This window comes from Actinomadura rubrisoli (assembly GCF_004349215.1).
Taxonomy (GTDB): domain Bacteria; phylum Actinomycetota; class Actinomycetes; order Streptosporangiales; family Streptosporangiaceae; genus Spirillospora; species Spirillospora rubrisoli.
This window is the reverse complement of record NZ_SMKU01000030.1, coordinates 1-45,649: the sequence shown is the minus strand read 5'-3', so window position 1 is coordinate 45,649 and position 45,649 is coordinate 1. Positions and strand designations below refer to the sequence as shown.

Sequence of the window (45,649 nt, the reverse complement as noted above, 5' to 3'; positions counted from 1 at the left end):
GGCGCGGGGGCCGCACGCTGCGGGGGCGGCGGCGGATCGTCGTCCTCCCCGGAGTCCAGGACGAGGAGGGCGACGGCGACGAGCACGACCGCCGGCACCGCGACCAGGTAGGGCCAGGCGGCGCGGGTCGTCCGGCGGACGCGCGCCTTCGCGACGCGCCGGCGGCCCTCGGCGATCTCCCTGGTTCCCGGGGCGAGGCGCTCGGCCTCGGCCCAGGCCGCGTCGGCCTCGTCCAGCCGGCCCTGCTGGGCGCGGACACGCGCCAGCAGGTCGAGCAGCGGGACGCTCGGGGCGATGTCGCGCCGGACATCGGAGAGGATCGCCTCGGCCTCGGCGTAGCGGCCGCGCCGGGCCAGCGTGCGCGCCTGCGCCAGCGCCAGCTCGCGCGTCGCGAGAAGCAGCGGGGCCTGCTCGCCCATCACACCCTCCGCACCGTGCTGAGGGGGTCGATGCCCGGGCGGGACGCCGGCAGCAGGTCGCCGAGGACGCCGTTGATGTCGCGCAGCGTGCCGGTGTCGCCGGCGGCCGCCGCCCGCTGACCGGCGGCGATGAGCTGCCGGGCCTCAGCGGGGTCGCGCATCTCCGACTGGAGGGAGCGCAGCTCCTCGAAGATCAGGAACGGCAGGTCGCCCGACTCGTCCAGGACCCGCACCGCCAGGCTGCGCAGGTCGTCGATCCGCTGCCGCAGCAGCGCCGCGTCGTGCGAGGCGCGGGCCGCCCGGACCGACGCCTCGGCGGTGGACAGCGACCGCCGGTGGTCGTCGTTCCCCTTGGCCCGCACGAGGTCCTGGACGGCGTCCAGCACGTCCTGCGACTCCCTGACCAGCGCGGGCCATTCGAGCGCGTCCTCCAGGTCGTCCACCGCCGCCCGCACGATGAGGATGAGCCTGCCGCACTCGGTGGCCTCGGTGGTGTCGGCGCGCGCGGCCTGCACCTTCGAGTCCAGGTCCCGCACCAGCTGGTCGCGGTCGATCCGGGCCAGCAGCTCCGAGGCCCGCGCGTCGCCGATCTCGATGAGCCGGCGGCGCGCGGTCTCCAGCCGGTGCTTCTCGGCCTGAGCGTCCCGCACCAGGTCGGCATGCTCGGGAACGGTCTCGGTCTGCATGTTGATGGCGTGCTCGAACTCCTCGTCCAGGATCGGCACGTAGGCCCGCGCCACCACCAGGCGCGACTCGTCCACCACGAAGGTGAAGTCGACCTCGCTGCCCTCGGGCACGTCCCGCCGTACCTGCTCCGAATCGACCTCCAGGCGGCCGATCCGGAGGTTGCGGTCGGCGCGGGGGTGCTCGCCCTCCAGGACGGGGATGCGGATCATCCCCTCCCCGGTGCCCCGGCTGACCGCGACCGTCGTGCGCAGCGTGGTGTGCTGCCGCGTCGGGAGCGGGGTGTTGCGCGCGACGAGTGGCAGGAACCTGTTGTCGTCGAGCCCGATGCCGATCGTCTGCTGGAGCAGCGGCTGGGTCTCGATGGTGCCGACGGTGTAGTCGATGCGGTCCTGGCTCAGCCGCAGTACGGCCCCGGACTGGTCGGTCAGCTCGATGAGGAAGGTGTTCCTGCGGCCCTTCTCGGCCCAGAGCGTGGCGGTGAAGGTCCCCTTGGCGGACAGCGGGATGCGGCCGCTGCGCCACGGCGGCTTGGCCTCGGCGTTGACGAACTCGATCGCCAGCCCCGCCGTGTCCTCGCCCGACACCCTTCCGCCGACGAACGGCTCGGTCTCCGGCCCGGTCGGGCTGTACTCCAGCTCGATCGCGTACACGCCGGGGGACGGCGTGGTGAGCGCGGGCCCGGCCTCCAGCCGCTTGGACCCGGCGAAGATCGCGGCACCCTTGGCGACGACGGTCAGCGGGTCCTGGCTCTGGTCGAGCGCGATGCCCAGCCCCTCGCGCGGGTCGGCGATGCGCTCCCGCAGGTACGGCGAGAGCGTGGTCCCGCCGACCAGCAGGACCTTCTCGATGTCGTCCGGCCCGAGCCCGCTCTCGTTCAGCGCCTTGCGGCACAGGTCCACCGACTGCGCGATGTACGGCTCGGCGATCCGCTCGACGTCCCGGCGCCGAAGGTCGAAGTCGAACTCGTAGCGCCGCTCCTCGGCGTCCACCAGCACGACGTCGATGTCGACCGAGTCCCGGCGCGAGAGCTGGATCTTGGCCGCCTCGGCGGCGAGCTTGAGCGTGTTGACGGCGGCCGCCCACCGGGGGTTGCCCCGGCGGAAGTCGGAGAAGCCGTGCCGCTCCACCGCCGCCGGCATGAGGAGCGTCTCGACGATCTGCCAGTCGATGCGCTTGCCGCCCAGGAGGTTGTCGCCCCGGTGGTTGACGACGTTGAACTCGCCGTCGCGCATGTTGACCACGGCCGCGTCGAACGTCCCGCCGCCGAAGTCGTAGACGAGCCAGAAGACGTTGTCGGCCTCGGACTGGAACCCGTAGGCCAGCGCCGCCGCCGTGGGTTCCTGCAGCAGCGGCGCCTGCGCCAGGCCCGCCAGCTCGGCGGCCCGCTTCGTCGCCTCGCACGCGCTCAGCTCGAAGGCCGCCGGGACGGTGATGACGGCGGCGGCGACCTCGTCCCCGACGCTCTCGACGTCGCGCTTCAGCGACTTCAGGACCTCGGCGGACAGCTGCTCGGGCCCCATCGACCGCCCGGCGTCCTTGAAGACCTTGGGCCCGCCGGCCGTGCCCATCCGGAGCTTGAACTCGACGCTGGTGTTCTCCGGGTCCTGCTCGCTGCGCTCCTTGGCCTCGCGGCCGACGTACAACCGGTTCCGCTGGTCGACCCGCACCGCCGAGGGGGTCGTCTCACTGCCGTCGATGTTCTTGAAGACCTTGGCGTCCACGCCGTTGAGGACGGCGATAGCGCTGTTCGTCGTCCCAAGGTCGATCCCGAAATCGATCGTGGTCCTGGTCATTGACGCTGTTCCCTCGCTCCTGGTCGCGGCCGTGTTCCGTCGGTGGAGTCCGGAGTGCCCACGATGACCTCGGCCATCTGGATCCGCTGGTCGCCGAGGTAGACGCTCGGCCGGATGGTCTCGATCACGCGCTCGCGTTCGAGTCCCGGCGTGGGCTGGAACGCGACGACGCTGATGCTCAGCCCCGAGTCGAAGGGCGCGTTGAGGTGGTCCTTGATCTCGACTCCGGCCTCCGCGAGGGTGTCCCACGCCTTCTCGACATGGCGGGTGGTGGAGCGCATCCCCTCGGGGAGTCCGGCCATCCGGACACGCAGCCGCCAGACGGAGGTCGCCACGTCCGCCAAGGACCGTCCGGACAGGCCCGGTACGTCTCCGCTCGCCGCGGCCCGCGGGCCGGGGGCCTGCCCAGGCTCATCGAGGCGAACGGCGTCCGGCGCGGACAGGCCGGCGAACGCGGACAGGATGTCGTCCGGCCATGGTGCCGGGCGGATCCGGAACTCCCGGGGCCACCGCCACTGGCGCAGGGTGGCCCTGACCTCGGCGGCTCGTCGCTTCCTCACGGCCGGACCCCCGTCCGTCCGCATGTGGAGGCGCCGGTTCGGCTGACGCGGTGCACGACGGACTACCGCCCCTTCCCTGGGTACCGCGGCCGTCACCGGCGGACCGTCCGGCTCCGGGATACCCCCGGCCGCCGGGCCTCCGCTGGAGACGGCCGACATGGACGCGCCCGAACGATCAGCCCCCCGCGCGCTGATCCATCGCCGTCTCCGGCGACGGGCGGCCGGGACACGGCCCTGCGCGCGAGCCGTGCTCCGGTCGACGATTCCCGCCGCGACAGTTCGGGAGCCATGCGGTGAATTTAGACACGGCCCGGCGGGACCGGTCCCGGACCGACTGTGGGAGGCCGTGCCCGCTGCCGTCCCGCGCCGCGCGTGTGCGCGGCGCCGTGCGCTACGGCGTCAGGACGACCTTCCCGGCGACGGTCCCGGACTCGGCCAGCCGCAGGGCGTCGGCGACGCGGGCGAGCGGCAGCTCGGCGGCGATCTTGGGGGTGATGTCACCGCGCTGCAGGGCGGCGAAGACCTGGGTGAGGTCGGTGCGCAGCCTGGCGCGGAACCGGTTCTTGGCCAGGGCCCGTCCGGCCCAGGCGTTGAAGAAGTAGGCGCGGCGCCGGTTGGGCAGGGCGTTCCACACCCAGACCCGGCCGAGCAGCTTGAGGACGGGCCACTGCTTGGACCCTTCGTCGTCGCGGGTGGAGGCGCTGCCGTAGGAGACGAGCGTGCCGCCGGGGGCCAGGAGGCGCCAGGAGCCGACGACGCTGCGGCCGCCGATGTGGTCGAAGACGGCGTCCACCCCGCCCGGGGCCAGTTCGCGGACCCGCGCGGCGACGTCCTCGGTGCGGTAGTCGACCGGGACGACGCCCTGGTCCCGCAGGGCGCCGTGATGGCGGGCGGAGGCCGTGCCGATGACCTTCACGCCCGCAGCGCGGGCGAGCTGGACCAGGACCGAGCCGACGCCGCCGTTGGCGCCGTGCACCAGGACGGTCTGCCCGGCGCGGACGCGGGCCTTGCGGTGCAGCATCTGCCAGGCGGTGATTCCGTTGACGACGAGGGTCTCCGCCTCGGCCGCGCCGATCCCGTCCGGGACCGGCACCACGTCCGCCGCGTCGACGAGCACGTGGGTGGCCCAGCCGCCGACCTTGACCAGCGCGGCGACCCGGGTGCCCGCCAGGCCGGGCTCGGCGCCCTCGCCGGCGGCCAGCACCGTGCCGACCAGGTCGTAGCCGGGCACGAACGGGAACGCGGGCTGGTCGAAGTACCGGCCGCGGCGCATCTGCTGCTCGGCGAAGGAGACACCGGTCGCCTCCATCCGGATCACGACCTGCCCCGGGCCCGCGGCGGGGACCTCTCCGTGCCTGATCTCCAGCCCTTCCGGCTCGACCTTCCCCGGCAGGACGACCTCGACAAGTCCTTCGCTGTTCATGACGACCTCCATCACACTTGCGTTATTAGCTCTCGTGCTTGTTAGAAGCTATAACACAACGCAACGAGAGTCAATAGCGATCGTGATATCCTCTAACCAACAACCAGTCGGCGTCTGCGCGCGCATCGCCGCGCCATGGCACGATGAACCGGTGGACGATCAAGGCAGGACCGACCCGCCGCTGGTAGCCGCAGAGCGCACCATGCTGGCCGGATTCCTGCGGTTCCAGCGAGAGACCCTGGCCATGAAGTGCGCGGGGCTGACCACCGAGCAACTCAAGCGGAGGGCCGTGCCGCCGTCGGCCTTGTCACTGCTCGGACTGGTCCGGCACATGGCCGAGGTCGAGCGGGTCTGGTTCCGGATCAGGCTGAGCGGCGAGGACGTCTCCTACCGCTGGAAGCAGCGGCCCGGCGATGACCTCGACTTCCAGACCGACACGGCTGACCCTGGTGAGGCGTTCTCCGCGTGGGCCGAGGAGTGCGCACGGTCTCGCGACATCGTCCGCGCCGCCGCGTCCCTCGACATCACAGGGCGCCACCGCGGCGAGGACGTCTCGCTTCGCTGGATCCTCAACCACATGATCGAGGAGTACGCGCGGCACAACGGCCACGCCGACCTGCTCCGCGAGCGCATCGACGGAACCACCGGAGAGTAAACACCCCGGCGCCCGGGGTCCCCTCATGTGCGGAGAGTGTTCGGGCGTCGCCCGTTCGGGGAGGACGAGCAGGGGCGACACGAGGAGGCACCCAGATGACCATCGCCGTCACCACCCCGACCGGACATGTCGGATCCCGCGTGGTCCGGTTGCTGCTCCAGGCGGGCGTCCGGCCGCGCGTCCTGATCCGCGACCCGGCACGCCTGGACGCCGCGACCCGCGCCCGCGTGGACGTGCGGCGCGGCGACCTGACCGACCCGGCGTACGTCCGCAAGGCGGTGGCGGGCGCGCGGACGGTCTTCTGGGTCGACCCGACCCCCCACTCGGCCGAGGATCCGATCGAGACCTCGGAACGGACCGCCGTCCCCCTCGCGGACGCGGCACGGGCCGGCGACATCGCGCGGGTCGTGCTGCTGAGCAGCATCGGCGCCGAGAAGCGCCACGGAGCCGGGAACATCGACGGCCTCGGCCGGATCGAGGAACTGCTCGACGCGACCGGCGCCGACGTGCTCCACCTCCGCTGCAGCTACTTCTTCACCAACCTGCTGCACGATCTCGACGGGCTGGAACGCGGCGTGCTGACGACCTCCGACGCGCCCGACCGCCCCATGCCCTGGCTCGACCCGCGTGACATCGGCGAGGTCGTCGCCGTCCGGCTCCTCAGCGACGAGTGGCGGGGCCGCACGGTGCAGGCCGTCCACGGGCCCGAGGACCTCACCTACGAACAGGTCGCGCGAACCCTCACCGAAGCGCTGGGCCGACCGATCCGTCTGCAACTCGTGAGCGACGACGACGTCCGCGCCGCGCTGCGCTCGGCCGGCCTTCCCCCCAACGCCGTGGAAGGAATCGTCGGCATGACCGCCGGAACACGCGACCTCACACCCGAGCAACCACGCGACCTGATCACCACCACCCCGACCACCCTCGCCGGTTGGGCCTACACCCACCTACGCCCGATCCTCGCCACTCACCCCTGACACGCCCAGCCGGGCGCACTGTGAGCAGAGGGTCATCAGATCCACAGCAGGGGCGGCAACCTCTCGATCAGGTGGCCCTGGGGGTTGGTTTCAGGCTGACGACGATGAACCCGCGGCTGGTCGACACGACGGCTGTCAGCGGGGCAACGACGACGACCGCATAGCCGGTGCTGATGAGGGAGACCCTCGCCAGCTCGGTATCGGGGCGTCGGGGGTCCCAGACACGAGCGGTGGCGTCCGCCGATGTCGTGATGACGGCCGGATGCTCCAGACCTGGCCACGTGAGGGTCGTCGCGCCCCAGACGCGACCGGAATGGGCGTCGAAACATCCCAGCTCGACGTTGGGCCGAAGGGGGTCCCAGATCCGGGCCGTCCCATCGTCTGAAGTGGTGACGACAACGGGATGGTCCAGGCCCGGCCACGGCAAGGTGAGCACGGCCCGGACCGGCCCGGTGTGGGCGTCGAAGCGTGCGAGCTCGGCGTTGGGCCGAAGGGGATCCCACACTCGGGCGGTCGCGTCGAATGACGTGGTGACGATGGCCGAATGGTTGAGGTCGGGCCAGGGCAATGTGGTGATCCCCTGAACCCGTTCGCCATGGCCGTCGAAACGCGCGAGTTCGACGTCGGGATTGAGCGGATCCCAGACGCGTGCCGTCCTGTCGTGTGATGCGGTGGCGATCACGTGGTGGTCGAGATCGGGCCACGCCATTGTGGTGATTGCCTGGACCCGTTCGGTATGGCCGTCGAAACGCGCGAGTTCGGCATGGGGATTGAGCGGATCCCAGACGCGTGCCGTCCTATCGGCCGACGTGGTCACGACAACAGGATGGTCCAACCCAGGCCAGGCCAAGGCGGTCGCGTGTCTGATCTGGGCGGTGTGGGCTTCGAAGCGTGCGAGTTCGACGTCGGGATGGAGCGGATCCCAGACGCGTGCTGTCCTATCGACCGACGTGGTCACAACGGCGAAATGTTCCAACCCAGGCCAAGGCAAGGTGGCCAGTCCTTCTACAGGACCAGCGTGGCCGTCGAACGGGGCTGGTTCGGCATCAGGTCCCCGAGGATCCCAGACGCGTGCAGTGCCGTCCTCCGAGGCAGAAACGACCACAGAGTGATCCAGGCCGGGCCAGGCCATGGTGGCCACTCCCCAAACGGCTCCCGTGTGGCCGTCGAAACGCGCGAGTTCGGCATCAGGTTTGAGAGGGTCCCAGACGCGTGCCGTTCCATCCGTCGAGGCCGTCACGACCACCGGGTGGTCCAAGCCGGGCCAAGTGAGGGCGGCGATGCCTCGAACCTGAGCGCTGTGGCCTTGGAAGCGTGCGAGTTCGGCGCCGGGTTCGAGGGGATCCCAGACGCGTGCCGTCCCATCGGCCGTGTCGGCCGAGGTGGTGACGAGGACAGGACGGTCCAAGCCTGGCCAGGTCAGGGTGGTTACGTTGGAGACCGGGCCGGTGTGGCCTTGGAAGCGTGCGAGTTCGACCTCGGGTTCGAGCGGGTTCCAGACACGCGCCGTCCCATCGGCCGAAGTCGTTGCGACTACCGGATGGTCCAAGCCGGGCCAAGCCAAGGTGGCCACTCCCCAGACGGCTCCGGCGTGGCCGTCGAAACGTGCGAGTTCGGCGTCGGGTTCGAGGGGGTCCCAGACGCGTGCCGTCCCGTCGGCCGAGGTGGTGACGAGGACAGGACGGTCCAAGCCTGGCCAGGTCAGGGCGGTTACGTTGGAGACCGGGCCGGTGTGGCCGTCGAAGCGCGCGAGTTCGGCGTCGGGTTCGAGCGGATCCCAGACGCGCGCCGTCCCATCGGCCGAGGTGGTCACCACCGCCGGGTAACTCATGTCCGGCCAGGGCAAGGTGGCTGCGCGCTGAACGGGTCCGGTGTGGCGGCCAAAACGGGCGAATTCGCTCTCGGGACGCAACGGGTCCCAAACCTGCGCCGTCCCGTCCTCCGAGGTCGTGACGAGCACGTGGTGGTCCATCCCCGGCCAGGACAGGACCGTGGCACTCCAAACCTGGTCGGCGTGGCCCTCGAACCGCGCCAGCGCGGTGTCGAGCGGACGCAGCCGCACGGCGGCCCGCCATGGGCAATCAAGGGCGAGGTCGGCGAGGCGACCGGCCAAGTTCTCGTTTCCCTGGACAGAGCAGACCATTTGCAGGATCGCGGAATTGAGGCCCGGATCGTCCTCCATGAAGGGAACCGACAGGTCATAGATTGCTCCGGGGGCGGCCCGAGTCGCCACGGTCAGGCTCCGTACGGCCGAGCGCATCGCGCCGGGTGCCATGCCCACGAGGAAATCGGGCTCGGCCAGCAAGTTCGGCAGGGTCCCCGCGCGTGCCGCGTGGTCGGGAGCGTGGTGCCGGGCGTAACGCGAGGCGGCCAGCCAGCCGCCGTCGGCCGATTCCGACCGCAACAACTCAAGGAGGCGGCTCTCGTCACGGCGAACGTTCCGGCCGGCGAGCAGCTCGTCGACGAGTGCCTGATGGAACAGGCGGGTGACTTGCGTACCCTCCGTTTCAACGGCCGTCTCAAGCAGATAGTCCACGGCCGCGCTCTCGCGGAGCACATCCAGCTCCGCCATGGTCGCCTCATACCCGAGAGCCTTCGCGAAGCGCAGCCATCGATGGTCGTCGAGACCTGAGCCCCGGCCATAGGCCAATGCGGTCAGCAACGCCCTCTGCTGGCGTTGCGCGGTCACCGAAAGGCGCTCCAGATGTTTGGCGAGAGCCTCACCCACTCCGCTGGGCAGCTCGCTGGAATCGAAATCAGGCGAGCGGGCATCGAGGGCGACCGGATCCTCAGCGAGCTGGAACGCGGCCATGCCGGCGACCAGATAGTTGCGGCCCGCACGCTTCGCTATCTCGCCGGCGAGCCTGGTGCACTGGGATGTGGCCTGACGATAGGTCTCCCACGCGGCTCCCGCCGGCCCCGGCTTGGCGAAATCCGTCTGCGTGAGCAGCGCCGACGCATAGGCACGCAGATCCTCCGGCTCGAAATACCGGTCGGAGTCGAGGTCGACCACGTTCTGGCTGTCCGGCCCTCGCGTGACGCCGAGACCGTGGAGATGGCCCCCGGGGAGGTACGGATCGCTCGTCCTCAGCTCTCGGGTGGCCACGATGACTCTGATCCAGTCGAGACGGGCAAGGTCACGTAGGACGGCCCGGATCTCCGGAATGTCTTGTTCGACTGCCTCGTCGAGGGCGTCCACAATGATGACGAGCGGTCGGGCGGGGCTTCGGTCCGCGAGGTCTTGGACCAGTTCCTTCCACGACGCGGACTCTGGAGCGTCAGCCCTGCACGCGGCGGAGATGGCATCGGTGAGGTCGGCTTCACGCGCGCCGCGCGCGTGGAATGCCACGCCAGGGTTCTCGCCGGTCTGTTCGGCGATGACCGCCACCCGGGCCACGACGGCCGACTTGCCGGCCCCTGGCTGGGCCGTGACCACCAGGGGGACTCCAGGGCAGACGTCGGCGCGGAGCCAGCTCTGAATCTTGTGGAGCGCGGCGACCCGTCCTCGGAACAGGTCACCGCCTCGCGCCGCGCTCCGCTGACCGGCGGCTCGTTGGACGAAATGTCCCCGGGCGTTCTCGCCGGCCATCAGCCACGGCCGCGGCAGACCGGACCATGCGCGTCGAATCTCCTGCACGGGAACCATGCGATCGAAACGGCCCTGCTCCGAGCCCGCTACCAGGATTCCCACCATCAAGCCCGAGGAATCGCAGACCGGACCGCCGCTATGTCCGATCAATGTACCGACGACGTTCCAATCGAGCTGTACCATTCCGCCGCGCACCGGCCCGGCGACCCGAAGTCGGCGCCAGATGCCATGCGGGTTCGGGCCTTCGTCAAGCGGATAGCCGAATACGTGAACGTCCGTCGGACAACGTAGCGCGGGCCATAGTTCTATGGGAACAGGGAGGGCCGGCCCGGGGGTGGATTCAAGCCGCAGCAGAGCCACGTCCAGCTTTGCGGCCGCGCCTTGGTCGTCGACATCGGCTCGCTGTGCCGATACCGGAGGGTCATCGGGCTCTTCAAGAAAACGAACGGTGATGGGCCCGTCATCGGGAGAAGCGACGGTGAGCGTATGCGCCGCGGTGAGTACGAGACCGTCAGCGACGAGCACGCCAGAACCGGTTCGCTCTCCACCGACGTACACGGCACAGACCGCTGACGCGGCTCGGTCTAGTCCGCCCACGTCACGGACCCGTCGTTCCCGCGGCAGGCTCGGCACCACCGGATGAGGCATTCCACCGCAAGGTGACGGTAATCGCCGCTTCGCCCGCGCTGCTGGCAATGAACCACCAGTTCACCTTGCCGGAGACCTTAACGCCCAGGCTCAGTTCAATTTCGTCAGGGCTCAGCTTTTCCCGCAAACCGCGAGATATGGCCTCCGCGGTCTGAGCGATCGGTGCGATGCGCTGTTCGAGCTCACCGCCATCGACCGTCTTGGGTTGACCGCCCCGCTGGCTGACGAGCGAATGCTCGGTGGTCTCGAAGACGACCTCTGACCCGTCCTCAAGATTGTAGCGCACGAATTCAGCCAGAGCCCTCACACCTTCCCAAGTCCCCGATCCCGGGCAACTTACGATACTCGTGAAGCGGTACTCATTTCCAGCTCTCACCCGCCAAAGACGGCCTGGGTGCCGTTGGCCGACGTCTCGTGGATTCTGGACGGGCAGGTAGATTCCGATCACGGGGGCCGGGGTGACCTGCTGCCCGGGAACGATGTCGGGAGGGGGGAGCCGTAGTGAGTACGTATGTCGTCGTCGGGGCCGGGCTTGCCGGGGCCGCGACCGCGTGGCAGCTCGCGCGGCGCGGTCACGAGGTGACCGTGCTGGAGCGCTCCACGCCGGCCAACGACCAGGGCAGCTCGCACGGATCCGCGCGGATCTTCCGGTACGGCTACCCCGACGCGTTCTACACCCGGCTCGTCGTGGACTCACGGGCCGAATGGGACGAGTTGGAGCGCCTGGCCGGCGAGCGGCTCATCAGCCCGACGGGCTCGCTCGACTTCGGCGCGGAGCGGGCCCCGGCGGTGCTGGCCGCTGTGTTCGAGAAGGTCGGCGTCGACCACGAGCTGCTGACCGCCGCCGAGGCGGCCGCGCGCTGGCCTCGGTTCAGCTTCGGCGAAGGCGACGCCGGAGTGCTGTGGCACCCCGCCGCGGGCGTGATCGACGCGGAGGGCGCGGTGCTGGCCATGCTGCGGCTGGCGCGGGCCGACGGCGCCAGGGTCGAGACCGGCTGGCCGGTGGCCTCGGTCGAGCGAGCGGGCGCCGGTCACCGGGTGGTGAGCTCGGACGGGCGTACCGAGGAAGCCGAAAAGGTCATCGTGACCGCCGGCGGCTGGCTGCCCGATCTGCTCGGCGATCTCGCGCTGCCGGGGGAGTTCCTCGCCGCCTTCCCCCCGCTCCAGGTGATGCAGGAGAACGCCTACCACTTCCCCTACCGCGACGCGGAGGAACCGTGGCCGACGTTCATCCACAAGAACCCGACCATGCTGGTCTATGGCCTGCCCGGCGGGCGCGACGCCGTCCTGCCGGACGGCCGGGCCGGTCAGAAAGTGGCCGAGTACAACGGCGGGCGGCCGATCCGGAGCGCGGCCGCGCAGAGTGGTGGGATCGACCCGGCCAACCGTGAACGGATCATCGCGTACGTCCGGCAGACCCTGCCCGGTGTCGTTCCCGAGCCGTACGCCGAGACGACCTGTCTGTTCACCAACACCCCCACGGAGGACTTCGTGATCGACGGTGTGGACGGGATCACCGTCGCTTCGCCCTGCTCGGGGCACGGCGCCAAGTTCGCGCCACTCCTCGGCCGGATCATCGCCGAGGCGGCATCCGGTGAGCGGGCGGCCCCGGAGCGGTTCCGGGTGGCGCATCACCTCTCCGCGGCCGGCCTGCCGACCGAGTGACACCGAACAGTCCTTCCGCCGGGCGGAAGCTTCCGCTTCGTCCGTGTGGCTCCTGACACAAGGCTTGGGGCGGACAGGTCTGCTCATCGCCGTGCCCCGGAGGTCGTCGTGCGCATGCAAGCCGCCGTCTTCGACACGCGGGACGGTCCCTTCCATGTGGAGGACGTCGAGATCGACGAACCCGGGCCCGGCGAGGTGCTCATCCGCGTGGCGGCCACCGGCATCTGCCACACCGACGGCCTCGCCCGCCACGGTGACCTGCCTTTCCCGGCCCCTGGCGTGCTCGGGCACGAGGGTGCGGGCACCGTGGCCGCGGTCGGTCCCGGGGTGGCCTCGGTGGGCGAAGGCGACCGCGTCGTCATGGGGTGGCCGTGGTGCGGCGAGTGCCGCAACTGCCTGGCCGGTGAGCCCCGCTACTGCGCCCGGCTGGGGGAGTTGCTGGTCAGCGGCGTCCGGCCCGGAGGCCGACCGTCCGCGCTGCGCCGTGCCGATGGTTCGGTCCTGCACGGCCACTTCTTCGGGCAGTCGTCCTTCGCGACGTTCGCCTTGTCCCAGGCGCGCAGTCTGGTGACCGTGCCCGCCGATGTTCCACTGGAGTTGCTCGGGCCGCTGGCCTGCGGGATGTCGACCGGCGCGGGCGCGGTGCTCACCACGCTGCGTCCCGAGGCCGGCTCCAGCCTGGTCGTCTACGGGACGGGTTCGGTGGGCCTCGCCGCGATCATGGCGGCCCGCAACAGCGGCGCGACCACGATCGTCGCCGTCGACCCGGTCTCCTCCCGGCTCGCCCTCGCCCGGGAGTTGGGCGCCACGCACACCATCGACGCTTTGCAGGATGATCCCGTGGCGGCCGTCCACGACATCTGCGGCGGACCGGCCGACAACGCCCTGGAGTGCACGGGCATCATCTCCGTCGTACGCCAGGCGGCGGACTCGGTCGGCATGCTGGGCACCTGCGCGCTCATCGGCGGTGCCCCGGCCGGAGCCGAGTTCTCCCTCGACCACCTCACCACGCTGTGGGGCAAGCGCATCGTCGGCGTCCTCGGAGGCGGCGGCCGCAGCGACCAGATCATCGGCGCTCTCGTCGACCTCTACAGGCAAGGACGGTTCCCGTTCGACCGCCTCGTCTCGTGGTTCGCCTTCGACGAGGTGGAGGAGGCCCTCAACGCGTCCTACGCGGGCAAGGTGATCAAACCCATCGTGCGCATGCCCGGCTGATTCGCTCGGCGAAGTGTCGGCCTGCGGCCCCACAATGGGGCTAGTGGCCGCACAAGGAGGGCAACGTGGCGATTCGGCGGTGGCGGGACGATCCGATGGTGCGGGCGCGATGGATTCTGGTGCTGCTCGGCGCGGCCGCCCTCGGCCTGGTGTTCCTGGTGAGCGGCGATCTCACGGTCCGGTTCACGGCCGGGTTCGCCGCCGGGGCCGGCCTGGCCGTCTGGACGGTCAGCGAGCGGATCATCGTGAGCACCAGGGACCGGCCCGAGACCCGGGTGGCGTCCGCCCGGCAGGGCTCGATCGAGCGCTGACCTCTCGATGGACGGTCAGGAGAGGCCGGGCGGAGAACGACATGCTTGGGTGATGCGAGCGAGAACGCCCCCGTTCGTGTGAGAGTGGCCCAGGGAACAGGCGATTGGGAAAGGCTCAAACATGTTCACCGGTGTGATCAACTTCGCCAACGCTCTCGTCGTCAGGGCGGCCATGCTGGCGCCCACACCATCGCCATCGCCGGGCGACCCCCCGGACACCGACGGGCTGGCGAGGTTCCTGCGCGACTTCTTCGGCCCGGTCTTCCTGGTCATCGTGTCGATCGTGGCGATCTTCTTCCTGTTCACCCGGGAGATCACGCGGTTCGCCCAGTTCATCGTGCTGGCGATCGCGATCGGCGTGGTGTTCTACGTGCCCAACATCATCGAGTCCACCGCGAAGGCCATCGCCAAGGCCCTGGGGGTGGAGTAGCGGCCGTCCGGGCGGCGCCATGGTCGCCCCCGAACGGGAGCGCCGTAGGGTTGAGATCATGGAGTTGACGGAGCGGTTCGAGTGGGGTGGACGGCAGATCGCCTGGGGACGTGCGGGCGCCGGTCCGGCCGTGGTGTTCTGTCACGGCACGCCGTTCTCTTCGCTGCTGTGGGAGCCGTTCGCCGAGGCACTGAGCCGCGACTTCACCGTCCACCTCTGGGACATGCCCGGTTACGGCCTGTCCTCCAAGCATGCCGAGCATCGCGTCGACTTCGGCGTGCAGGCTGACGCGTTCGCGGCGCTGCTCACGCATTGGGGCCTGGACCGGCCGCACGTGGTCGCCCACGACTTCGGCGGCGCCGTGTCCCTGCGCGCGCATCTGAGCCTGGACGTCGGCTACGCGTCGCTGATGCTCGTCGACGTCGTCGCCATCCCGCCCAGCGGCTCACCCTTCTTCAAGTTCGTCCAAGACCACCCCGACCTGCTGGGACAGCTCCCGGGCTACATCCACACCGCCATCGTGCGCGCCTACATCCAGGGCGCGAGCCACCGCGGCCTGCGCGACGACGATCTGGACGCCCTCGTACGGCCCTGGACCGGGGAGGACGGCCAGCCCGCCTTCTACCGGCAGATCGCCGACTACGACGAGCGGTTCCTCGAAGAGAACGAGCGGCGGCTGGGCGGCATGGACATCCCGGTGAGGATCCTGTGGGGCGCCCGCGACGCCTGGATCCCCACCGGCATCGCCCGGCGGCTGCGGAGCCTGATCCCCGGCGCCACGCTGTCGCTGATCGACGACGCCGGTCACCTGATGCAGCACGACGCGCCCGTCCCGCTCATGGACGAGATCCGCGCCTGGCTCACCGCAAGCTGAGGCGCCGACAGCGGCCGGCCCCGGCGCGCCGGTGAGCGCCGGTGCGGCGTCGCCGGTCAGGCGGCGGGGATCCGGCTGTGGACGTCCTTGAGCATCCCCCGCATCGCCGAGTGGAAGATCTCGGCCTGATGGTCACCGATGAACGAGGTGTGCCCGAACACCTCCAGGACGACGAGCCCGTGCATGTGCCCCCACGCGCTCATGAGGAGAGAGACCGCGGGGGGCGGCAGTAGGCCCAGGCCCTCCGGTGGCAGGCGCTCCAGGTGCGCCCGGAGTGAGGACGAGAGCGGGGCGTCGGCCGCGGCGAGTTGTGCCGTGGTGAACCCGTCGAACATCTCGCGCTCGAAGATGGCGCTCATGCGGCGGAGCGCCTGGGTGGTCGGGCCATCGGCGGGGGCCGCGTAGTGCCGCAGGGGCGATCCGTAGAGGAGCTGGAATCGCTCGGGATGGGCGATGGCCCATCGGCGGTAGCCCTCGGCCGCGGCCACCAGGCGCGGCGTGTCCGGATCGTCCGCCGGGGTGTCGACGGCGGCTTGCACGGCGTCGGCCAGGTCGTCGTACGCCTTGGTGATGAGCGCCGTGACGAGGGCATCCCGGTTCGGGAAGTAGTGGTAGAGCGCCTGGACGGTCATTCCGAGGCTCCGGGCGACCGCTCGCAGGGACAGGGCGTGCGGCCCGTGCTCGGTGATGTGTCGTTCGGCCGCGTCCAGGATCTCCTGGGCGGCGGCGGCCCGGCGCCGCTGGCGCAGCGAGGGCGGGGCCGTGAGGTGTTCGTCTGCGAGCATGCGGCGACCATCCATCGTGTTAGGAAAATCTAACACTGCCAAATTTTCTGTCTCCCCGCTAGCGTCGTGCACGGCGATGAAGAGTGCGACACCGCACCTGCGAAGAGCATCCGCGGAGCACCGCGCCGACCCCTCCCTGCCGACCCCCCGGCTGCTTCATGCCGTTCCCAAAGGAGACTGTCCGTGTTCGCACGCATAGCCGAGCTGGCGATCCGCCGGTCCCGGCTGGTACTCGTCCTCGCCTTCGTGGCGGTGGTCGTCATGGGTGTCGTCGGCGCGGGAGCGTTCGGCAAGCTCAAGGAGGGCGGCTACGACGACCCGGCCTCCCACTCCAGCCGGGCCCAGAAGGCCATCGAGGAGAAGTTCGGCGGGGAGACGAACCTGGTCCTGCTGGTCCGCGCCCCCGGCGGCCGCATCGACGCCCCTGCCGTCCGGCGGAGCGGCCAGGCCCTGGTGGCCGGCCTCAAGAGCGATCAGAACCTGGAGAACGTGGTCTCGTACTGGGACGCGGGCAGCCCGATCCTGCGCTCCAAGGACGGCCACGAAGCCATGGTGCTCGCCCATGTGAAGGGCGACGACACGCATCGGGCGAAGAACGCCAAGAGCGTCATCGACGAGTACACCGGAGCGGACAAGGGCGGGCTCGGCGTCCGGGCCGGAGGCGGCGCCGCCATCGGCAACGACATGTCGGCGCAGGTGCCCAAGGACCTCCTCCTGGCCGAGGCCATCGCCGTGCCGCTGACCCTCGTGCTGCTCCTGCTCGTCTTCGGCAGCGTGGTCGCGGCCCTGCTGCCGCTGGTCATCGGGACCATCGCGATCACCGGTACGTTCGCCGAACTCACCGTCCTCGGCGGCGCCACCGACGTCGCCGTCACCGCGACCAACCTGACCACGGCCCTGGGCCTCGGGCTGGGCATCGACTACGCCCTGCTGATGATCAGCCGGTTCAGGGAGCAGCTCGCGACGGGCGCGAGCGTGGAGGACGCCGTCCGCCGGACGGTGCTCACCGCGGGCCGTACGGTCGCGTTCTCCGCCGCGACGGTGGCCGTCGCGCTGTCGGCGCTCCTGGTGTTCCCGCAGTACTTCCTCCGCTCGTTCGGCTATGCCGGGGTCGGCGTCGTCGCCATCGCCGCCCTCGGCACCCTGTTCGTGATGCCTGCCCTGTTCGCCGTCCTGGGGCACCGGGTCAACAGCGGACGGCTTCCGTGGGCGAAGCGGGCGCACGCCGAGGCCCGGGCGCCCCTGTGGGGACGGCTGGCCCACACCGTCATGCGGCGGCCCGCGCTCACCGCGCTGCCCGTGCTCGCGGTGTTGCTGCTGGCGGCGAGCCCGCTCCTAGGGATCACCCTCGGCACGCCGGACGAGCGCGTCCTGCCGGACGGCGCCGAGAGCCGCCAGGTCACCTCGGTGCTGCGGGAGAAGTTCAGCGGCAACGACGACGCGGCCATCCGCGTCGTCATCGACAAGCCCGTGAGCAGGGCGCCACTGGACTCGTACGCGGCCAGGCTCTCCGGGCTCAAGGGCGTCGTCCGCGTCGAGGCCGGGACGGGAACCTACGCGGGCGGACGGTCCACGGCGGCCGGCGACCCCGCCCTCAGCCGCGCCGACGCGCAGCGGATCAACGTGGTGAGCGCCCTGGCACCGCGGTCGGAGGACGCCCAGAGCCTGGTCAAGGAGGTCAGGGCGGTCGCACCGCCCGCCGGGTCGCGTCCCCTGGTGGGCGGGACCGGTGCCGAACTGGTCGACTCCAAGGACTCCATCAGCGGCCGCCTCCCGATCGCGCTGGGCCTGGTCGCCCTCACCACCTTCCTCCTGCTGTTCCTGTTCACCGGCAGCGTCGTCCAGCCGCTGCGCGCGCTGGTCCTCAACATGCTCAGCCTGGGGGCGACCCTCGGCGTCATGACGTGGATCTTCCAGGACGGCCACCTGTCCCCCCTGCTCGGCGTCACGGCGCAGCCGATGGAGGCGTCGATGACCGTGCTGATGTTCTGCATCGCCTTCGGCCTCTCGATGGACTACGAGGTGTTCGTCACCAGCCGCATTAAGGAACTCCACGACCAGGGCGAGGACAACGAGTCCGCCGTGGTCGACGGCCTCGGCCACACCGGGCGCATCGTCAGCGCGGCGGCCTGCCTGCTCGCGGTGAGCTTCTTCGCGTTCGGGACGGCGAAGATCAGCTTCATGCAGATGTTCGGCCTGGGCACCGGGCTGGCCATCCTCATCGACGCCATCGCCGTGCGCGGCGTCCTCGTCCCCGCCGCGATGCGCCTGCTCGGCCGCTCGGCCTGGTACGCGCCCCGCGTCCTGCGCGAACTCCACGGCCGCTACGGCCTCACCGAAGGCGGCCCCGCCCCTGCGGCCGCGCCGGGGTCCGCGCCGCAGCCGCCGTACGCGAAGAACGCACCGTAACCAGGCGGGACCTTCCGCCCGGGCCGCGTCATCCGGATGTCAGGCGCCTGCGTGGATCAGGCCGGCCCACAGGCTGGGCGCGTGCGGAAAGGCGTGGCGCATTTCGCGAACGGTTTCGTGGAGCGCAATGGCCGTGCTCGCTTCGTCGAGGGTTCCTGGTCGCTTCCGCAGCCGCTGATAGACGCCGCGTGCGGTTCGGGCCGCCGCCGTGTCGTCCATCTCCCACAAGGAGCCGACGACGTGGGCGTAGCCGGCGAGTTGAAAGGCGCTGACTATGTGGATGGATTCGTCGGCCAGTTCTGGGCTGGTGCGGTGGGTGCTGCATGCCGACAGGTAGGCCAGCCGCGCCCCGTTCAGCCGGAGCCGGGCGATGTCGGGCACGGTCAGCGGCCGGTTCCGGTGGTCGTGCAGTATCAGGCGGCTGCGTGATGGGTGGTCGGTGTCGGCGATCGCGTGGCAGGCGAAGTGCACGAACGCGTGGCCGGGCAAGTCGGTGACCACTGTGTCGTAGGTGGCTGCGGGCCCTGTGCGGATCGTTGACTCCGGTACGAGCTTGGTGATGGATCTTACTTCGCGCTGCGCCGCGGCCAGAGGCGCGGCGCCCTCCGCCTCCGGCACCGCGATGACAAGGAGTCGCGGCCGGGCTGTGACCTGGGCGCCTGCCTGCGTGCGAGCGTGCAGCAGGGCCCGGACTATCGGCGTGTAGGAGGACACGACTCGGTCGAGGACGTTGGGGGTGTCGGTGCGAGTGTGATCGCCTTGGTGTCCGGCGGCGTGCAGGGGCAGGGTGGACAGGGGCGCGCCGGGTGACCACCACACGCGTGGCCACACCTGTCCTTCGGCCGGTGCTGTGCACAGGCCCAGTTCGTCCAGGACGGGTTCGACGACGATGTCCCAAAGCTGGGCGAGCACTCCCTGGATCGCATTCTGTGCTCCGGTGGCCTGTCGCTGCGTGGCGCCGTTCGGTGCGTTCAGAGTGCGCAGTGCCTTAGCGAAGCGTTCTGACAGTTTGGTGGCCATCGCAGGGGTGAGTGCCGGGAGCGGGATGACGCGGATCCGGTCCGGTGTGATCGCGAGCGCGTCGCTGCGGTAGGAGGTGACGTTCACCAGGACCACGGGTCCGTCGGCGGCGCCGGCCCGCAGCTCAAGGTCTCCGGGTGGGTACAGGAAGCCGTCCATTCCGGGCAGGGCTCGGATGCGGACGAGCAGTGCGTCCCATTCGGCGGCCAGCGCGTTGCGGTGATCCGCGCCGGCCGCAGCTCCGGCTTCGCTCTCCGGTTCCAGCTCGCTGCCTACGGTGTCGAGGGCATCGCGCAGTCGTTCGAAATGGTCGGCGAGGTCGGGAGCTCGCCGGCGCAGGACTGTCAGGTCGCTGCGCGTGTCGAATGTCTGTGCCAGCAGGACCCCGCGTCCCTGTTCCAGGAGACGCGCCGCCAGAGCGGGATCGCCGGTCTGCACGGCGCAGGCGGCGGCCTCGGCGGCCAGGCCCCCGAAGCCGCTGAGCCAGTGCTCCTGATCGTTGCGAAGCAGGCTGCGCGGCGCGATCGCGGGCAATTGCTCCACGGCCAAAGTGAAGCCCCGCAGGGCCTGGGTCCAGTCTCCGAGCTCGGCGCACGCCTGCCCCCACGCGCGGGCGGCCTCGGCTCGGGTGGAGGGCGTCGCGCTCGGCAGTTCCGCGGCCCGGCGGTACATCCGGGCGGCCTCAGTCAGGTCAGCAGAATCCCGGGTGAGACGGTGACGTTCGAGCAGGGCGGACCCAAGGTTCCAGAGCCGCGTCGGGAGATTGAGATGCGCGGCCGGGGTGGCCCGCACGGCTTCCTCGAAGATCGCCACAGCCTCCTCCAGGGCACGCTGCCGTATCCGAGGACGGATGCGGGTGGACGCCCGGCCGATCTTTGCGCTGCCGAGCACGCTGAGATAGCGGCCCCTGTCCGCCGCACTTTCCGGCAACATGCGCAAAGCAGATTCCAGCAGCTCGATGGCCTCATCAATTCTGCCGGGGAGGCCGAGGAGAGGAGGACTGTTGAGCAGGCAGCAGGCGAGGTTCAGGCGTCGGTGGGACTGCGCCGGGTCGTCATCGGGGGTGCGGAGAAGAGCCTGACGTAGCAGCTCAATAGCCTCATCCATGAGGACGGTGTCGCCGGCGTGATCAGCCTGACGCATGAGCCCGATTCCGAGTACGCTCATCCGCCTGGCCTGGGCCGCCTCTCCTTGGTAGCCCCCTGCTCCGATCTCGACGGCACGCCGTCGACACTGCTGGGCCTGTGCCAGGTCGGTGCTGTCCTGGCCTTGGAGGAAACGGTGCGTCAGCGCGCTGGCAAGGTTGATCAGCCGCTGCTCCAGGGCACGATCACCCTCCGGCGTCCGGTCGACGGACTCCCGAAAAGCGGCAATGGCATGCTCCAATAGCTCATCTTCGCCTCCCACGTTGTGCACGTGGGCTTCGAGCAGGACGAACCCCAGCATGTTGGCCGTGAAAGGGCGCCGGGAGTCCTGAGCGGAGACCGCGTCGGCGGCCCGGCGGGCGAGACTCACCGCCTCTTGCAGATCCGCCACCCGCGCGGTCCTGGTGAACCGGCCACGCAGCGACAAAGCGAGGTACATCCGAACCATTGCGGTCCCTGCGGCGATCTCCGGCGTGCTCTCGTGCGCCTCCCGCAACAGCCCCACGGACTCCTCACCGTCCTCGGGACGCTTCAGCCGAACGCAGCGCAGGTGGAGCGCCCTTCCGAGGTCGGCGAGGATGATCGCGCGTCGCCCGGGATCGGCGGACGGTTCGGCGAGCGCCTGGCGCAGCACGTTGATCGCCTCGTTCAGATCCTGGACGTGGCCCTTGAAGTCAAAGCGTTCAAGCAGTGCTCGGCCGAGTTGGAGAGCGCCGTGGGCGGACTCTTCCAGATCATCATCTGTGGCTGCCTCGCGGAACAGGTCAACGAATTGATCGTGATCGATTGCCCTGGCGCGCAGTTGTCGCCAGGGAAGCGTCCCTTCGGCGAACTCACTGGTGTACCGGGTACTTTCCGGTGGCCTTTCGCCCGTCCGTTCCAGCACATCGCGTGCCAGGCGGGCTCCAGCCTCCTGATCACCGGGATCTCCGGCCACGTCAAAGCGCGTATTCAGCATCAGGCTGAGATTGCCCGTCAGCGGCGCCCATGCCGGATCGTCGTCCGCGGTGCGCCGCAGCGCCTCCGAGACCACGGTGATCGCGCGTTCCAGAAAAGAGGTGTCACTGTAGGCGCGGGCCGCCTCGAACAGCACGCAGGCGTAGTCCGCCAACCGGTCGCGGAACCTCGGGTGTGACTCAGGAGTGGCCATCACCGCGAGGTAACTGTGTGCAAGCGCTATACTCAAGTTAAGCCGCTGCCCCGTACGTTGGAACTCCTCCACCCGCGGTTCCACGTGGGCGTGCCAAAGATCCGGACCGTCTGCGGTCACGTCCTCTGGCCGCAGATCCGTTCGGTAACCGGCCGCCAGCTCCTCCGGAACAGTGCTCTCATCAGCGGCCCAGACTATGACGAGTAGCGTGCCCGCAATCGCGCCCTCGATCTCTCCCTGCCCCTCTCCCAGTGCCCGGCAACGCATCCAGAAGACGAGCCCTGCGATCTGTCGCGCACTGACGTCGGTGGCCAGGTCGGAACTGCAGATCAGCAAGGTCCGGATCTCCGCGTCCACCTCCTCGCCGGACACCGCGTCCCAATCTCCCGACTCGCATCGTTCCAAGCGGGCACGCAAGGACTCCCAAGTAGCGGCGAACTGTACATTTCGATCTTGATGATCCATCGAGTCCGGCCCTTTTCCGCCAATGCCTCTCTTGAGAGGCTGCCCCCGCGCCACACTAGTCACCGACCCCGCCCGCCGTTGCGAGAAAGCGTCATACAGGGGGTGAAGCCGGCTCTATGACACCACCGGAAACTCGGCGTGAACTGGCCGCGCGATTGGAGCAGCTGTGTGTGAGGCTCGACCAGCGAGGCGATCCGGTCAGCCGCAACCCGCAAGTACGGAATGCGGCCGAGCGGGTTGCGGCACTGGTTCGGGAAGGCGCACAACCGCAGTCGCTGCTCGCCGCGCTCGACGAGCTGGACGACGAACTGCTCGACGCGGGATCCCGCAGCACCAGCCGCAGCATGATCGATGTGCCGGGCGTACCGCCTCGCCCTGAGCATGAGGTGCTGTGCTGCCCGGGTCCCTCACCTTGCTCCCGGGTGGAGGAACCCCGCTGGCCCCGACGGGCGCCGCTGTGCCGGATCCACGGTGAGCGGCTCCGCCGCACGGCGCTCCAGAGCGACGAGTGAATGACTTCCTGTCCTCCCTCGGGAGCAAGGTCGCCGAGCGTTGGCTGAATCTACTCGTCCTGCCCGGTCTGCTCTTCCTCGGCGTGGCCATCGCAGGTGGCGGCGTACTAGGCCATGACCATTGGCACGATATCGACCGGCTCCGTACACGCGTGAACGCGATGACCACTGGGCCGTCGGCCGGCAAGCCGGGCACCATAGTGCTCGTCAGCGCAGCGACTCTGCTGGCCTCGGCGGGCCTGGGCCTGATCGTGCAAGCGCTGGGAACGGCCATTGGTCAGATATGGTTGCGCGACCCCGCCGATCCCTTTTCCCGCCTGCTCGTGCGATGGCGTTGCCGCCGCTGGGCCAAACGCCACAGCGACTACCGTGAAGCCAAAATTCACCACCATCGCGGGCAAAACGATGAGGGGCTGCTCCCGTCCAAAGAGGGGCTCGACCGTCTGCGTGGTCGCCGCGACAGGATCGCGCTGATCCGTCCCACACGGCCGACCTGGAGCGGCGACCGGATGGTGGCGGTCGATGACCGGGTCCGGCAACTGTACGGAATGGACGTGGCCATAGTTTGGCCACGACTGTGGCTGGTCCTACCCGGCTCGGTACGAACGCAATTGCACAATGCGCGCGAGGCATTCAGTGCCGCGACGAAACTGGCCGCCTGGGGGTGTGGTTACGCGATACTCGGTGTCTGGTGGTGGCCCGCGCTGGTGATCGGTGCCGGAACTTGGATCATTGCCTGGCGGCGAGTGCGCACGACGATCGAGACGCTCGCCGTTCTGATCGAGGCCAGCGTGGACCTGCACGGCAACGACCTCGCTGAACGGCTACGCGTCAGCCGGCCGGGGCATCCATTCGGCCCACGCATCGGCAAAGCGGTCCAACAGGCTCTACGCCGACCCGACCCATAGGGACATGTCGGTGTAGTCGAACGTGACGGCGAACGGCTTGAAGAACTCGTGGGTGAAGTTGGCGATCAGGTCGAAGCCGAACGGCACGGACTGGCCGGGGCCCGGGAATCCAGGGAAGACCTTCTCCGCCGCGTGGCCGGGCACGTTGCGCCGGACCGCCCTGCCGAGGCTGATCCGGTCGGCCATGATCGGATACGTCCTGTGCCCGAACCGGTCGGCCGGATGCTCGTAGTCCACCTCGATGCCGACCTGTTCGGCGATCTGCACCGTGGTGTCGAGACCGCTGCCGATGCCGCCGGTGTCGACCGTGACCATGCGCGGCCCGTAGTCGCGAAGGCTGCCCAGCGTGCAGGGGAAGTGGTCTCCGGCGAGCCACAGCGGGAGCCGGTCCCGCGTGTGGAACCGGGGACGCGGGGCCCCGGACCTGCGCCGCAGGACCAGGGCCCGGCCGGCGTAGTCCATCGTGGTCAGGAAGTGGTAGAAGATCGTCGTCCCGAAGGCGCCCGCCGGCTGCGAGCCGTCCGGAAGGGGCGGCCTCTGCGCGTCGTTCCACTGCACCGGAATGTTGCGGATCTCGATGTCCCCGATTCTGAACGAGTCCAGGACACCGAAATACAAGGTCACCGGATGAGCGTCGACGACCCCTCCCTTCATGCTGGCCAGCGGGCGCAGCCCCGCCTCCTTCGCCGCCTCCGCCGAAAGGTCGAGCGTCGCGTACGTGTCGAGCAGATACTTCTTCGCCTTCCCGCCGTTCACCGAGGCTTCCACGGTGGGCACAGGGTCAAGGGTGTGGAAGGGCACACGCGTGCGCGCGGCCCCGTGTATCTGCCACGGCCTGCCTTTGAGATGGTCGAAGACGGTGGCGAAGGCCGCGTCCCGCTCGGTGCCGGTCTGCCGGAGCAGCGGCACAGCGCGGGCGAGCTGGTCCTGCCGCACGAAACACTCGGCGAGCCGCTGCTTCGAGGCGACGTCCCCGGGATTCAGCCGGACGGCTCGCGCCAGGAATGTCTCGGCGGTGCCGAACCGGTTGGACAGCAGGGCGATGTACCCGACCTGCGCGGCGGCGCGCGCCTTCCCCGGATCCTCGCGCAACTGGCGTCGGTAACCGCGCTCGGCCGCGGCGAACCGGCCGTCCTTGAACAGCCGGTCGGGATCCTCGGCGGACGCGAAGGCGGCGCCCCCAGCCGGAAACGTCGCACCGGCGACCGCCGCCAGGCCGCTCGTGGCCAGGAAAGCGCGCCGACCGGGTACGGGGAGATCATCCAGAGGTGCCATGCCGTGCTCCTCACGAGTCGGACAAACACGACCAGTGGTACGCCCGCGATTGTTTCCGCACCGTTTCCCCGGCGCGCAGCCCCGGGCCGCAGCCCCGGGCCGCCGACCCAGGCCGCCGGCGCGTCAGACCGGCGGCCGGGCTTGGGGGCGCTGGAAGAAGTGGGTGACGGTGTCGCGGAGAACGGCGGCCTGCTTGCGTACCGCGGACAGGCGGACATAGTCGTCGCCGAGAACGTCACGGCGCTCGGGCGGCAGGTAGGCCGGGAGCATGGTGACGCCCGATCGGACGCTGATCTCGCAGCCGGGTCCGGTTCCCTCGACGGCCTCGCGGATCTCGTCGGTGGCCGCGGCCGGGCCGGTGCCGGGCAGCAACCGCCGGTCCACCGTGATCCGCGCCGTGGCCGGGAGGGTGTGCGGCGCGAGCGGCTCGTACCGTACCTGGTACGGGACGACCTTTCATCTTGCCGGTGTCAGGGAGATGTTCCAGAAATCGGCGTAGCGGCCGCCGCGGTGGAGGAGTTCGTCGTGGCCGCCTTCTTCGATGATTCGGCCGCCGTCCAGGAAGGCGATGTGGTCGGCGCGCTGGATGGTCCGCATCCGGTGCGCCACCATCACCACCGTCCGGCCGGCCATCAGGCGTTCGATCCCCTCATGGACGGCCTGCTCGTTCACCGGGTCCAGCGCGGAGGTCACCTCGTCCAGCAGCACGATGGGCGCGTTCTTCAGCAGGGCCCGCGCGATCGAGACGCGCTGGCGCTCACCGCCCGACAGCAGCGCGCCGCCCTCGCCGACATCGGCCGCCCATCCGCCGGGCAGCCGCTCGATCACCTCGTCCAGCCGCGCCGCGGTCGCCGCCGCGCGCACCTCGGCCTCGTCGGCGTCGGGACGGCCCAGGCGCACGTTCTCCTCGATCGTGCCCTCGAAGAGGTAGACGTCCTGGAAGACGATGGCGATCTGGGCCATCAGCGTCTCGGTGTCGATGGCGCGCACGTCCACGCCTCCGATGCGGACGGCGCCGGCGTCCACGTCGTAGAACCGCGCGAGCAGTTGCAGCAGTGTGCTCTTGCCCGCGCCGGAGGGGCCGACGACGGCGAGCCGTTGTCCCTGCGGGACGGACAGCGACACGTCGTCGATCACCGTGCGGTCGCCGTGGTGGAAGGCGACGGAGTCGAACTCCAGGTCGTGGCGTTCCGGCCGGACGGGTTCGGACGGCTCCGGCAGCGGCTCGGTGCGCAGCACGGTGTCGAGTCTGGCCAGCTCGGAGCGGGCGCCTCGAAGCCGGCCGTTCATCTCCGCCAGCGACAGCAGCGGATCGGCGCAGCGGGCGGCCAGCACCAGGATCGCCAGGATCTCCGCCGCTCCGATCTTCCCGCCGAGCGCCAGGTAGGCGCCCAGGACCAGCAGCACGGTGAACATCGCCTGCACCGTGAGCGTCAGGCCCACTATGCCGGGCAGCGCCGACAGCGCGGAACGGCGGGACGCGCGCTGGAGGCCGCGCAGCGAGTCGTCGAGCAGCCCGAAGCGTTCGACGGTCCGACCGCCCGCGCGCAGGACCGGCTGGGCCTGGAGGTATTCGATGACCCGACCGGTGGCCTCGCGGTCGCGTTCGACGCGCTCGGCATCGGCGGCGGCCGTCGAGCGTCCCGTCCAGATCTGGATCGCGGCCACGACCGGTACGGCGGCCAGCGCGGCCAGGCCCATCTGCCAGTTGAAGGCGAGGATCACCACCACGATCGTCAGGGGCGTCACGCAGGCGGAGATGAGCGGTGCCAGCAGATGCGCGATCACGCTCATCGCCTGGAGGACGCCGCGACTGGCCAGGACCGACACCTCCCCTACGCGGCCCGCGCTGTACCAGCCGATGGGCAGCCGGGCCAGATGATCGCCGAGCCGGTGGTACATCCCGCGCAGCAGGGTGGTCCCGGCGAGGAAGCCGGACAGGTCGGCGACGTAGCGCAGCACCGCGTAGACCGCGACCACCGTCCCGAACGCGATCAGCCAGGGCCGCGCGTCTTCGGGGGTGCTCCCGAACAGTGCGCGCAGCACGGGAACCAGCAGCGCGTAGGACAAGCCTTCGAGTATCGCGGTCGCCGTCATCAAGGTCACTGTGCGGCGCACCGGCCGGGCGTACTCGTGCCCCAGGACGCGCAGCAGCATTCGAATCATCGGGGCTCATCTCCTTGTAGTACGCCGCCGCCGGCGACCGCCGATCGCTGCGATTGCCAGAACGCGGCGAACCTGCCGTCCCGCGCCATCAGCTCAGCGGGTGTGCCGCGCTCGACGATCGACCCGTCCTCCAGCATCACGACGGTGTCGGCTTCGGAGATCGTCTCCAGGCGATGGGCGATGACCAGGATCGTCCGATCGCCCGCCAGCGTGGCCAAGGCCCGGCGCACCGCCTGCTCGGTGTGCGGGTCGGCGAAGGCGGTCGCCTCGTCCAGCACCAGGACGGGCGCGTCGGCCAGCAGCGCGCGTGCGATCGAGATCCGCTGCGCCTCGCCGCCCGACAGCCCGGCCTCGTCGCCCAGCACCGTGTCGTATCCGCGCGGCAGCTCAAGGATTCGATCATGGATGTTCGCCCGGCGGGCGGCGCGCACCACGTCGTCGAGGCCGGCGTGCGGCACCGCCAGCGCGATGTTGTCCGCGACCGACGCGCGCAGCAGCCGGACGTCCTGGAAGACGAAGGAGACCGTCCGGTACAGGTCCCGGCTGCCGAGCTCGCGCAGATCGACACCGCCGAGCGCGACCGACCCGTGGGTGGGGTCGAAAAACCGCGGCAGCAGCTGGACCAGCGTGGACTTCCCGCTCCCCGACGGCCCGACGATCGCGGTGACCGTCCCCGGCTCGAGCGTCAGGTCGATCCCGCGCAGCACCTCGTGATCGGCTTCATAGCCGAACCGGACCCCGCGCAGCTCCACCCGGTGCCCCTGGGGGACGGCCGGACGCGTGGGCTCGGGTAGCGGCGGCACCGCGAGCACGTCCCGGATCCGGCCGACCGCGCGCCGGGCGGCCTGCATGTCGTCGAAGCCGTGGCCGAGCGCCGCGACCGGAGCGGTCAGCCCCAGCCCGAGCAGCAGGAAGGGCAGCAGGTCAGCCGGGGGCATGCCGCCGGACGTGATCAGGGCCGCGCCGCCGATCAGCACGACCAGCAGCACGAACGGCGGCGACAGCGCCAGCTGCATCCCGGCGGCGATCCCGGACAGGCCGCGCACCATCCGGTAGAAGGAGGTGACGAACTCGTCGGTGGCCGCGCGGAACCGGTGGTGGGCGCGCTCGCCGCCGCCGAACGCCTTGACCACCGAGATGCCCTGGACGAACTCCACGACCGAACTGGAGATCCGTCCCATGGCCTCGTCGAACTCCTTCTGCTCGCGCAGCCGGGCCGGGGTCATCATCAACGGGACCAGCGCCACGGCCAGCGCCACCGGGATCAGCGTGATCAGCGTGAGCCGCCAGTCGACGGTGAACAGGTAGACCAGCGACACCAGCGGCACCACGAACGCCGAGACCAGCTCGCCGGGGGCATGGGCGATGAACGGGTGCACGGCGCTCACGTCCTCACCCACGACCTTGGCCAGCTCACCCGTCCGGCGCTGGGAGAACCAGCCGATTGGCACGCGTCCCAGCCGTGCGGCCAGCCGCCGCCGGAACGACAGCTGCACCTGGCCGTCGAGAACATGCCCGATCCCGGACGACGCGGCCGTGAACAGTAGCCGGACCAGCAGGCCGGCCGCGCCCGCGATCACCACGGACCAGACACGGCCGTGATCGATCGGGCCGTCCGACAGCAGAGCGCGCCCCAGCTCGACGACCGCAAGCAGCGGCGCCAGACCCGCGACGGCGCCGATGACCTGCAAGACAACGACGGCCGCGAAGCTCCATCCGTGCGGGCGCAGCAGCCCCGCCAGGCTCCGCCCCGCCGCAAAGTCGGCATCCGGCGGCGCGGACCGCTCCTTCAGCTCGGCGGCGCTCATCGCCCTCCCGTCCTCGTCGCGCCAGGAAACGCCCGGCTCGTCACGCGGCCAGGGCCCCGCGGAGGAACTCGGCGATCTCCGCCCGCGCGTCCTCCGCCTGCGGCACCACGCCCGGCATGCTGAGGAACGCGTGCGTGGCCCCGGAGTACTCGGTGAGCCGCACGGGCGTCCCGGCCGCTCGCAGTCGTCCGGCGTAGCTGCGGCCGTGGTCGGCGATCGGGTCGCGGGTCGGCACCAGCACCAGCGCCGGGGCCAGCCCGTCCAGGTCGGCATACAGCGGCGACAGTGCGCGGGGATCGGCTCCCGGCGGAACGGCCAGCCGGTGGAACAGCCGCAGTTGCGGCACGGTGAGGGTGGGGCTTTGGGCGTGCTCGGTGACCGATGCGTAGTCGAACATCGTCCCGGTCACATCGACGGCGGGATTGACCAGCACCTGCGCCCGCAAATGCAGGCCGGACTCCCTGGCCCGGATCGCCGCCAGGGCGGTGATCAACCCACCGCAGCTCTCGCCGAAGACGGCGGCCCGCGCGGGGTCGACACCCCACTGGGCGGCGTCCCGCACCACGTGCTGGAGCACGTCCCAGCTGTCGTCGACGGCCGCCGACAGCGGAGTCTCCGGGTCGACGAGGCGGTGCTCGACCGAGACGACGACGGCGGGCAGTTGGGCGGCCAGGTGGCTGTTCACCCAGTCGCTCTGCACGGCCGTACCCACGAACCCGCCTCCGTGGACGTGGAGGACGAGCGGCAGGCCGTCGCTCTCGGACGAGGGCCGGTACACCCGGACCGGGAGCCCGCGCCCGGGCAATGCCACCTCCTGCCACCGGATCGCGGCGCCGCGATCCGGGATCCCGGTGATCGCCTGCGCTTCGGGGGACGCCCGCCTGCGGTTCTCCGCCTCGCGGTAGGCGCGCAGCTCCCCGGCCGTCATCGCCGCCCAGTCCGGATCTCCTCCCAGGGCCAGCTTCCGCAGATGGTCGCCCGCCGACGCCTGCTCCGCACCGGTGACCTCGCTCATTTCGCCCTCCCATGTTTCGCTACCTGAGGTATCGAAACCAATGGTAGCGTAATGGGATATCGTGTGGACATGACGTCGACCACATCCGCCCGGCAACCCGGCCGTCCGCGCTCCGGCGTCAACGACGTGGTCTTCGCCGCGACGCTGAGGACGGTCGACGAACTCGGCTACGCGCGCGCCACCGTCGACCGCATCGCCGCCGCGGCCGGCATCGCCAAGACGACGATCTACCGTCGCTGGCCGTCGAAGGGCGCCCTGATCGTGGACTGCCTCCTCGACGCCTTCGGCCCGGCGCCCTTGGAGGGCTCCAGCCGGGCCGAGCTCATGTCCTCGGCCATCCACTGGGCCGCGGCGAAGATCAGCGAACCCGGCGTGGGCGACGCGTTCGCAGGCGTGTTCAGCGACGCCGTCAGCGATCCGGCCCTGCGCGAGGTCCTGTCCACGCGGTTGCAGGACCCCTACCGGATCGCGCTCCAGGAGGCGCTCGGCGAGCCGGAGAACCGGGTCCTGTTCTTCATCGACGTCGTCGTCGGAACCCTCCTCCACCGAATGGGCATGACCGGCGAGCCAATGGTCGACGCCGACGTAGCCGCGCTGGTCGACATGGTCCTCCCGCACTTCGCCGACGACACCCGGCCCTGAATCGATGTGAAGTACTGGTACGTCCTGACCGCCGACCAGGCGGAGAAGACCGCACTGGACGGGTTGCTCGACTCCTGCTGAGAACGCGAAGCCGCCCCGGCCCATGCAGAGGCGGGCGAGTGGGGTTCAGCTCAGCTCGTTGCATGGTTCGTCGAGCCAGATCCACTGCCGCTCGGCGTCGACGCTGATGCCGAAGCGGTCTGGTCCAGGTCGGCCTTTGCCGAGCCACCACAGGTAGGCGCCCACGGCCTGATCCCACAGCCGGGTGTCGCCATGCTGGACGACGGTGTACTCATCAGCCCCGCGGAGGGCCGTGCACGACGCCAGGGCACTGTCGGTGAACAGCGTCGCGGTGTAGGCCCAGCCGTCTGCGGTCTGGGTCCATGCGGTGTCGACGGTGAGGCCCGGAGTGAGGGCGGCGATAGCGAGTTGGCCGCCGCCGCTGGCTTCGGCTATCAGTCGCGGGTCCATGCGAGTGGTGGACGGGGCTCCGGGCGCGGCCGTGACCTCGTCCCGGGGAGGGCCGGTGCGCTGGTCGCGGAGCATCATGAACCCGCCACCGCCGGTGAACCGGCCGATCGCGCCCTCGGGATCCAGGACGTCCAGGCGGAGCTGATGCCCGAAGGCGCCGCCGATCGGCATGTAGGGCAGCACGATCTGCCCACCGGGCCGGGTCTGCTCGATCCAAGCGTGCGGGATGTCGCGAACGCCGCAGGTGACATGGACCCGGTCGTAGGGGGCGTGCGAGGGGAAGCCGTCGACGCCGTCGCCGGTGATGACCTCCGGCTGCTCGACGACGTTAGCGAGGTTGGCGCGGGCGGTCTCGGCGAGCGCCTTGTCGACCTCGACGGTGACGACGTTGCGGGCGCCGAGCCGCCAGGCCAGCATCGCGGCCGTCCAGCCCGTCCCGGTGCCGATCTCCAGGACCCGGTGATGGTCGCATACATCCAGCAGGTCCAGGAACGCCATGCTGATCGCCGGACACGACAGCGAACAGGTCGGTTCGGCTGTGGTGTCGTCGATCTCGGCGTTGCCCTCGGCGCGCTGAGTGATCAGGCTGTAGTTGCCGTAGACGGTGTTCCACCAGTCGCTGGCGTCGGCGTGCTTGTCGATCAGGTGGCTGCTGCCGGTTGTGGTGAAGGCCGACGCCCAGGCGCGCTCGGGGACGAACGTGTGCCGGGGCACCTCGTGCAGGCCGGTGAGCCAGGCCCGGCTATTCCATGCGCGCGGGTCGATGACCTGCTCGTCGAGGAGGTACTGCGTCAGCGTCTGGACGCGCTCGCGGTAGCGGACCGCCTGCCATGTGCTGCGCCCCACCTCTATTCCTCCGCGCCTGGGTCGCAGCCGGGTGTGCATTGCGGTTCGCAGGAGGCGTCACCGTTGGGCATGCAGGTCTGGGGCTCGCAGTCGGCACCGAGAACCGGCATCGCGGGGGGCGTGAGAGGCAATGTGAGCAGGTCCGCGAGCCCGGTGGTGCGGACGTTGCCGACGGTGTGCCACCGCGACATGGGGCACGCGGCGACGGCGCCGTCTGGGAGAATCGCGGCGGCGTTGTACCCGCAGCGTCCGCACAGGCCGGCGGGGTCGGGGCTATCCCCGGTGGCGGCGCGTCCGAAGGGGCGGAGGCGGTCGGTGCGGATGTGCGTGACGCCCATTCTGGTGAGCATGGCGTGGGCCTGCGCGGTGCGCTGCCCGTCCAGGACTTCGACCAGGCCGGCGCGGACCGGGATCCCCATCTCCAGCGCGCGGGCGATGTGGGAGCAGGTTTGGCGGTGGGTGTCGCGGCCGGTGATCTGCTGATGCTCGTCCCGGTCGTCGGAGTAGAACGAGGTCGCCAGCCGCACCCCCGGGACGGCGAGCGCCGCCCAGGTCGCGTCGCTGACGTGGACGAGGTTGCTGTAGACCTCCACCTCGACGTCGGCCTGCCGGGCGGCACCGATGAGCGCGGGGAGATCAGGATGCAGCGTGGGTTCGCCGCCGATGAATTGGATCATGCCGACGTCGAGAGCGGCCGCCTGGCCGATGACGGCGCGCCAGTCGTCGCCGGTCATCGTGCCGTGGGTGCCGTCGATGCCGCTGGAGTTGTAGCAGTGACCGCAGGCCAGCTGGCAGCGGGTGCTCAGCTCGAACCACAGCATTCGGGGGGACGGTGCCATCGGGACCTCCGGGTTCTCCTTGTTCTTCTCACGGGGACGGCTGGGCCGCCATCGGTTCGCAGGCAGGTGAGGGCGGTGTGGCCCACTGGCGGCATGCTCGGATGCGATGCCTAGTCCCTCTCCTCCGTCCTGGCGCGCGCCGCCGCGACGAGCGGCCCCAGCCGGGCCGCGATGGCCGCGCACGTCCCGGCGAGGTCATGGCAGGGCGCCAGCGGGTCGCCGGCCGAGGAGATGAACCACGGCACCCCGCCCACGCCTGGCTTCACGCGGATGCTCTCGCCCACGCACGGCAGCTCGGGCGTGACTACCCGCAACAGCGCGGGGTGCTGGTCGTAGCGCGGGGACGCGGACCAGCCGGCGGCGGTCAGCGCATGGGCGAGGGCATCCAGGTGATCGGACGCGGTCACCGGCAAGGCGGCGCGGCGGCCGTGGACGCCGACGTCGCCCCCGGCCGCCGCGCCAGGACGCAGGACACCCCGCCAGGACGTGAGATGCCGGATGGCTAGCCCCGCGAGGAACAGGCGGGCGAGGGAGGCCGCCCGCACGGAACCTCCCGCGCCCGCTGGGGACGGCGCGACGCGGGGCCGTGATGCGTCGCGCCGTCCCGGCTTGAGATGGCGGAACACCTAGATCGCCGACCTACGCAGATACCAGTCGACCGTGACGGCCAGTGCGTCCGCGCTCGGCGCCTCGACCAAACGCGGGCCGTACCGCGACGGCACCAGGGCCCACCACATCCGGGTTGACTCTCCCCACCACGTGGTGATCCCGGCGGGGATGCTCGGGGGCGCGTCCCGGACGGGCGGCAGGTCGAGCACGGTGTCCGTCGACCGGTTCATGGCCGCTCCTCGAACGCCGCCAGGATGGCGTCGACGGTGACCAGCGGGTCCCCGACCGGGCCGATCACCCGGCCGCCGCCCAGCCAGCGGAACAACCCCCGCCGACAGGTCACCAGCCGGGTACGCCCGCCCGGACCCGTCGCCGTCAGCGTCGTGTCATAGGCCGTGGCGGTGATCCCGCACTCGCGCAACTCGACCGCCAGGTCCCGCAACGCCAGCCTGGCGTCGGCCCCGTCCGCCTCGTCCAGCAGCTCGCGCAGCAGCCCGAGCTCATCAGCCTGCGCACCGAAGAACCCACCCCGCCCCGGCGAGGCCGGCCGCCAAGCGTGCCACCCGGTACCGCCCGACACGTCCTTGACCTCCACCAGCCAGCCGGGGAACTCCTTCATCAGGCCGCACTGCGTCTCCGACCCGCTCACCGCGCACCCGCCTCAGCCTCGGCGACCGCACGAAGCTTCGAGCGCAACTCGTCCGCCGTGTCAGCGTCCAGCTCGGTCTGCACCCGCGAACTGAGAGGGCGGCCGTCCAACCGGGCGTGCCCGGTGGTGCGGATCGCCCACCAGCGGCCGGTGTCGCTGGTGTGGACGATCGACCAGCCGAGGAATTCCTGGCGGAGCGCGGCCTTCTCCGCGGCGATGGCTTCCGCTCCCGGTGGGTGCGGTACTTTGCCCACAGCCGGACCTCTTTTCCGGTTAGGTCCCGGAATTCCCGGCGTTCGCGCGCCGGCCGGGGCCGTCTTTGTGTCCTGTGACACCTTCCGCCCACCACGAGACCGCGTCCGGCGCTAGCGTGGAAGACACTGCCTCCCGCCTGACGGCGCTGGCAGCATCTGGCAGCGGGTCAACCCGGGACGAAGCGGGTGAGCGGTGACAACATTCGGGGAGAGGCTCAGCGCGCTCATGGCTGATCGTCAGATCAGCCAGCGCAAGCTGGCCGAAAGGGTGCCGTGCAGCGACGACTACATATCTCGGCTGGCACGAGATATGAGAGCGCCTTCCGAGCAGATGGCCAAGCGGCTCGATGAGATCCTCGACGCAGGCAAAGAGCTCATCGCCCTTTACCAGGCGCAGGCCGACGACGCTGGCAGCGCGGGTAGCGTGGGCGGCACGAATGCCCACGATCTGGACGAGGAGAAGGAGATGCGACGACGCAGGCTATTGCAAGCGCTCGCGACGTTCGGTGTCGCGTCAACCCCCGTGGTGGAGGCGATCGAGTACGTCCGAGCCGCCGTCGACCGTGCCATCGGCCTCGACGAGGACCGCCACCTGGAGGAGTGGGAAGAGACCGTCGCCGAGTACGGCTACACCTACACGACCCTTCCCCCGCACCGGCTGCTCACCGACCTTGTCGCTGACCTGATGGTGGTCCAAGCCAGCACTTCCCGCAGCACAGCCGAAGAGCGGCCCGACTGGAACCGGGTGGCCGGCGGCATGGCCGTGCTCGTGGCCAAGACGCTGTGCAACCTCGATCAGTCACGACTGGCGCGCGAATGGTGGATCACTGCGCAGCACGCCGCTGATGCTTCCGGAGACCGCGACCTCAGCCTATGGGTCAGCGGCGAACGGCTGATGCATGGCCTCTATGATGAACGGCCCCCGGTGATCCTGCTGCGCAAGGCCAATCGGATCGTCGAGCGCGCATCCTCGACTCCCTGCCGGGGTTTGGCGAGCGTCCGCACGGTGCGCGCCCAACTCCTCGCCATTGACGGTCCCCCCAGAGCTGCGGCGAACGAGCTGCGGGCGTGCGAGGAGATCTTCGAGCGGCTGCCCGCATCGGTGACGGCGGACGCGCAGTCGCTCGCCGGGTGGGCCGAGTACCGCCAGCGCTACACCGAGGCGTGGGTGCACGCCCGCACCGGCGACCGCGAGCAGCTCGACGCCGCCGTGGCTTGCGCCAAGCAGATCCTGCCCGCCAACAAGCTGCGCGTGCACGCCCAGCTCGACCTGCTGCGCGCCGCCGGGCACGTACGGGCGGGCGACGCGACCGAGGGCGTGCGGCACGCCCACGCCGTGTACGCGGCCCATCCCCCCGAACAGTGCACCACCTTGGTCACCAGCCTGGCACGCCAGGTGGCCGACGCCGTCCCGGGGCGCGGCTGCGACGCCACGGTTTTCGCCGCCTACCGGGGGTTGCTGGAGTCTCGGCCGGAGCCCAGAGCGGTCACATAGAGGTCGAACCAGGGTTCGGTCTCACCTGTGTGACCTGGCACGCGGCCGACATGGCGCCACCCCCACGGCTGGTACATCGCCTGGACCTCCCCTCGTCCGGCGTGGTGGCGAGCGCTGCTCGCTCCTCGGGCTGCCCGGCGAGCAACTCGTCCAGGAGCCGGTGCCCCGGCCCCCTGCCACGGTGCGCGGGTCGGACGGCCAGGTCAATCACGGCGAACGTCCGCCGCCCGGTCTCGGCCGTGAACCCCGCAGGCTGGACTGGCTCCAAGTCGTCCCACCAAGACGACCGGGCCGACAGCGAGGCGCCGTAGACGAACCCGGCCAGCGCGCCATCGTCTCGCGCGGTCACGGCCTCGAAGCCGGGCGAGGCTAGCAGACTCTGCATCCGGGCCCGGTAGTCGCTGAGGTCATGGTCCGGGAACGCCTCAGCGTACACCCGCTCGATCTCGTCGAGCCGGTCGCAGGCGGCTCCGCTATCGAGGTGCTCGATGTCCATCGCGGTCCATCTGACCACATCCCCAAGAGTTCCCGAAGCCTTCCCAGCGGTGCCGGGAGGGTGGCGGCGGTACTCGGCTACTACCGGCCGCTCGCCGGCCACGTTGACATCCGGCTGCACGACACCCCGCTGTACAACAGCATCTACCGGTTCGATGACGAAATGATCGTCAACTCGCACGTGTACGGCATCCTCGCCGCCTACACCCCGACCATGCGCATCCGCCGCGTGGACGGCGTCTACTTCAACACCTACCTGGAGAGCTTCGAGCGGGTGTGGGCGTCGGCTCGTCCTCTGACCGAGGATGAAGCATGAGCCCAACGAAGGCTCGGCGCGTCGACCACTGGCAGGACCCGGACGCGCCCAGGCCCACCAGCCGCAAGCCCTCAGCGTCCGCGCTCGTGCGTGACGACGAGGGCCGGGTGCTGCTACTGCGGCGCCCCGACAATGGTCTGTGGACGATTCCCACGGGCGGGCTGAAAAAGGGCGAGACGATCCGGGAATGCGCCGTCCGGGAGTGTCGCGAGGAGACCGGCGTCGAGATCGAAACCGGCGATCTCGTGGGCGTGTTCACCACCCCCGACCACGTGATCGAGTACATCAAGAACGGAAGGCTGGACGAGGTCCGACAGCCGGTGAACATCTGCCTGCACGCGCGGCCAATCGGCGGAGTGCTGATGACGACGGACGAGGCGTCCGAGGTCGTCTGGGTCGCGCCGGACGACCTGGACGACTACGACATCCATCCCGCACTCTGGCGGCGGATCCGGCATGGCCTCGGCAGCAGGAAGCCGCAGATCGACTGACGCCTCAGATGAGGTCGGGCGGCGGCTCGGGCACAGCCGGTACAAGGGAGACTCCCGTGCCGCCGAATTGCGCGAGAAGATCCGTTCCTTCCAGGCCGGGTCGCTGGAGCACAAAGCCCCTACCGCCCCGGAGGCACCGTGAGCCCGATTCCCACTCGCATGTCTGACCACTGGTGGTGGCGTCCGAGGGTGCGGCCGGGCCGCCGTCTGCTCGTCTGCACATCCTGCCCGCCGGGCAGACGGAGGTGTGCAACCTGGTCCGCCAGTACCAGGACAAGCTCGCCGGTCTGGACGGCCTCGACCTGATCCCTGCCGAGTGGCTGCACATGACCACGCGGATCGTCGGCTTCGATGATGAGATTTCCGCTGCTGAGGCCGAGGCGACGGTGGCCGGAGTCGTCGATCGGTTCCGCCGGCTCGCGCCGGTCGAGGCGGAGCTGGGGAAGCTGTGGCTGCACAGCGAGGCGGTCATGCTCGGCATCCGTCCGTCGCGCGCTCTCGATCCGGTCCGCGCAGCCATCCGCGAGGCGACCACTGCTGCCGTGCGTGCTGCCCGAAGCGCTGAAACGCCGCACCCTCAACCGCCGAATCCTGTATGCACACGCGTAGCCGCGCGGTCGACGGCGCCGTGCTGCCACGCCCGGACGGCTTCGTAATCTCAGGTGGTGTGATGCAAGGCGAGGAAGACAACGACATCGACGGCCGCCGCGAGACCGTGCAAGACCTGACACGGCAATGTGGGGAGAACGACAACGAGACGCTGAAAGAACGGTCCGCACTCGCGGTTTCTCTGCACCGCGCGGGCCTGCTGGAGGAGGCCGTTCACCAGCAGCAGGCGGTGCTGCAGGCCCGGTCTCGGCTGCTCGGAGATGATCATCCCGACACCCTGCTCAGCCGTCGGCTGCTGATCCACGTCCTTCTGGATGCCGGGCAGTTGGAGCGGGCCAGCGCGGAACAGCTCGCACTGGCCGACGGCCGCATCCGTTCCCTCGGTGCCGAGCACCCGGAGACCCTGGGCGGTCGCGCCAACCTTGGCCGCACCCTGTATCGGCTCGGGCGGCTGCAAGAGGCCGAACAAGAACTCCACACTGTGCTCGACGCCTGTGAGCGTGCCCTGGACCCGGGACACCCGATCACTCAGGTGACCCGGGACCACTTGCTGGCCGTGCGACGCGAACTCGGCACGGCCTAGCCAATGCCGTTGCGTTAATCGAGAACCACCGCCTTGCGGGTACCTCATGTCGCCCTGTCAGGCCCCGCCGACATCACGCGTTCAAGCTCGGTAGGGCGCCGTCTACGGAGTATTGGGCGACCAGGGTGCGGAACGCCTCCAGATCGCCGATGACCTCCTCGGCCTGGTCTCGCTGCTGGTACATGTGGTGGTAGCGGGCGCCGATGGCGTCGGGGTCGGCCTCGCCGCCGCCCGGGACGACTCCTGAGGCGATCGTCACCGCGCCCACGTGGATCCCGTGGGGTCTCAGTTCGGTATGCAGGGTGTGCGCCCAGTTCCGCAGCGCGGCCATGGCCAGGCCGACGTTGGCCAGGAACGGCGCGGGGACGGTGGAGGAGACGCCGGTGGTCAGCAGCACTGTGCCGTCGCCGCGCATTCGCATGTCCGGCAGCACATGGCGCACAGCGGCGACCGCTCCCAGCACGTGCAACTCCAGTTGAGCGGTCACCGCCTCGACGGTGGTGTCGGCCGCGTGAGTGATCGGTCCGGTCGGGCTGGGGCTGTACTCCAGGACGTCGATCGGCCCGAATGTGTCCCGAGCCGCGGCCAGGGCGGCGACGAGTGCATCACGATCACGGATGTCGGCGGGAAACGCGGCGGCGTTGATATCCAGCTCGGCCAGTTCGCCGACCAGAGTGTCCAGCTTTTCCTTGGTGCGGGCTATCAGCCCGACTTGGAAGCCCTCGCGACCGAATGCCCGGGCCACGCCCATGCCGAGCCCAGGCCCGGCACCGACGATAACGAGTGTCTTGCTCACGATGAGTCCCCTCCGGCTGCGGCGACCGAGCGGATGCCCCGAGCCGCCCGTACTTACTCTCTGTTCGCAGCAGCATGACTTGTTACTACGATGGCGATCAAGAAGGCACATTCGTGTCGGCACCGCACACGGAGGTAACCCATGGCCGAGTCGGAGCAGGACGTCTGCCGGCAGATCCTTCAGATCCTCGGTCTGATCGGCGACAAGTGGACCATCCTCGTCGTCGGGCAACTCCGCGACCGCACCCTGCGCTTCGGCGAACTGCACCGCGTCGTCACCGGCATCTCCCAGCGCATGCTCACCCGGACCCTGCGGCAACTCGAACGCGACGGCCTCGTTACCCGCACCGTCCACGCCGGCGTCCCGCCACGGGTGGAGTACGCGCTCACCGACCTTGGCCTGACGCTGCTGGACTCTGTGACCGCCCTTGGCCAATGGGCCACCGGCCACCGGCAGCAGATCATCGAGCACCGCCGCCGCTACGACACCGCTCACCCCGCACCAATCCGCTGATCCCAATTTGCTGCAAGTGCTTCGATAGCGGAGAGATGCGTGCATTTAGGAAGGGTGCGCGTAAGGAGCGAGGGTGATGTTTCGAGATCGATTCTGTGCTCTGCCGGGATGTTCTCTTGCTGATCAGTGACCTCTTCCTATCCATGTTCCCAGCCGCTTGCATTGCTCGGTGAATGCGGCAGACTACTGTGTGTGACGCAAGGGCGACCAGTTGACTACACGCGCGGGATCGGCGGAACGAGACTGGCGTGGTTCATGAGGGGGTGCGGCGTGATCCTGGACCACGCTTGATCTCTCGACGGCCGATCTCGGTGATGCGTCGCTCTTGTCGTGCAAGAGCGCTGGAGGGAGTTTTTCTGATGTATCAGAATCCCCACCATGCAGATGCCGGCCGTCGCCTGGGAGTAATCGAGCGGGCCCTTCTCGCGTATGAGCGCGCTCACCCTACGGTCAATCTCGGGATCGGCGGTCTGGTCCTCTTTGAAGGGCGGCCTCCCGGTATCCATGAACTACTCGGGCAGGCCCCCCTACATCTGCCGACACAGCCGCTGATGAGTTGCGGGCTGTCCCCGGGGGCGAATCGGCGCAGCGTGTGGCGGCCTCGTCCGACATTGGACCTGGGTCTGCACGTGCGGGAACGCGTCCTACCGGCCGGGGCCGGGCGCGCCGGGCTGATGAGTCTGGTGAACGAGTTGCTCGCCGTGCCGTTCACCAAGGGCGAGCCGCTATGGCGGATGTGGCTCATTCACGGGTACGACGGCGAGGAGTTCGCGGTCCTGTACCTTGGCCATCACGTATTGCACGACGGCGTGTCGGCGATGAACAACATCGCCTGTGTCCTGCTCGGAGAAGGCGGGCAGAACGGCCGGGTTCGGATACCGCGTGGCAGTGGGACGGGACGTGCGCGGCCTGTTCGGGTCATGCGGGGTGCGGGGCGGCTGGCGAGTCACCTCTACCCGCCGGCCGTCCGACTGCGCGACGAGGGCCTGACCGGTGAGCGCCGACTCGCATGGGCCGGTACGAGCCTGGAGCGCATGCGCGATATCGGCAAGCGGCATGGCGCCACGGTGAACACCGTCTATCTCGCCGCCCTTACCAGCGCGCTGCGCCAATGGTCGTACTCGCCCTGGCGCGAAATCGAGCGACGCGGCCGTCCTTTGTGGGCACTGGTCCCGGTCAGTACACGCACCGAAGGCGAACAGAACGGTATTGACGTGCGCATCATGCCGGAGCGGACGCGGCTGCCGTGTGACAAGGTGCACCCGGCTGAGCAGATCGCGTTGCTGAAGGCCACCACGGAGGCGATACGGGGCAGCGCGGTGGTCGATTCGGAGCGAGCGCTCCGCGCCCGCACTCCTGGATGGCTCGGCCATTTCATTTTGTCCAGGGCGCTGAGCCCCGGTTCGACGCATCTGCTCGCCACCAACGTGCCGGGGACGGATCGGCCGTTCGACCTGCTGGGCCGTCCGGTGCGCGAGATCGTGCCGTTGAGCTTCCTGCCCGTGGGCCACCGGCTGGCGGTCGTGTTGACGACCTACCAGGACCAAGCGCGCGCGGGATTCATGGTGGACGCGCGTTTCGCGTCCGGTGCCGACGAACTCGCCGCGCTCTGGTCCGCGGCGATCGACGAGCTTGACGCCTCTGCGGGGCCGGCCTCGTGACGGGCGCTCCGTCCGCCGGAATGCGCTGGCGGCCGAACGGCCGGGCGGCCGCGTTCGGTCCGGACGAGCTGGCCGCCTGCGCGTCGTCCGTCCGAGAGCCGGTGCACCTGGTCACCCGTCCCGGCGGTTCGCGTGGGCTGGGGCTCGGCGGAGACACCGGGATGGGGCGCGACGGCTACCCGCTGCTCGGCACCATGCCGCCGCTCTATCCGGAATGGCTGGGCGACAGGGAATTCTGCCGAACGCATGGCCTGCGATTCCCTTACGTGACCGGGGAAATGGCCGGGGGCATCGCATCGGTGCGGCTGGTCACCGCCGTGGCGCGTGCCGGGATGCTCGGATTCTTCGGGGCCGCGGGCCTCGCCCCGTCCGATGTCGAACGCGCGGTGGTCCGGCTTTCGGCCGACCTGGGTCGTACGGGCGGATGGGGCGTCAACCTGATTCACGCGCCGGGAGCCGAGGACATCGTCGCGGATCTGCTGCTGCGGCATGGCGTTCCCCGGATCTCCGCCTCGGCCTTCCTCGATCTGACGCCGGCGGTGGTCCGGTGCTCGGCCGCAGGTCTGACGCGCGACCCCGCCGGGAGGATCGTCCGCCGAACCCACGTGTTCGCGAAGGTGTCGCGGCCGGAGGTGGCGGCGAAGTTCATGTCGCCCGCTCCACCGGCGATCCTGTCCGCGCTCGTCGCCCGCGGCGTGCTGACCGAGGACGAGGCGCGGCTGGCCGGACGGATTCCGGTGGCCGCGGATGTGACCGTGGAGGCCGACAGCGGCGGGCACACCGACAACCGTCCGCTGGCCGTGATCTTTCCGGTGATCCAGCGGCTGCGCGACAGGATCTGCGCGCCGTACGACCAGGCGGGCCCGGTCCGGATCGGCGCCGCAGGCGGCCTCGGCACCCCGGCGGGCGTCGCGGCCGCGTTCGCGCTCGGCGCGGCCTATGTGCTCACCGGGTCCGTCAACCAGCTCGCCGTCGAAGCCGGGATATCGGACGCGGCCAAGGCACTGCTGGCCGACGCCGGTGTGGCCGACGTGGCGATGGCCCCCGCTCCGGACATGTTCGAGGCCGGGATCAAGGTGCAGGTCCTGCGCCGGGGCACGATGTTCGCGGGCCGGGCCGCCCGGTTGCACGAGCTCTACCGCACCCACGAATCGCTGGAGGAGATCCCGGCGCGGGTCCGAACGGCCCTGGAACGCGACACGCTCGGTGCCTCGCTGGACGACATCTGGTCGGTGACGAGGGCCTTCTGGGCCTCGCGAGACCCGGCCCAGCTCGAACGCGCGGACACCGACCCCAAGCACCGTATGGCGCTGGCGTTCCGCTGGTACCTCGGTATGTCCAGCCGCTGGGCCATCGAGGGCGAGCCCGGCCGGGTGACCGACTACCAGCTGTGGTGCGGCCCGGCAGTGGGCGCCTTCAACGACTGGGCCGCGGGGACGTTCCTGGCCGACCCCGCCGAGCGGAAGGCGACCCAGATCGCCCTCAACCTCCTTGAGGGCGCGGCGGTGATCAGCCGCGCCCACCAGCTGCGCTCGCACGGCGTGCCGATCCCGGCGAGGGCTCTGTCGTACGAGCCCCGCCGGCTGACCTGTTAGGGGAAGCGATGTCCGAAGCCGGACGGCGTCAATGCCCGGTCGCGATCGTCGGTTTCGACGCGCTGATGCCCCGCGCGCTGGACGCCGCGGAATTCTGGCGCAACGTCGTCAGCGGGCAGGACCTGATCACCGAAGTGCCGTCCACCCACTGGCTCGTCGACGACTTCTACGATTCGGATCCCACCGCGGCCGACCATACCTACTGCCGCCGCGGCGCGTTCCTCCCCGAGATCGAGTTCGACCCCACCGAGTTCGGGCTGTTGCCCAAATCGATGTCCGCGACAGACACCTCCCAGTTGCTGGCGCTGTTCGTGGCAGGCCGCCTGCTATCGGGATTGTCCGGCGACGGCGACGGCGACGGCGACGGCCACGGGCTGGGCGACCGCGACCGCGTCGGTGTCATTCTCGGGTGCACGGCGCTTGAGATGCTCGGGCAGATGGCCACACGTTCGGGACGCCCAGGATGGCTCGCCGGTCTGCGGCGTCACGGCATCTCCCAGGACGAGGCCGAGACGATCTGCGACCGCATCACCGAGCTGAGCGTCCCGTGGCAGGAATCGACCTTTCCCGGCCTGCTCACCAATGTGGTCGCCGGGCGCATCGCCAAGACCTTCGACCTGCACGGCACCAACTGCACGCTGGACGCGGCGTGCGCCAGTTCGCTGGCCGCGCTGTCCATGGCGATCGGTGAACTCGAATTGCACCGCGCCGATCTGGTGTTGACCGGTGGAGTGGACACGCTCAACGATCCGCTGACGTTTCTCTGCTTCTCCAAGACCCCGGCGCTGTCCCCGTCGGGAGACTGCCGCCCCTTCGCCGAATCGGCGGACGGCACCGTCCTCGGCGAGGGCCTGTCCATGTTCGCGCTCAAACGCCTTGAGGACGCCGAACGGGACGGCGACCCGATCCACGCGGTCATCCGCGGTGTGGGGTCGTCCTCAGACGGCCGGAGCAGCGCGATCTACACACCGCAGAAGGACGGACAGGTCCGGGCGATGCGCCGCGCGTACGGCGTGGCCGGCTACGGCCCGGAGACGGTGGAGCTGGTGGAGGCGCACGGAACCGGCACGCTGACCGGGGACGCCACCGAGGTCGCCTCGCTGCGGGACGTCTTCGACCGGGCCGGACGCGCGGACCGGCAGTGGTGCGCGCTCGGTTCGGTCAAATCGCAGATCGGCCACACGAAGGCCGCCGCGGGCGCCGCCGGGCTCCTCAAGGCCACGCTGGCCCTCCAGCATCGCGTGCTTCCCCCCACGGCCAAGGTCGACCGGCCGCATCCGGCGCTGGACCTGGAGACCAGCCCGTTCTACCTGAACACCGCCGCCCGGCCCTGGATACACCCGGGAACCGGCCCGCGGCGGGCCGCGGTCTCCAGCTTCGGGTTCGGCGGTACCAACTTCCATCTCACCCTGGAGGAGCACCGTCCCGGCGGCGGTGGGCGCCCGGCCCCCCGGTTGCGGACGATGCCGTCCGAACTGGTGCTCCTCGGCGCGGATTCGCCGGGTGCGCTCATCGACCGGTGCGCCGGCCTGGACGTCGACCGGCCGCTCGAAACGATCGCCCGCGACACGCAGGAGCGCTTCACCGAGATCTCCTGGGCCCGCCTGGCGATCGTGGCGACCAGTACCTCCGACCTGGCGGAGCGTCTGGGGCGTGCCCGCGGGCTGCTCGGGCGTGAGGCGGCGACGGCGCTCTCCTTCCCCGGCCTCCACTACGGGTCCGGCCCGCCGGAGGACGGGCTGGTGGCGTTCCTCTTCCCGGGGCAGGGCGTCCAGTACCCGGGCATGAGCGGCGACTTGGCGATGGCCTACCCCGATGCGCTCGCCGTCTGGGACCAGGTCGCGGGATGGGAGCACGGCGATGTTCTGTGCAACGCCGTCTTCCCCCGGCCCGCGTTCGAGGACGGGGAGCGCGAGGCGCAGGAAGCGTGGCTCACCGCCACCGAGCAGGCGCAGCCGGCGACCGCCGCGCACAGCCTGGTCCTGCTCGCGTTGCTGCGCCGCCTGGGCATCCGGGCCGACTGCGTGGCGGGACACAGCTTCGGTGAGCTGACGGCGCTGCACGCGGCGGGCGTGCTCGACGCGGCCGGCCTGCTTCGGACGGCCCGCCGGCGAGGCGAACTGATGCGCGCCTCGGTGAACCGGCCTACCGCCATGGTGGCGGTCTCCGCGAGCCAGGCCGACGTGGAGAGCGCCGTCACCGATGCCGGCGGCGCCCTATGGATCAGCGGACGCAACGCGCCCGAGCAGACGGTCGTCTCCGGAACCCGGGAAGCGATCGATGCGCTGCTCGACGAGCTGGCGCGCCGCCGCCTGCCGGCACATCGGCTGGAGACCGCGCTCGCCTTTCACACCCCCCTGCTTGAGGACGCCGCGCAGCCTTTCCTGGAGCATTTGCGGCAGGTCGATATCCAGAGCCCGTCGATGAGCGTGTACGGCAACGCCGACGCCGCCTGCTACCCTCCGGAGCCGGACGAGATCCGGCACCGCATGACCGCCCACCTGACGGCTCCCGTGCGGTTCTCCGATGAGATCGAGGAAATGTACCGCGCGGGTGTGCGGACCTTTATCGAGGTCGGCCCCGGAGCGGTGCTCAGCGGTCTGGTCGGCCGGATTTTCGGCGGCCGCCCTCATTGCGCGGTGAATCTGGACCGACGCGGAACCGACGGCGTCACGAGTTTGCACGACGCCCTTGGCCGCCTGGCGGTGCGGGGCATCACCGCCGACTACCGGCAGCTCTGGGCGGGATACGCCGAACGGAACGGCGGGCCCGCGCGGGAGCCCTCGCCGCTCGCGGTGCGACTCTCCGGCACCAACTATGGAAAGCCGTATCCGCCCGCCGAACAGGAGGAATGGCAGCCACCGACCCCCTGTCTCTTATA

The 45,649-nt window shown here is 70.2% G+C and carries 41 protein-coding genes; 20 read left to right on the top strand and 21 right to left on the bottom strand.

All coding sequences use genetic code 11. From position 1 onward, the window contains the following. The 4 genes from E1298_RS09335 to E1298_RS09320 all read right to left on the bottom strand — a co-directional run. The coding region (locus tag E1298_RS09335) for a hypothetical protein (RefSeq protein WP_207944525.1) at positions 1-419 on the bottom strand (419 nt) is incomplete at its 3' end. After that, positions 419-2,899 (bottom strand): Hsp70 family protein, encoded by a 2,481-nt coding sequence (locus tag E1298_RS09330; protein WP_131891188.1) that lies wholly within the window; start codon positions 2,897-2,899, stop codon positions 419-421. The genes E1298_RS09330 and E1298_RS09335, both read right to left, overlap by 1 nt. Next, positions 2,896-3,459, bottom strand: a complete 564-nt coding sequence (locus E1298_RS09325; RefSeq protein ID WP_131891185.1) for a hypothetical protein — start codon at positions 3,457-3,459, stop codon at positions 2,896-2,898. Before E1298_RS09325 ends, E1298_RS09330 begins: the two co-directional genes overlap by 4 nt. 391 nt (positions 3,460-3,850) lie before the next feature. After that, positions 3,851-4,882 carry a medium chain dehydrogenase/reductase family protein gene (locus E1298_RS09320; RefSeq protein ID WP_131891182.1) on the bottom strand — a complete coding sequence of 344 codons (1,032 nt, stop codon included), beginning with the start codon at positions 4,880-4,882 and terminating at the stop codon, positions 3,851-3,853. 151 nt (positions 4,883-5,033) lie between these two features. Here E1298_RS09320 and E1298_RS09315 point away from each other — a divergent pair, with 151 nt between their 5' ends. Further along, the gene (locus tag E1298_RS09315; protein ID WP_341770604.1) at positions 5,034-5,537 is read left to right on the top strand and encodes a DinB family protein; all 504 of its coding nucleotides are present in this window, start codon (positions 5,034-5,036) and stop codon (positions 5,535-5,537) included. A 95-nt stretch (positions 5,538-5,632) separates the two neighbouring features. Continuing rightward, positions 5,633-6,514, top strand: coding sequence for an NmrA family NAD(P)-binding protein (locus E1298_RS09310; protein WP_131891179.1), 882 nt, complete (start codon positions 5,633-5,635; stop codon positions 6,512-6,514). Positions 6,515-6,581: 67 nt separating this feature from the next. Here the strand turns inward: E1298_RS09310 and E1298_RS09305 are convergent, their stop codons facing one another. Together E1298_RS09305 and E1298_RS09300 are read right to left on the bottom strand one after the other, a co-directional pair. Next, positions 6,582-10,751, bottom strand: coding sequence for a trypsin-like peptidase domain-containing protein (locus tag E1298_RS09305; RefSeq protein WP_131891176.1), 4,170 nt, complete (start codon positions 10,749-10,751; stop codon positions 6,582-6,584). Then, positions 10,702-11,037 carry a CU044_2847 family protein gene (locus E1298_RS09300; RefSeq protein ID WP_131891173.1) on the bottom strand — a complete coding sequence of 112 codons (336 nt, stop codon included), beginning with the start codon at positions 11,035-11,037 and terminating at the stop codon, positions 10,702-10,704. The genes E1298_RS09305 and E1298_RS09300 overlap by 50 nt, the downstream gene beginning before the upstream one ends. A 215-nt stretch (positions 11,038-11,252) precedes the next feature. Here E1298_RS09300 and E1298_RS09295 point away from each other — a divergent pair, with 215 nt between their 5' ends. The 5 genes from E1298_RS09295 to E1298_RS09275 all read left to right on the top strand — a co-directional run bounded on the left by E1298_RS09295 (position 11,253) and on the right by E1298_RS09275 (position 15,246). Further along, the gene (locus E1298_RS09295; protein ID WP_131891170.1) at positions 11,253-12,416 is read left to right on the top strand and encodes an FAD-dependent oxidoreductase; all 1,164 of its coding nucleotides are present in this window, start codon (positions 11,253-11,255) and stop codon (positions 12,414-12,416) included. A gap of 114 nt (positions 12,417-12,530) precedes the next feature. Beyond that, positions 12,531-13,631 carry an NAD(P)-dependent alcohol dehydrogenase gene (locus E1298_RS09290; protein WP_131891197.1) on the top strand — a complete coding sequence of 367 codons (1,101 nt, stop codon included), beginning with the start codon at positions 12,531-12,533 and terminating at the stop codon, positions 13,629-13,631. A gap of 65 nt (positions 13,632-13,696) precedes the next feature. Beyond that, positions 13,697-13,942: a hypothetical protein gene (locus E1298_RS09285; protein WP_131891167.1), complete on the top strand. Its 246-nt coding sequence runs from the start codon at positions 13,697-13,699 to the stop codon at positions 13,940-13,942. Between the two features lie 172 nt (positions 13,943-14,114). Continuing rightward, a complete protein-coding gene (locus tag E1298_RS09280; RefSeq protein ID WP_243725473.1) occupies positions 14,115-14,372 on the top strand; it encodes a hypothetical protein in 258 nt (85 codons plus the stop codon). 58 nt (positions 14,373-14,430) lie between these two features. Next, the gene (locus E1298_RS09275; RefSeq protein WP_131891161.1) at positions 14,431-15,246 is read left to right on the top strand and encodes an alpha/beta fold hydrolase; all 816 of its coding nucleotides are present in this window, start codon (positions 14,431-14,433) and stop codon (positions 15,244-15,246) included. Positions 15,247-15,302: 56 nt separating this feature from the next. On the opposite strand, the gene E1298_RS09270 is transcribed toward E1298_RS09275, so the two are convergent. Beyond that, on the bottom strand, positions 15,303-16,031 hold the full coding sequence (locus E1298_RS09270; protein WP_131891158.1) for a TetR/AcrR family transcriptional regulator: 729 nt from the start codon (positions 16,029-16,031) through the stop codon (positions 15,303-15,305). A gap of 183 nt (positions 16,032-16,214) precedes the next feature. Here E1298_RS09270 and E1298_RS09265 point away from each other — a divergent pair, with 183 nt between their 5' ends. After that, a complete protein-coding gene (locus tag E1298_RS09265) occupies positions 16,215-18,440 on the top strand; it encodes an MMPL family transporter (RefSeq protein ID WP_131891156.1) in 2,226 nt (741 codons plus the stop codon). 39 nt (positions 18,441-18,479) lie between these two features. Here the strand turns inward: E1298_RS09265 and E1298_RS09260 are convergent, their stop codons facing one another. Further along, positions 18,480-22,127 (bottom strand): CHAT domain-containing protein, encoded by a 3,648-nt coding sequence (locus tag E1298_RS09260; RefSeq protein WP_165975378.1) that lies wholly within the window; start codon positions 22,125-22,127, stop codon positions 18,480-18,482. Between the two features lie 209 nt (positions 22,128-22,336). On the opposite strand from E1298_RS09260, the gene E1298_RS09255 reads away from it, so the two are divergent. Both E1298_RS09255 and E1298_RS09250 read left to right on the top strand, forming a co-directional pair. Next, positions 22,337-22,732: a hypothetical protein gene (locus tag E1298_RS09255; RefSeq protein WP_131891150.1), complete on the top strand. Its 396-nt coding sequence runs from the start codon at positions 22,337-22,339 to the stop codon at positions 22,730-22,732. Continuing rightward, positions 22,729-23,640 carry a hypothetical protein gene (locus tag E1298_RS09250; protein ID WP_131891147.1) on the top strand — a complete coding sequence of 304 codons (912 nt, stop codon included), beginning with the start codon at positions 22,729-22,731 and terminating at the stop codon, positions 23,638-23,640. The genes E1298_RS09255 and E1298_RS09250 overlap by 4 nt, the downstream gene beginning before the upstream one ends. Here the strand turns inward: E1298_RS09250 and E1298_RS09245 are convergent. From E1298_RS09245 to E1298_RS09225, 5 genes are all read right to left on the bottom strand, one after another. After that, positions 23,620-24,915 carry an aspartyl protease family protein gene (locus E1298_RS09245; protein WP_131891144.1) on the bottom strand — a complete coding sequence of 432 codons (1,296 nt, stop codon included), beginning with the start codon at positions 24,913-24,915 and terminating at the stop codon, positions 23,620-23,622. The two genes, E1298_RS09250 and E1298_RS09245, sit on opposite strands and share 21 nt — an antisense overlap. A gap of 123 nt (positions 24,916-25,038) precedes the next feature. Then, positions 25,039-25,299, bottom strand: coding sequence for a hypothetical protein (locus tag E1298_RS09240; RefSeq protein ID WP_131891142.1), 261 nt, complete (start codon positions 25,297-25,299; stop codon positions 25,039-25,041). 72 nt (positions 25,300-25,371) lie between these two features. Next, positions 25,372-27,081: an ABC transporter ATP-binding protein gene (locus E1298_RS09235; protein WP_131891139.1), complete on the bottom strand. Its 1,710-nt coding sequence runs from the start codon at positions 27,079-27,081 to the stop codon at positions 25,372-25,374. Then, positions 27,078-28,889 carry an ABC transporter ATP-binding protein gene (locus E1298_RS09230; protein WP_131891136.1) on the bottom strand — a complete coding sequence of 604 codons (1,812 nt, stop codon included), beginning with the start codon at positions 28,887-28,889 and terminating at the stop codon, positions 27,078-27,080. Before E1298_RS09230 ends, E1298_RS09235 begins: the two co-directional genes overlap by 4 nt. Positions 28,890-28,929: 40 nt before the next feature. Beyond that, positions 28,930-29,904: an alpha/beta hydrolase gene (locus E1298_RS09225; protein WP_131891133.1), complete on the bottom strand. Its 975-nt coding sequence runs from the start codon at positions 29,902-29,904 to the stop codon at positions 28,930-28,932. 69 nt (positions 29,905-29,973) lie between these two features. Here E1298_RS09225 and E1298_RS09220 point away from each other — a divergent pair, with 69 nt between their 5' ends. Then, the gene (locus tag E1298_RS09220; RefSeq protein WP_131891130.1) at positions 29,974-30,546 is read left to right on the top strand and encodes a TetR/AcrR family transcriptional regulator; all 573 of its coding nucleotides are present in this window, start codon (positions 29,974-29,976) and stop codon (positions 30,544-30,546) included. A 126-nt stretch (positions 30,547-30,672) separates the two neighbouring features. Here the strand turns inward: E1298_RS09220 and E1298_RS09215 are convergent, their stop codons facing one another. The 6 genes from E1298_RS09215 to E1298_RS09190 form a co-directional block, all read right to left on the bottom strand. Beyond that, positions 30,673-31,863 carry a methyltransferase domain-containing protein gene (locus E1298_RS09215; protein WP_165975377.1) on the bottom strand — a complete coding sequence of 397 codons (1,191 nt, stop codon included), beginning with the start codon at positions 31,861-31,863 and terminating at the stop codon, positions 30,673-30,675. A gap of 2 nt (positions 31,864-31,865) precedes the next feature. Next, on the bottom strand, positions 31,866-32,702 hold the full coding sequence (locus E1298_RS09210) for a radical SAM/SPASM domain-containing protein (RefSeq protein ID WP_131891124.1): 837 nt from the start codon (positions 32,700-32,702) through the stop codon (positions 31,866-31,868). A gap of 110 nt (positions 32,703-32,812) precedes the next feature. Then, complete coding sequence (locus E1298_RS09205; RefSeq protein ID WP_131891121.1) at positions 32,813-33,247, bottom strand: hypothetical protein; 435 nt, start codon at positions 33,245-33,247, stop codon at positions 32,813-32,815. An 81-nt stretch (positions 33,248-33,328) separates the two neighbouring features. Next, entirely contained in the window at positions 33,329-33,541 is a 213-nt protein-coding gene (locus tag E1298_RS09200; RefSeq protein WP_131891118.1) for a hypothetical protein, read from the bottom strand. Further along, positions 33,538-33,960: a hypothetical protein gene (locus E1298_RS09195; protein WP_131891115.1), complete on the bottom strand. Its 423-nt coding sequence runs from the start codon at positions 33,958-33,960 to the stop codon at positions 33,538-33,540. The genes E1298_RS09200 and E1298_RS09195 overlap by 4 nt, the downstream gene beginning before the upstream one ends. Continuing rightward, on the bottom strand, positions 33,957-34,214 hold the full coding sequence (locus E1298_RS09190) for a hypothetical protein (RefSeq protein ID WP_131891113.1): 258 nt from the start codon (positions 34,212-34,214) through the stop codon (positions 33,957-33,959). Before E1298_RS09190 ends, E1298_RS09195 begins: the two co-directional genes overlap by 4 nt. A 193-nt stretch (positions 34,215-34,407) precedes the next feature. Between E1298_RS09190 and E1298_RS09185 the strand changes: the two genes are divergently transcribed. Further along, positions 34,408-35,709: a helix-turn-helix domain-containing protein gene (locus E1298_RS09185; RefSeq protein WP_279498026.1), complete on the top strand. Its 1,302-nt coding sequence runs from the start codon at positions 34,408-34,410 to the stop codon at positions 35,707-35,709. On the opposite strand, the gene E1298_RS09180 is transcribed toward E1298_RS09185, so the two are convergent. Next, the gene (locus E1298_RS09180) at positions 35,702-36,205 is read right to left on the bottom strand and encodes a GNAT family N-acetyltransferase (RefSeq protein WP_131891108.1); all 504 of its coding nucleotides are present in this window, start codon (positions 36,203-36,205) and stop codon (positions 35,702-35,704) included. The genes E1298_RS09185 and E1298_RS09180 overlap by 8 nt on opposite strands. A 60-nt stretch (positions 36,206-36,265) precedes the next feature. Between E1298_RS09180 and E1298_RS09175 the strand changes: the two genes are divergently transcribed. The 4 genes from E1298_RS09175 (at position 36,266) to E1298_RS09160 (ending at position 38,203) form a co-directional block, all read left to right on the top strand. Beyond that, positions 36,266-36,520 carry a hypothetical protein gene (locus tag E1298_RS09175; protein WP_243725471.1) on the top strand — a complete coding sequence of 85 codons (255 nt, stop codon included), beginning with the start codon at positions 36,266-36,268 and terminating at the stop codon, positions 36,518-36,520. Further along, the gene (locus E1298_RS09170) at positions 36,517-37,011 is read left to right on the top strand and encodes an NUDIX hydrolase (RefSeq protein ID WP_131891105.1); all 495 of its coding nucleotides are present in this window, start codon (positions 36,517-36,519) and stop codon (positions 37,009-37,011) included. The genes E1298_RS09175 and E1298_RS09170 overlap by 4 nt, the downstream gene beginning before the upstream one ends. 173 nt (positions 37,012-37,184) lie before the next feature. Beyond that, positions 37,185-37,667, top strand: a complete 483-nt coding sequence (locus E1298_RS09165) for a 2'-5' RNA ligase family protein (RefSeq protein WP_131891103.1) — start codon at positions 37,185-37,187, stop codon at positions 37,665-37,667. 14 nt (positions 37,668-37,681) lie between these two features. After that, the gene (locus tag E1298_RS09160; protein WP_165975376.1) at positions 37,682-38,203 is read left to right on the top strand and encodes a tetratricopeptide repeat protein; all 522 of its coding nucleotides are present in this window, start codon (positions 37,682-37,684) and stop codon (positions 38,201-38,203) included. 73 nt (positions 38,204-38,276) lie between these two features. On the opposite strand, the gene E1298_RS09155 is transcribed toward E1298_RS09160, so the two are convergent. Continuing rightward, positions 38,277-38,999 carry an SDR family NAD(P)-dependent oxidoreductase gene (locus E1298_RS09155; protein ID WP_207944524.1) on the bottom strand — a complete coding sequence of 241 codons (723 nt, stop codon included), beginning with the start codon at positions 38,997-38,999 and terminating at the stop codon, positions 38,277-38,279. Between the two features lie 141 nt (positions 39,000-39,140). Between E1298_RS09155 and E1298_RS09150 the strand changes: the two genes are divergently transcribed. The 4 genes from E1298_RS09150 to E1298_RS09135 all read left to right on the top strand — a co-directional run. After that, positions 39,141-39,512: a winged helix-turn-helix transcriptional regulator gene (locus E1298_RS09150; protein ID WP_131891097.1), complete on the top strand. Its 372-nt coding sequence runs from the start codon at positions 39,141-39,143 to the stop codon at positions 39,510-39,512. Positions 39,513-39,826: 314 nt separating this feature from the next. Beyond that, positions 39,827-41,173 (top strand): wax ester/triacylglycerol synthase domain-containing protein, encoded by a 1,347-nt coding sequence (locus E1298_RS09145; RefSeq protein ID WP_341770605.1) that lies wholly within the window; start codon positions 39,827-39,829, stop codon positions 41,171-41,173. Continuing rightward, positions 41,170-42,768 (top strand): PfaD family polyunsaturated fatty acid/polyketide biosynthesis protein, encoded by a 1,599-nt coding sequence (locus E1298_RS09140; RefSeq protein WP_207944523.1) that lies wholly within the window; start codon positions 41,170-41,172, stop codon positions 42,766-42,768. The genes E1298_RS09145 and E1298_RS09140 overlap by 4 nt, the downstream gene beginning before the upstream one ends. Positions 42,769-42,776: 8 nt before the next feature. Then, the coding region (locus E1298_RS09135; protein WP_131891093.1) for a type I polyketide synthase at positions 42,777-45,649 on the top strand (2,873 nt) is incomplete at its 3' end.

Bases quoted from the DNA above. Each gene is read 5' to 3' on its own strand.
- E1298_RS09330 (WP_131891188.1), bottom strand. From the start codon at position 2,899: ATGACCAGGACCACGATCGATTTCGGGATCGACCTTGGGACGACGAAC.
- E1298_RS09320 (WP_131891182.1), bottom strand. From the start codon at position 4,882: ATGAACAGCGAAGGACTTGTCGAGGTCGTCCTGCCGGGGAAGGTCGAG.
- E1298_RS09310 (WP_131891179.1), top strand. From the start codon at position 5,633: ATGACCATCGCCGTCACCACCCCGACCGGACATGTCGGATCCCGCGTG.
- E1298_RS09305 (WP_131891176.1), bottom strand. From the start codon at position 10,751: ATGCCTCATCCGGTGGTGCCGAGCCTGCCGCGGGAACGACGGGTCCGT.
- E1298_RS09290 (WP_131891197.1), top strand. From the start codon at position 12,531: ATGCAAGCCGCCGTCTTCGACACGCGGGACGGTCCCTTCCATGTGGAG.
- E1298_RS09280 (WP_243725473.1), top strand. From the start codon at position 14,115: ATGCTGGCGCCCACACCATCGCCATCGCCGGGCGACCCCCCGGACACC.
- E1298_RS09275 (WP_131891161.1), top strand. From the start codon at position 14,431: ATGGAGTTGACGGAGCGGTTCGAGTGGGGTGGACGGCAGATCGCCTGG.
- E1298_RS09270 (WP_131891158.1), bottom strand. From the start codon at position 16,031: ATGCTCGCAGACGAACACCTCACGGCCCCGCCCTCGCTGCGCCAGCGG.
- E1298_RS09255 (WP_131891150.1), top strand. From the start codon at position 22,337: ATGACACCACCGGAAACTCGGCGTGAACTGGCCGCGCGATTGGAGCAG.
- E1298_RS09245 (WP_131891144.1), bottom strand. From the start codon at position 24,915: ATGGCACCTCTGGATGATCTCCCCGTACCCGGTCGGCGCGCTTTCCTG.
- E1298_RS09235 (WP_131891139.1), bottom strand. From the start codon at position 27,081: ATGATTCGAATGCTGCTGCGCGTCCTGGGGCACGAGTACGCCCGGCCG.
- E1298_RS09230 (WP_131891136.1), bottom strand. From the start codon at position 28,889: ATGAGCGCCGCCGAGCTGAAGGAGCGGTCCGCGCCGCCGGATGCCGAC.
- E1298_RS09225 (WP_131891133.1), bottom strand. From the start codon at position 29,904: ATGAGCGAGGTCACCGGTGCGGAGCAGGCGTCGGCGGGCGACCATCTG.
- E1298_RS09220 (WP_131891130.1), top strand. From the start codon at position 29,974: ATGACGTCGACCACATCCGCCCGGCAACCCGGCCGTCCGCGCTCCGGC.
- E1298_RS09210 (WP_131891124.1), bottom strand. From the start codon at position 32,702: ATGGCACCGTCCCCCCGAATGCTGTGGTTCGAGCTGAGCACCCGCTGC.
- E1298_RS09200 (WP_131891118.1), bottom strand. From the start codon at position 33,541: ATGAACCGGTCGACGGACACCGTGCTCGACCTGCCGCCCGTCCGGGAC.
- E1298_RS09180 (WP_131891108.1), bottom strand. From the start codon at position 36,205: ATGGACATCGAGCACCTCGATAGCGGAGCCGCCTGCGACCGGCTCGAC.
- E1298_RS09170 (WP_131891105.1), top strand. From the start codon at position 36,517: ATGAGCCCAACGAAGGCTCGGCGCGTCGACCACTGGCAGGACCCGGAC.
- E1298_RS09160 (WP_165975376.1), top strand. From the start codon at position 37,682: ATGCAAGGCGAGGAAGACAACGACATCGACGGCCGCCGCGAGACCGTG.
- E1298_RS09150 (WP_131891097.1), top strand. From the start codon at position 39,141: ATGGCCGAGTCGGAGCAGGACGTCTGCCGGCAGATCCTTCAGATCCTC.
- E1298_RS09145 (WP_341770605.1), top strand. From the start codon at position 39,827: ATGCGTCGCTCTTGTCGTGCAAGAGCGCTGGAGGGAGTTTTTCTGATG.